Here is a 57,671-nt window from a genome sequence, read left to right as displayed (position 1 = left end):
TATGGCAAATGCATTTGATTATTACAACGATTGCTACATGGTATTTACAGGGGCTACACTACCGGAAGACATACAGACAATGAAAGAAGAAAGATTGTTAGAAATTCCGGAAGGTGGAATAGTTTCGTTCTTGACTAAAAACGCCATGGATACAGAATTAGAAAATGCTAAAAACAGAATTGTTGATGATGTTCATAAGTTTAGCAGAGTACCCAATATGAGTGATGAAAATTTTGCGAATAATGTTTCTGGTGTGGCTATGAGATATAAATTATTAGGACTTGAAAGTGTATGCGCTATTAAAGAACGAAAGTTTAAAAGAGGGCTGCAAAATAGATTATGGCTTATAAGTAATATCTTAAATTTGAAAGTTGGAACAGCATTACAAGATATAGGAATAATCTTCAAAAGAAACATACCTCAAAATGAAAAGGAAATTGCTGATATGGTAAACAGCTTAAGGGGATTGTTGAGCAGTGAAACATTAATTAGTCAATTACCATTTGTAAAAAATGCGAACGAAGAAGTACAGAAGTTAAAAGACGAGCAATCATTAAATAGCTATGCGGGTCTATTTGAACATTTGGAAGTGACTGAAGATGAGCAACAATAAAAACTATTGGCAAGTAAGAATCCAAGATAAGATTTATAACGAACACGTACAAGCCTTGAAACGTCGTTTGACGAAAGTTTATAGACAAGCTGAACAAGACATCAATTCACAATTAACAGACTTGTATTTAGATATATTGGCGTCAGGTGAAAAAGTGATACCTAATATGCTATACCAACAAAATCGCTATAAGAAATTACAAGATTTAATTAATAAGCAAATAATTAAATTAGGTAAGATTGAGGAAAAGGAAATTGCCAATAATTTATTATCAACATATAAGCAAGTACATAAAGAAACCATGGAGCATTTTGGAGCTGATGTTATTTGGTCTCTGTTAGATGAACACACAGCAAAACAAATTGTTTATGCAAATTTTAAAGGTGCTAACTTTTCAAATAGAATATGGGATAACAAAAGTAAGTTAAGAGCACAGTTAGAAAAAAGTGTTATTGACAGTGTAATCGTAGGAAATAGCAAAGATGAAGCAGTGAAAGATATAAGGAGATGTATGGGAGCAGGCTTTAATGATGCTGATAGAATAGTTAGAACTGAGGTTCAAAGAGCCTTAAATGATGGACAAAGACAAGCTTATAAAGACAGAGGATATACGCAAGTCAGATGGCTTACTGGGGATGATGACAGATTATGCGATGAATGCTCTGCAATGGATGGAAAGTTATTTGATATTAACGAGGCTCCAGGAGTAGCTCACCCGAGATGCAGGTGTACGTTTATCCCTGTACTTGATGAAAGTTTATTTAAATAAATATGTCTTTCAAGTGGGGTAGACAATAAAGAACCGTGCTATTAAATTTAAAAATAATTCGGGCGCTCATCAATGGGTGCGTGAAAGGAGATAAAAATGACAAAGGAAATTAATAAAAGATTTATGTTACCATTAAATTTACAACATTTTGCTGACGGTGGCGCAGAAGAAAATAAAAATAATGGCGGTGCTGATGGCGAGCAAGAAATAAAAAAAGAAACAAAAGAGCAAGAACAACAGCAAACGACATTTACCCAAGCTGACATGGATAGAATGATCAGTAAGATGTATGAACAGTTTGAAGCTAAGTTTACTAAGAAACAGGAAGAAGCGGTTAAACTTGCTAATATGAACGCAGAGGAAAAAGCAAAATATCAGTTGGAACAGCAACAGAAACAACTTGAAGATATGCAGAGAAACTTTACAATGCAGCAGAATAAGTCTGAATGTATGAAGATTTTAGCTGAAAGAAATATTGATGTTACACTTGCCGATTTTGTAGTAGCTGAAGATGCTGAAACAATGAAAGCAAATATTGACAAAATAGAAAAAGCATTTAAAAAATCGGTTGAAGAAGAAGTAAACCGTAGATTAAAAAGTACAACTCCTAAGAAAGATGTTACATTACCCAGCGGTGAAATCACAAAAGAAGTATTTAAAAAAATGACATTAAATCAACAACAGGAGTTATACAACACCAACAAAGAACTATATATGCAATTAATAAAATAATAGAAAAGGAAAGGTAAAAATAAATGGCACATACAATTTATGATAACGCAGTAATTGAAAATAAAGTAGCAAATTTTATGGATACAATGTTAGAACTATCACCGTTTTATACACATGACACAAGCTTAACACAAGAAGCAGGAATGACTAAAACAGTTCATAAATATACTGCAACGGGAGCAGTAAGAGATGTTGCACAAGGTGAAGGAAACCAATCTGCAGATGATGTAGGAGTAAGTTTTACACCAGTTGATTACACAGTTAAATATTGTCAAGGCAGATTCCCATACTTTGATGAGGAAGAAATGAAAGACCCCAACTTAGTAAACGTAGGACTTGAAAAAATGTCTGCAAATATGGTTAATGACCTAACATCAAAATTTTATGCGGAATTAGAAGAAACAACTCAGGAAATGGAATACCCTGCATTAGGAATTAGCTTTGATACAGTAGTTGATGCAACGGCAATGTTTGGAGAAAATGAAGAAGGGCTATTCCTTTTAATCAACCCGGCACAAAAGGCACAACTCAGGAAAAATTTGAAAGATGATTTAAAATATATTGAGGGCTTTGTAAGAACCGGATACATAGGAAGTATTAATAATGTTCCTGTTTACACTTCAAAAGCTGTTCCTGTGGATACTGCATTTATGGCAACCAAAGAAGCTGTTACAGTGTTTACTAAAAAGGAAATTGAGACAGAGCAGGAAAGAGATGCAAACCTTAGAAAAAATGTAATATTTAACAGAAGATGCAATGTTGTAGCTCTAACTGATGAAACGAAAGTTGTTAAATTAACTAAGGCAGCATAATTGGGGCAGAAATGCCCCTTAAACGTATTGAATGGGAGGTTTTGAAATGACGCCTTTAGAAAAAATAAAAGCTATATCAGAGTATAAGGATGATGCAAAGATAAGTGTTTATATTGATATGGTAAAAGATGAAATAAAAGATATATGTAAGCTTAATGAATATTCGGAAGAACTTGATAATGTTTTAGTTGAAATGGTAATTGTGAAGCTGAATAAAGCGGGTAACGAAGGACTATCAAGTGTAAATATGGGTGGCGCAAGTGAAAATTATTTAAATGAATATCCTCACAGTATAACAAGTCGATTAAATAAATACACCAAGAGGGTTGTGATGAGATAGTGAGCATTAACAGTAATATGAAACCTTATTTATTAAAAAGGCAATCTAAAATATATGATGATTTGGGAACGCCTATAGATGAATATATTCCTATAAAAACAATAGATATAAGTGTAAATTATGCCACATCCACAAAAATCGAAGATGGTATTTTTTATAAAATAACCGTCCCGGCTGGCATTACAATGTATAAAGAATTTGACATGACAGAACAATATCGTTTAGACGGTAACGGTCACGTATTCAGCATTGAAGGTATTAATCAGGGAGGCAGACGGACCATATTAAGCTTAAAAGAGGTGTATTTATAATGGCAGGTGAAGTATATCTAAACATAAAAGAAGTAGTTGATAAATTGTTACCTGAAGCATTACAACAAGGTCTTGAAGCGGTGGGACAACTAATAGAAAATGAAGCGAAAGCAAATTGCCCTCATGATGATGGTCAGCTTAGAGCAAGTATAACGCATCAAGTATCAGATGAACTAGACAAGGTTTCGATAGGCTCTAACCTGGAATATGCGCCATATATACATCAAGGAACAGGATTATATGCTGCTGAAGGTGATGGAAGAAAAGAAGTTCCATGGAGATATCAGGATGCAAAAGGGGAATGGCATACAACAAAGGGTCAAAAGCCACAACCATTTTTACGGGATGCAATTGATAAAAACATGGATAAGCTTACAAAACCGTTTGAAAATTTATTAAACCGTCAGAATAAGGGTGATTAATTTATGACGAATGCAAAATTTCGAGATATCATAAATCAATACAGAAATATTATTGCCGAAGATGGCGAAGTCGAAGAAAATGAGTTAAAGGAATGGTTAGAACTTGATGAAGACCTACCAGAAGAGCATAAAACTCCTGAAGGTATGAATAAACTTATAAAAGAAATTTTAGGACCTAAAAAAAAGCCTGAAAGAAAACCATATAAAAAATTGGGCAAAGAAGAGGCTGCCGAAAGAATGGCATTGTACAATCAAGGACTTACTGACCGAGAAATCGCAAAGATACAAGGAGTTAAATGTTCAATAATATGCTCATGGAGGAATAATAATAATCTTAAATTTAATGAAAAAATTAATTCCGAAATGATAGCTTTGTATAGCCAAAGGATGATTCTATATAATCAAGGATTTGCAGATAAAGAAATCGCAGAGGTTGAAGGATTAACAGCTGATGGTATTAGAGGATGGAGACGGAGAAACAATCTTAAGCCGAATAAAAAGCCAAGGAGAATAAAATAGCTATGTATGATGTATTGATTCAAATATTGAATAAACTTAACGCAAACACGGCTTTAAAGGCTCTGGTGCAAAAGATATCTGCATTTGGTGTATTTGATGTTAATAATATGTATTATAAAGCGACTAAACTGACAAGTGATGGCGTAAAAGCTCAAATCAGGTTAGAAATGACAGCAATATGTGATAGCTATCAAAACTCAATTAACGCAATTACTGAAACCGAAAAAACATTATTGACAATAGGCGATAATAAACTAACCGGTGATATTTTATCAGTAGTTAGAAATGGCGGCGTAAGTATGAAAAACAACGAAACGCAAACATATCACGAAACAGGAATTTTTATAATAACTTACAAAGAAAGGATTAGATAATATGGCAACTGATAAAGAAAAAATAGTATTAGGTAGTGGGAAATTATATATGTCAGAGTGGGATGGTGAAAATATCCCAGCAGATACAGATTTAGAGATAGAAACAAACTTGTTAGGGCTTATTAAAGGTGGTGCAAGTTTAGCATATACTCCAACGTTTTATGAAGCCAAAGACGATTTAGGATTAAGATCCAAGAAAATATTAACAAACGAAACATCTACTTTGACGAGCGGAATTATGACATGGAACGGAAAAACACTAAACAAGTTAATTGCAACAGGAAAGATAACAGAGGGTTCAGGTAAAAGAACTCTAAAAATCGGTGGTATGGCTAATTATAATGATAAGAAATATGTTATTAGGTTTTTGCATGAAGATGAACAAGACGGAAATATAAGGGTTACGATAATCGGAAGTAACAACACAGGATTTACTCTTGCATTCGCAAAAGAGGGCGAGACGGTAATAAACGCTGAATTTGCTGCAGTACCGCACGATACAACAGGAACTTTAATAATTTATGAAGAAGATATACCAAATATAGAAGATTAATTACTCGTCTAAGAAGGAGAATAAACAAATGATAGATTTAAGAACAATTAGCGCAATTACATTTGATTTAACTTTACCAGATGGAAGAATTTTAAATGTAAAGCAGCCTACAAAAGAACTATACGACAAATTATTAGAAACAGCAAAATTGGCAAAGGCTAACGGTGAAGAAGATACCGCATTTAATATAATATATAACTTTTTAGTAAGGGCATTTAACAGAAATATAAACGATATAACACTTACAAAAGAAGAGCTTGAGGGTATGATTAGTGTTAATGTTGCAATGCATTTGGTTATAGAATTCCAAAAGTGGACAACCAATTCATTAAATAGTTTAAAAAACTAAACTGCCCCTATTATCCTCAAGATAATAAAAAACAGGGGCATAAATACGATGTTTATACATTTGAATACAAACTCATAAGTGAATATACGGGGCTCAACTTTAATGAAATTGATAATTTAGAAGTTGCAGTATATAAACTGTATTTGCATGATGCCTATATTTACAAACTTAGTCAGACAGAAACAGGGCAAGAGTATCTAAATAATGCATGGATATTGGAGCAGACAGAACCAGATAGAGAGAAGCTGAGAGAACATTTTTTAAAAGGAAGTGACTAAATGATAGATTTAGGTACTTTAAAGATAACGATAGATACCGGTGCTAATGATGCCAAAAAGGAACTTACATCATTCGGAGATACTGTCCAGCAACAGGAAAGCAAAATTAATAAAACAATGTCAAATATAGCTAAGGGTGTAGTAGCTGCTTTTAGTGTCAACGCTATTGTTAATTTTGGCAAAAAGGCAGTAGAAGCAAGTGCAAATTTACAAGCAATGGAAGCACAGTTTGACCAAGTATTTAAAGGTGACGAAAATATTAATGCTGTAGAAAGGATTAATGCACAAGTAGAGGATTTAGGAATCAATGCTGACAGACTGACGGATAGCTGGAATAAATTTGGTGGACAAATCAAAGGTGCTGGTATGGAAGGTGAGCAGGCACTTGATGCAGTTGATAAAGCAACGAGATTGGCAGCAGATAGCGCCGCCTTTTATGATAGGTCTTTAGAGGATTCAACTGCATCATTAGCAAGCTTCATGAAAGGAAATTTTGCTGCCGGTGATGCAATAGGCGTATTTACTAACGCAAAACAAATGGATGTTAAAGCCAATGAAATGTATGGCAAGAGTTGGGCGGATTTAACCGAAAGTGAGCGGCAATGGTTATTACTTGATACAGTTGAAAAAACCTACGAAATGAATGGAGCAATGGGACAAGCTTCAAGGGAAGCGGGTGCATATGAAAATGTTATGGGTAACCTAAGAGCAACATTTGAAAGGTTTTATGCTACTATTGGGGAGCCGGTGCTTGAGATATTTTTAGGTGTAGTTCAAAATGTAACAAGTTGGATTGAAAGCAATATGCCTGTAATTGAAACTACCGTAACGGAAATATTTGAAGGAATTAAGTGGGTATGGGAAAATGTATTAAGCCCTGTTTTATCTATACTATTTGATATGCTTACGGGGGTTTTTGGTTTTGTACAAGAAAACTGGCCCACAATATCAATTATATTTAGTACAGTATTTGATGCAATCAAATTCATATGGGACAAGGTTTTATCACCTGTTTTAGATGCAATTCTATCGATATTAAGTAAAATAGTTAAATATATCGGCGATAACTTTCCGAGTGCTCAAGGAGTTGTTGAAAAAACATTTGGAGCAATAGGAACCGCAGTTAAAACATTGACGGATATATTCTGGGGTATTGTAAGTGCAATCCAAGCAGCCATTGAATGGCTAAAGAGTTGGAATAATACAGAAGCTAAAGACAAAAAAACAACGTGGAAGAGCGGCAGGGATTATGACGGCAGCCACGCGAACGGCTTAAGTTATGTACCATTTGACGGGTACATCGCACAGCTACACCAAGGCGAAAGAGTATTGACAGCAGATGAAAATAGAGCTTATCCCGGGGCTAACGAGAAGGGATTTATCTCAATTATTGAAGCGATACAGAGTTTAGAAAGAACATTAATAGATAAAAATATGACGGCTGTTATTGATAAAGATGATTTAACAGATACAGTAATTGATGGTGTAAGAGATAGAACTATAATATACGGAGAAAGTCCGATTTAGATATAGGAGATATTATAATATGAGGGAATTATCAAGTATATGGGAAATAAACGGTCAACCTATTTATGACCCTGATAGTGGTACACATGTCGAAATTGGGAGCATAAAAAATGAATTTAGGACAGACGATGGAATAACACACATTCAATGGATAAGAAAAGAAATTAGAACAGTGAACATAAGGTATGACATGATGACACAGGAAGAAATATCGTTTATGCTTAGCTTGGTACAGGGTAAGGAATATACTTTGACTTATGAAGATCCAATTTTAGGCGTCAACACTATAAATTGCAGAACTCCTGAAAGCATTCAAGATTTTTTCACAAGAGTTTTATATAATGGTGTTTGGAGAAATGTAACTTTTGAGTGTATGGAAAAATAAAAATAGGTGTATAGCGTTTTGTTATACACCTATTTTAGTTCTATATCTTTATAATTAATTTCCGGATTAACCAATTTGTATTCTTTGATTTCGCTAAAGTGATGTTGCTTTTAGTCTTATTTTGTTGTAATATAGTATAAATATTACATGCAGGAGCTGATAAATTGAAAGAGCTAAAAACTCCAGATGAATTAATTACTATAATGAAAAAGAATGGTATAAAATTCAATATAGTTGATGAAGAAAATGCTAAACATTTTTTAGCTGAGCATAATTACTATTTTAAATTATCAGCTTACAGAAAGAATTATGAAAAAAGGATTTATCCTGACGGAAACAATAAATATATTTCGTTAGAATTTGCGTATTTACAAGAACTTTCAACTATAGATATGTATCTAAGATATTTAGTTATAAAAATGTGCTTAGATATTGAACATTCATTAAAAGTAAATCTTGTGAGAAATATTGAAGATAATCCTGATGAAGATGGATACAATATAACTAAAATATTTTTAGATAAATATGATAATATATTACCAGATATAATAAAACATAAATCAAATTCATACTGTGGGGATTTAATAGATGCTTATTCGAAGAAAGATATTCCAATATGGGTGTTAATAGAACTTATCTCCTTTGGAAACTTAGTATTTTTATATAAATTATACGATGACACGTATGGCAGTTTTAGAATATGCCCTTTACTGTTTAGAGTTAAAAATTTAAGGAATGCTGCAGCTCATAGCAATTGTTTAATTAATCAATTATATAAGGATAAATCAGGGATTAAACCTTATGAGAAAATAAGAAAGTTTGCCAAAAATAACACCAAATTTGGAAATACTATGATAGATTCAAAATTGAGTAACAGAATTATAAATGACTTCATTACGACATTGTATGTTTTTGACAATGTTGTAAATAGTGAGAAGATAAAGCTTGCGAGATATACAGAGCTAAGAGAGCTATTTAATGTAAGGATGATGAGAAATAGCGAATATTTCAAAGATAATGAGGCAATAAAGACCGCTTATAATTTCTGCAAAGAAGTCATTGACAATTTATACTCTATCGCATATAATGATAATATCAATTAGAAAAAGTAAAACTTTTTTGTAGGGAATGGGTGTAACTCGTTCCCGATTTTTATTTTTTGAGATGTATTGTTGATTTGTCTCTTATTTCGATAAGTGCAATTTTGCACTTATCTATAGTTGCTTCTGCGCTTCCTGCTCCCTCCTTTCTCTTTCTTCTCTCGCTTCTACCACCCGACGTAAGTCCTTGAAAAAATTCACAAAATGTATAGGCATATCGACCGGGGCGGGCTTGTCCGAATACGTGATTATTATATTTCTTTCTTTTTGTTTGTATTTTTGCATGGTAATCCTCCAAAGTATATATTGTTTTTATTATATACGATTTGAGTTAGCAAGTTTGTTTTATATTGTCGGCTCATTAAATGGTTTTTAGAGAATATAATCCACTTTCTAATATAAAACTCTATGAGTATATTTAGTGAGATCTATTATCGTTTACACATGCGAGAGAAAGTATTTTATTCCTCAAAGTTGAGGGGTAACATTTAAAATGTTCCCCTTGTTAATGAGGCGATACATATGTATTTATTTTTGGCTCGGCAATTTTGCGGAGTCAAATTATTTAATTATATCATTAAAATTTTGTATGTTATGTTATTTTTTACAAATGATGCAAAAAAATATTGACAACTAATGAATGTATATGATAGTATATGAATACAAGAGAAAAACAAGGGAGGTGAATGAAATGGGCTTGGAAAACATGCCTGACATTTTAACAATTAAAGAACTGTGCGAATTTATAAAGGTTAGCGAATCGACAATAAGAAGAGCCATTAATGATGGGAGTCTTAAATCTTTTAAAGCAGGGAAAAATGTTAGGATCGAGAAAGAAAGCGTAATTGAATGGCTAAAGGAAAAATAAAAATGCAGCTCCACCGACCAAAGTAAAAGCTGCATACCTACCGAAAGAGATAGGTTATATTAAAAATACTATAACCTATCTAAAACAAATTATCAAGAAAAAAGATAGGAGAAAATATTATGATTCAGTTACCAAAGTATAAAAAAGAACTAAGACAGGCTATTATTGACGAAGTAAATAGCTGTAAGGATGTAGTTGCATTGCGGGTTATATATAATATAGCAAATTTATTTAGACGTATATATGGAACAAATGAAGAATTTGCAACAACGAGCGAATCGGAACGTGAGAGGTACTATATAATACATTCTATTTTGGGTACAAATGACATGAAATTATTAAAATGTATAAATGCTTTTGCTAACTCGTATTTATTTAAAAGTAAGATGAGGAAGGAGAAAAGTAAAAATGCAAGTTGAGAATAATACTACAGTAGAAACTGATTTAAAAAATGAGATTATACAGAGGATAGAAAAATTAAATTCAAGGCAATTAAAATTAGTATTGATTTACATACTGAATTTACAACCAAAGGAGGAAAACAAATGATTGCAGAAAAGGCAGGATATGATATAAAACGATATGAAGTCAAGGATTTTACAAATGAAGGTCTTAAAAAAATTAGAAAACAGATTATAAAAGTGAATTCTGAAATGGCGATTGATGCATATGAAGAAGTTTATACAGGACAAGAACAGGAATTTATGAGCAATCAAATAGTTAGGCTTAATATCATGGATAAGATTTCACAGATTGATGATATTGATTCTTTAGATAAAATTAGAGACCTTACAGAAAGCTTGGCTAATAAAGATAACGTAGAAGTTGTAAAAAATGCATTCATCTTGCTTGCGGAAACAGCTTTAGATGAATCAAATGGATTTGATGAAAGTAATGTAAGAGCCTTAAAAACAATCCTATCTGTTTTCTGGAATATAATTAAAAAATTAGATTCAGAGGTGCAAGCATGAAAGAAAGAGTTAAAAAAATATTTGACGTATTAATGAACTCAAAAGATATTGAACTCATTTGTTTGGTAGAAGCTTTTATTGCCGGATACAATCAAACTGAAGAATAAAAGATATTAAAAAGCATATATGAATTGTTGTCAAAATGTTGTCTTAAAACAACAATACCCCTTGTAACATAGTAATTGCAAGGGGTTTGTTTTTAATATAGGTATGGTAACATTATGTGGAATTACACCATTATTTAGTTTTGCAAATTTTTTTCGTATCTCTCTTTCATTCTCTTCTGTAAATGTAGTAATCAGAACAGAATTTGAACAAGTAAGAGCTTTTTTCACAAGCAAAGTCGTTTTTCCTGCACCAGCAGAAGCAATTAATAATTTATTATTCATCGTATTGCCTTCTTGATGTATTCCGGATATTTAATACTTTCCTTTGACGAAAAAATCTTCAACGCACACTCCGTTTTATGGTTTTTCATATACTTATGCAAATCATTTTCATCAGGATATTCCATACCAAATATTGAATTAAAAAACACTAAGCTGTTTTCTTTTAACAATAGAGGTTCTAAAGTATTATAGTTGAATGGCTTTTCATCTTTTCCTAGTTTCAGTATTCCTGTATGTTCTACGTTGTCATAACATATGTCTATATTTATTTTTTTATTTACACCTATATAGTTTTTATATTTTTTTTCTAATGATGATATACTTCCATCATTGTCAGTTACGACTCTTACAGGAATATTTAAATGTTCAGCAATTTCTAAAAATCGTAAGAAAGATGTTCCTACAGATATTACTTCAACATTGTCTTCAATGGGAAGTCTCCCGTTATGAGCATCCATGTATGCACGTTGAACTATCAATTCATCAGAATCGCCCTCAACTAATATTGCCTTTTTGCAAAGTATAAGCCGTAAGGTATCATATCCAGATATTTTCTCAAAAAATTCTTTGGATTTTAATTCATTGAAGTGAATTGTCTTTTGCTGACTGAGAAGTATCAAATTATCTAATCCTAATTTATTAGAAACAAAACTACTATGTGTAGATATAATTATTTGCTTATCATCATAATTTGATTTGATACTTTTTAGCAATTGATTTAGTCTAGAATGGCTTATATGACATTCCGGTTCTTCAATAAGAATAACTGAAGAAGATTCGGACTTTTTATTTGATAAGGCTAAATCAATTTTCACCACAGATTGTTCTCCCTTTCCAATAAAATCAAAAGGAATATTATCAAGTTGCGTTATAAGACTACCATCCCAAGTAGAGCGTGCCCCTAAATCTACAGTTAATTCAATTTCTTTACTGCTTAACTTTGATATCCCCGTTATCTTTGAGTTAATATTCGATATTGCAGTGTCATTAGAAAAAGTTTCTTTTATTTTTCTGTAGGCTTGTGCTACCTTTATTTTCTCTTCAGTTTCCAATATATTTTGAATGATCCTTGAAATGTATATATCCGAACCATTTTGAAACTTACTGAATCCAACATCAATAAATGATGATTTGAATGGAATACTTCTAGAAGTCAAATCTCTCCGAGAAAAGGCATACCACTCAACATCATAGTATTCTATCGGTAAACTTGCCAGTTCACCAGCTTTTATTAACGACTCGTATTCCTCACTATATTTTTCATCTAATGCGATTTTTAAAGCAATTCCGCTTGTTCTTGCAGTTCTGCTTTTATCAGTAAATTTGTCACCCTCCAACATTGGAATGCTACCATTCATATATAATTCAATAAGAATATATGGTGCTTCTGGTGCACTTCCTTTATTAACTTCATCTAAATACTTATTGACAACATTATAATTAAATAGATATTGTGTCAAATTTCCTTTTACTGTTCTCCCTCTAAAAATACCACTTAAAGCCATATGAATAGCTTCTAAAATAGTAGATTTTCCTGCTTCATTATTTCCAACAAGAATATTTATTCCCTGTTTTAAACTCAACTCAAAACTTCCCTCTATACATTTGAAATTCTCAATTTTTATCTTTTCTATCACCTGTATATCCCTCTCCTAAAAAATTATATCACATTATCCTATAAATTTAATGCCTTGAACGGTTAAAAATATACTGTTAGAATATATTGAGGTCTTACTCAAGAAGAAAGCAACTTGCCAAATACCTGCAATCTTGAAGTCATCCTTTAACATTTGGCATTTTGTAACCACAAAAAAACAATATCAATATTAACGATGTTATAACCATAATTGTATATCCTTTCCTAATATTTTTCAACATATACTTATGTTTTTAGATAATAATTTACAGGATATTCAAACATCTTACTATCTTATATTTTGTTCTATAAGAGATTAACGCTAAACATGCTTTCATCTTTGCAATGGATTTCTAAATTTTTACTAAACACGAAAATCCGATTAACTTTATTTCTGACGAACTCTTCAACATAAACGTCGTTCTCACAAATCTTTTCACCTAAGACATCTTGAATCCATTTTTCATCTATAGTGGGGGAATCAGAACAGCTTTCTTTACCCTTTTCTATTCTCGTTGCACATCTCCAAACAACTTTACCTCTTTCTGTTCTTCTTCTGTATGAAGCACCGCAGTCTCCACACACAAGAAGATTTCCCAAAAGATATTTACCATTATATTTGCTGGTGCTGGATTCCACTGTGCCATCTTCTTTACAAATCAGCCTTGCACGTTTTGCCATTTCTTCCTGAACCTTATCAAATGTTTCAGCCGTAATAATAGCCGGATGGCTATTAGTTATATAGTAACGCTCTCTTTGACCATCATTCTTACCTTTTTTACCTGTTATAAAATCTTCCGTATACGTCTTTTGCAGTAGAGAATCACCCTTATATTTCTCGTTCTTCAGTATCTTTTGAATAACTGCTGTTGCCCATGTTTCTTGCCCTGTGGCGGTTTTAATCTTATGTTCTTCTAGATACTCTTTTATTTGTTGCAGCGTGCTTCCTTCCAAATATAATTGATAGATTTTTCTTATAATTTCAGCTTCTTCTGAAATGATTATCCATTCATCATTAATATGCTTATACCCCATAGGCATTTTACCGACAAAATCATCGCCTCTTTCAAATTTACGTTTGTATCCCCATTGCACGTTTTCGCTTAAATTCCTGCTCTCCTCCTGTGCTAAAACCCCATTAAACGCAATATCTATTTCTTTTTCTGTTTCAAGTGAATTTAAATTTTCCTTTTCAAAATAGATATTTATACCTCTTGCTTTTAAACTTCGGATAATATTTAGTGTATCTAACACATTCCTGGACAATCTGCTGATAGACTTGGTAATGATATAATCAATTTCACCACGATATGCCTTCTTAAGCATAGAATCCAAGCCATTTCGTTTCTCTTTTCTAAGACCGCTTTCGTAATCATAAAATACACCTGCAAAATCCCATTCTGGATTCGTTTGAATTAACTCAGTATAATATTTAATTTGAGTATCAATGCTACTTTTCTGAGTTTCTCTCTCTGTACTAACCCTGCAATATGCAGCAACCTTTAATTTTCCTCCACTTCTCAAAAAGTTCTTGGCTGGAATAAATATAATTTTCTTCATAAAAATATCCTCCTTGTTATTTTTTAAAAGAAAAAGAACGCAAAAGCAAAATTGCTTTTACGCTCAAGGTTTACTAATTTTTAATTATTAGTAATTTTGATGTTGCAACAGGACTACAACTTCTGTATGCGGAGTCATAGGAAACATATCCACACACTGCACCTTCTCCACCCTATACCCATTATTCAAAAACACCGGCAAGTCCTTCTCCAAAGATGTCGGTTTGCAGGAAATGTAAATAAAAGTCTCCGGCTTATAATTAATTATTTTATCTATAGCCTTCGGGTGAATGCCCTCTCGCGGTGGATCTAAAACTATTATATCCGGTTTGTCGTTGAGTTCGTCTATCTTTTTCAGAACGTCTCCTGCTATGAAGGTGCAGTTTGTCAGGTTGTTCAGTTTGGCATTTTCGTTGGCTTTTTCAACTGCTTCTTCCACTAATTCTATGCCTATAATCTTTTTGGCTGTTGGGGCTAATATCTGTCCGATGGTTCCTGTTCCGGAGTATAGGTCAAATATGGTTTTATCCTTTGTTGTTCCGATGAAATCTCTGACTATGGAGTAGAGTTTTTCTGCTCCGAGGGAGTTTGTTTGGAAAAATGAGAAGGAAGATATATTGAATTTTAAGCCTAAGAGCTCTTCTTCTATTTTATCTTCTCCGTAGAGAATTTTCATTGTATCTGCTCTTGCTACGTCAGCGACACCGTCGAAGATGGAATGGGCGATACATTTGACTGTTCCTTTGAGTTCTATGTTTAGTATGAGGTCAACAAACTCCTTTTCATTTAAGGTGCTCTGGCTTGTAGTAATCAGGTTAATCAATATCTGTCCTGTTTTTTCTGCCTTTCTTACCAAAAGGTATCTTAAAAATCCAATGTTTGTTCTTTTGTGGTAGTAGGGTTGACTATTTCCTTGGAAATAGCCCAAAATCTTACATAATATTTGTCGAAAGTCTTCATCTACGATTGAACAACCACTAACATTGACGATGCTGTGAAAGCTGTTTCTTTTATGCATACCTAATGTAAGGGGTCCTTCTTTTACTTCATCGCCGAATGAGAACTCCATTTTATTTCTGTATTCTGTTTTTTTGGGGCTTGGTACAATCGGCAGAAATTCATAGGGTTCTGACAGGATGCCGTTTAATATACCCTTGACCTGGTTTTCTTTCATGGTAAGCTGCTTTTCGTAGGGGATGTTCTGATATGAGCAGCCGCCGCAAAATGAAAAATGGTCGCATCCCGGCTTTATTTCGTATGGTGCCGGTTCTATAACCTCAACAACCTTGGCTTCTGCGCTGTCCTTTCTGGATCTGCTTATCCTTGCCCTGACCTTTTGCCCTGTAATTGCATTTTTGATTTTTATTCTTTTTCCTTCATAGGTTGTTTTGCCTATGTTAGGAAAATTCATATCTTCAATTGTTACTTCTATAATGTCGTTCTTTTTCATTATTTCTCCTTAGTATTGGTTGATGCATAATATCAAAAGATGAGATCCCTCGTTGCACTCGGGATGACGAGACGACGTTCGCTATTGTTCACCTGTCGTTTTAATACTCTACTTCCTCTGGTGCTTGTGATAGATCATCCATCATTAATGTATCATCTGCACCGGTTTCCTTTGCTAATTTCTCCAAGCTCATTTTATAATATTTCGCGTGTCCGGTTGCTGCAATGCTTCCGTCCTCTAATATTATTTCACCTGTTCCTTCGAATAAAAGGCGGGTATTTCGGGTTGTCCTTGCAATGCATTTAATCGGTTTATCTATGGGAACCGGCTTTTTATACTTGATGTTAAGCTCGACTGTTACACCCCATGCATCCGGCTCTTCTATCATGATTGCTCTTCCTATAATCTCGTCTAAAACCGAGGAAATAACACCTCCGTGAACTCTGTCGGGATAGCTTTGATGGGTGGGTGTTGGTGTTGAAACAGACATCAGCTCACCGTTTTCCAATTCATAAAACTTAGTATGTAAAGATTCTTTGTTGTCCGTTCCGCAAACGAAGCAGTACTTGCTTATTTTTTGTTTGTTTTTTACTTTGTATTTCATATTTTACCCCCTTTGTTATTTATCAAAAAAAGACGACCATAGGTTGTAGTCGTCATGTTTTTACAGTTGTAATAATCGTTCGGTCATTTCTTTAATTGCTAAAACTACTTCCCTGCTGGGTCTTAAGTTTGAATAATCACCTACATAATGTATGAGTCCGTAGGCCGGAAAATTTTGTCCTATCAATAAGTCTGCCGGAGCAGGCACGGGAATCATTCCCATGTGCTGAGCAAAAATGTTTATTGCGTTTAAGCACATATCTCCTCCTCCTTCGGCATTGCCCGCCGTGGTATAGGCAAAAGTTTTTTTGCCCCAGAACTTTGCATCGGTCCAATAAGGTGAAAACGAATCCATAAAGCTTTTCATTGCTCCCGATACATTGCCGTAATACGTTGGAGAGCCGAATATAATAATGTCGCTGCCCAAAAGCTTTTCTGCTGACGCTTCTTCGATTTTTAATATTTTATCTTTATATTGACCTGCAATATTAAACTGCCTTGCAAGCTCACTGTAATTCGGGTCATTTACTCTTAATATTTGTACTTCTGCGTTATGTTTCGTAAATTCATCGAAGAATTCCTTTGCCATTATGTAGCTGTTTCCACATACGCTGTGAAAGACGATTGAAACTTTTTTGTTCATTAATTTTTACTCCTTACGTTGCACCTTTTCAAATAGTCATTGTCTTCTGCAAACAAACAGCTTAAATAATCCTCAACCTCTACTGCGGTTTCCATATTTAACGTCTTATTAGCTATTTGCTCCATTTCATTTTTATATAAATTCCTGATTATATATCTTGAACTTAATATCGACGGTGAGTTCATGCTGAATTCATCAAGACCCATACCTAAAAATATAGGGATAAGCTTTGGATCACCTGCTGCTTCTCCGCACATTCCAACCCATATACCTGCATTGTGTGCATTATCTATTATGCCCTTTATTAATCTTAAAAGTGCAGGATGATATTGGCTGTACAAATGAGACAGCTTTGAGTTCATTCTGTCCACTGCCAATGTATACTGAATTAAATCATTGGTTCCTATGCTGAAAAAATCAACTTCCTTAGCCAACAAGTCGGAAATAATTGCTGCCGAAGGTATTTCTATCATTATTCCTATTTCAATATCATCTTTGAAAGAAATTCCTTCATTCCTGAGATCTTCTTTAGATTTTTCAAAAATTTTCTTTGCGTCTCTCAGTTCCTTCATTGTAGAAATCATAGGAAACATAATCTTTACGTTTCCATAAACGCTTGCTCTTAAAATTGCTCTTAACTGTGTTCTGAACACTTCAACATTTCCAAGACACAATCTTATGGCTCTGTACCCTAAAAAGGGATTCATTTCCTTCGGGATATCAAAATAAGGAACATTTTTATCTCCGCCTATATCAAGTGTCCTTATAATAACGGGCTTATCTCCCATTTTCTGCAATACTTCTTTATATTCTTCAAATTGTTCGTCTTCTGTAGGCTGACAGCTTCTGTTCATAAAAATAAATTCACTTCTGAACAAGCCGATACCTTCGGCATCATTTTCTAAAACAGAGTCAACGTCATGAGGTGTACCTATATTAGCTGCCAGAGATACCTCAAAGTTATCTTTTGTAATTGAAGGCAGACCAATTTGTTTTTTCAGTTCGATGTTTAGTTTTTCTAATTTATCTTTTTTCTGTTGGTAATAGAATAATTGTTTTTCGTTAGGGTTGACTATTACCTTTCCTGTCTTACCGTCACAAATAACAATGTCATCGTCCTTAATTTTATCAATTATATTATCTATACCGATTACCGTGGGAATACCCATAATTCTTGCTATTATGGCTGCGTGTGAGGTTTTACCTCCGATTTCGGTTATCATTGCTTCAATTTTCCCTTTTTCAAATTGAGCCGTATCTGACGGTGTCAAATCCTTTGCCACAATTATAGCGTTGTTATGTATCTTTGAATAATCCGTATCCTTAATGCCAAGCAACGATTTCAGTACTCTTGACATTACGTCCTTTATATCTTCAGATCTTTCTCTTAAATAATCATCTTCTATGTTTTCAAATAATCGAATATAATAGTTTGATACTTCGTTAAAGGCATACTCGGCATTTACCGCTTCGCTCTTTATTTTATTTTCCACTTCCGATATAAAAGTATCATCTTCAAGCATCATTTCATGAGATTTGAAGATTTGAGCTTCTTTTTCGCCTATATCATTAAGAGTTTTTAAGTACAATTCATTCAATTGATTCTTACCGTCTTCCATTGCATTTCTCAGACGATTTATTTCATTTTGGATATCATCAACATAAACTTTATTTATATCCATCGGCTTTTTTTCAATTATAAAAGCTTTGCCGATCCCGATACCCTGTGAAACTCCTAATCCTTTCATACTCTCACTACCTTTCTGCTTAAAATCATCTTTTGCACCGCAATAAATGTAGGATGCAATTAATTGCACTACAATATTATAGTATTAATTACAGTCTATTGTCAACGAAAATATTGCAATTTCAACATTTATTTATGGTAATGTTTTCATTTAACATTTGTATTTCAATCGTTGAGGCTATGGTATATAATATAAATAATAAAAAAATAAGATTTCTCACTGCGTTCGAAATGACAAAAACCAAGGGGAAATTCTTCGATACTCTCAGAATGACAGAAATGGCATTGGGAATGACAAAATGGCGTTGAAAACTACAGGGGCAATGAGGATAAACAGTAAAGGAGTTCATATGAAAGCTGTTCGGGTCAGAGATTTAGTGTTAGGTACCGGTATACCTAAAATATGTGTACCCATCGTTAGCACAGAAAAAAACAAAATATTAAATGAAATTGAACAACTGAATAAAACTGAGCACGATTTAATTGAATTAAGAATTGATTTCTTTGAGTATTACTCTGATATAAATTCAATCATAGAGCTTCTGAAGGAAATACGTAAAATATATTTTAAGCCGATTATCTTTACCTTCAGGACAAAAGACGAAGGCGGTATGAATTTCATAGATGAGGATGAGTATTTTAAAATAAACAATTATGTGGCAGAATCTGAATTAGTGGATTTAATTGACATTGAACTTCTTAAATCAGAAAATAAAATAACGGAATTTATAAAAGCAGCTCGCAAAAATAACACAAAGGTTATACTGTCTAACCATGATTTTTATAAAACTCCGGGTAAAGAGGAAATATTAAATCGGATGCTAAAGATGCAGCTTCTTGGGGCGGATATTTCAAAGATAGCAGTAATGCCTAAGTCGGAAAATGATGTTTTGACTTTATTGTCTGTCAGCTTGGAAATGAAAATTCTGAAAGCAGACAGACCGTTTATTGCCTTGTCCATGGGTTCTTTAGGCACCATAACAAGGGTGTCTTCCGAATTTCTTGGTTCTTGTATTACCTATGCGTCATTGAATAATAATTCCGCACCGGGGCAGCTGAGTGTTGATGATACAAGGGAGATTATGAGGATATTACATAATAATTAACCATAACCTTCGACAGCCAAGAGTTTATTACTGATTTATAAAGGATGCAACTATGATGATGCATCCTTTAATTTTTATTTAAACTATTGTATCATTCAATCATTTGATCTTATATACTGTTCTAATATCCCAACATATGATAACATTGTATCTTTCAATACATATTCATTTTCCTTATGGTAATTTACACCTTGAGGTCCATAAAGTATCGTTGGTATTGATAATTCATTGAAAAGTAAATTTCCGTCACTTACACTCCGGTTTATTTTAAATTCCGGCACAATATTATTGGTTTTGTGTATAATATTTAATAGATTGTTCAAATAGACCGTATCTGTATTTATTTTATATGATGGGTAAAAAGGAATCTCTTTAGTAATTGTCAATTCTCCTTTTCCAACGTATTTTTCATATAAATAATGTATATTTTTAATAAACTCATCTATATTTTCATCAGAATTTAACTGTTTATTTAAATATGACGTACATTCTTCAGGAATGCTGAGGCTGTATCCTTCATACTTGCTAAAAACTCTCAGAATACACAACGAACCTATTTTGTTGTTTTTATAAAGAGGCATGTATTCATTGTTCAGAGCATTTATAAGCGAAGCCATACAGTCTATTGCATTTATTCCGGATTCGGGTGTAGCTGCATGTCCCGTTACGCCCTTTATTTCCAGTTTAAGTAATGCCTTACCTGTGGAACCGATAACTATATTATCATAATGCGGTTCTGCCAAAATTGCAAAATCCGCTGAATCTTCAGCCTTCTTTCCGTTAACATAAGCATGCGCTCCAATTGAATGTCTTTCTTCATCTGCCAAACCTATAAATTCAATTTCTCCTGAAAAATCCAAATTACTGTCAAATAGTTTTTTCAATACGGTAATCTGAGCAGCTATTCCGCCTTTCATATCACAGGCACCTAATCCATATAAAAAGTTACCCTCTTCTTTCAAACAATACGGGTCTGATTTCCAGCGATCATTAGGCGTAACAGTATCTATATGACCTCCTAACAGCAATTTTTTACCTTTCCTTTTTCCTCTTGCTGTTGCAATGACATTATAGCTTTTCCCTGATATATGCTGTAATTTCACTTGCATCCCCATATCTTCCAGCCACGAACATAAAAAATCAGCTATATTCTCTTCATTCTGCGATTCACTTGGAATGGAAACCAGTCTTCTCAACAAATTTATGCAATATTCATTATAATACATTTGTATCTCCAATTTACCACCATTTTCTGCCGCTGGTATTTAATATTTCACATCCGTTTTCCGTAACAAGAACTTCGTCCTCTATACGACAGCCGCCAACACCGGTATTATACAATCCCGGCTCAACAGTAATAACCATTCCCGGTCTTAAAATTGTCTTATCACCCTCTGCCAGCACCGGAGGCTCATCAACTCCCAATCCTATGGCATGTCCTAATAGTGTAGCCGGACCATTATAATAGTTTGTATGATTTTTATTGAAGCCGTTGTCCAATGCTATTTTACCGGTTATCCGCTCAAGGCTTTGCGCCGTAACTCCCGGCTTCATTGCCGCAACGGCTTGGTCAAACATATGAAGTACTAAATCCAGAATTCTTATCTGCTCAGGGGAACTTTTACCTACTACGGTTGAACGGCAGATATCTATCATATATCCGTCCAATTTTCCGTTTATCTCCATATGTACCATATCTCCCGAATCAATTATCTTATCTGAAGCAAAAACTAATTCATATGCCGTTTCCGACCTTATACCTGACTGACATGTAGCAAAAGCCCCTGTAACTCCTCGTTTTGTCAACTCGGAAGTAATAAACTGATATACGTTGTATTCACTGAGTCCCGGACGGAGATAGTCACGAAGCAACAGTGCCACTTCATCAGCAATTTGTGCACCTGCACGAAGTATACCCAGCTCATACGGACTTTTGGTTGCTCTTAAATTCATTACAATATCATCACATGGGATAAATCGTGCCTGATACAGCTCCTTCTGAAGATCGTTGTAAAGTGTAACAGCCAATATATCCATGCCGACTATTCCAATATCAGCCTTCCCCAGTCCTCTCTTATTCATCTCCCGGGCAATATCCTCAAAGAGATTGTCACCATACTGCACATCACTGATGTAAAGGTCTTTTTCGTAAAAAGGTGTTGTTGTAAGAACGCATGGATTTCCTTCTACGGGAAGTATAATAGCTGAATATCCTCTTCCCTTGAAGCCATATCGTCGGGGATGCCCGGGCAGCATAGGCTGATGGCCCGTAAGATACATCAGATCTCCTACTCTTCTGGGAGCGAGTCCGAATATCAGCAAGCAGTCAACACCTCTGTTTGATGCTTCAATCCTGACCTTTTCAATTCTTTGTTCATATTCATTTCTAAGATTTATATTCATTTATTCTGCTCCATATATTTATTCATAAGTAGTGACTGAAGTACAACAATCGTCACCCTTTAAAATATTTTTACCCGGCGTATATATTACATGTTCGCTGTACCCTTCTCTTATAGCGGTATCAACCATGCAGTATATGTGTCCGACTTCCGCCCAATCTTTTTTCATCCATACATCCGCAAACGTGCAGCTTTCGGTAGTATTATATTTGCAGTCTTTCTCATATATGCGGTTTGGACTCCAACCGGCAGCAATAGGTATATCATAATATTTGTCCAGATTTTCAATAGTTAGTTCTTCGCCTGCAGCTTTTACCTTCTCTGCTATATTGCGGCCGCGCTCACGACCAAATTTTATTATTGCCTTTTCAATAGTTTTTTTTGCATCATCCCCAAAGTCATCTATCATCTCCTTAGTAAGGTAATAATATAATAATGCCATGTGGTTTGATATTTGCTTTACAGCACTTTGAGTTATATTATCTGACATGTTTTTCTTCCTTCCATAAATTAATTTATTTTGTAATTAAATCCTTTATTACTTCCTTGTTACCTATAGTCTCAATAACATAGAGCTTATCAGCAGCAAGTCTGACGGCACATCCTAACTGAGACTTCCCGTTCACCTGCATAATACATGCTCCGCATTTTCCCATTCTGCACAGGCACACCGGATAGGCTATAGTCCTGTCAAGATTTTCATATATATATTGCAGGGCTGACAGAATATTCATTCCTTCTTCAAAGGGTACTTCAAATTCATCATATGTCTGTCCATGTCTTCTCAATTTTATATTGACATTTTTATTATTGCTTTTCATATCTGCTGCACCCCCTGTACCTTCTGAGTTGAGACAGAGCAATTACTCATTTTAAGCTGTCCGTTTGACTTCTCCACTGTTATGTTACAAAACATACTATCATTTGGTTTGTTATAATCCTTGCGGTAATGACTTGAACGACTCTCTTTACGGTGAGCCGCAGCAGCCGCAGTAATCCTGATTATGTCACACATATTAGCAAGGCTCATCGCATCAATCCATTCTTTGTTATACACTCTGTCCCCATGGCAGCATAAATGCGGTATCTTGTTTTCCACCTCGTCACAAATACGTATAGCACGTTCAAGCTCTTTTTGTTCACGAACAGGTCCTATTGTTTCCCAGGCAGTTTTTTGCAGTTGCTTTTTGAGTACTACAGGATCCTCACTGCCATTTCCACAAAACATATCTTCTAGTTTTTTATAATAAGCATACTCTTCTTCTTTAGACGGAGTCGTCACTTGGGCAGAAGCTGCCGTGCGAGCAGCACTGTGACCTGCTATGTTTCCTGTTACCAATATTTCACTCATGGCATTTCCGGATAATCTGTTTGCCCCATGGATACCACCGGCACATTCACCTGCAGCAAAAAGACCTTCTATGCCTGTAGAACAATCTGTGTCAATTTTTATCCCGCCATTCCAAAAATGGGCCGATGGCATGGATTCTATACCGTCCTGCATCAGATCAGGTAAAAAATCCTTTTCATCAAAGCCTGTTTTTTTGCCTTCATACCACTCAGTGTAGTATTCAAATAAATTTTTTGGTATGTGGCGTACGGATACCCATACCCCGCCATTTCGACCTCCGCGACCTTCCAATATCTCAAGCGTCGATGCTACGGCAATTTTATCCCGTGTGCTTTTTTCGCGCCGTTCAGGATCCCACTTTTCCATAAATCTTTCTCCCTCACGATTATATAAATGAGCTCCTGCTCTGCACATAAGTACAAAGGGGTAATTGTTTCCTATGAGTGAAGACGGTGAACAGCATCCCATCAGAAACGTCTGAAATTCCATATCGACCATCTTTGCTCCGGCTCTGTATGCCATAGCCATCCCATCTCCCATCAAATCATTGGGAGCCGTTGTTACGGGAAAGACATTCATTGCCCCTCCGGTAGCTATAATTATTGATTTTGCTGATATTGTGGTGAATTCTCCATTCATTATATTTACAGCGTATACACCTGTCGCACATCTGTCTTTGACTATTATATCAAGTGCTATTACACCTTCCAGTACTTGTATAGTAGGTCTGAGTCTTATCTGACGCGCAAGAGTATGAGCAAAATTGTTTCCTTTGATAATAATTGCCCGACGATAGGTATGTCCCGGAGATATTGCAAAGTTTTCAACCTTTGCTCCCCAATCTATCAATTCTTTAACACGCCGGGGTGCCTGATCAGCAAAAACATCTACAAGCTCTTTATGATTAAGACCCCAGCCGCTTTTAATCGTATCCGCTGCAAATTGCTCTTTTGAATCTTCAATATCACCATTAAAGCCAAGAAGTTTTGTAATACTGTTACTATCTACACTTACGTCAGCACATGCTGTAACAGTTGAGCCGGATACGCCAAGACGCCCCTTACTTAGTATCATAACATTCGCCCCATCATCGTGAGCCGAGATTGCGGCGCGCATACCTGCACCTCCGCTGCCAATAACCAGTACATCCGTAATCAAATGATTGTAATTCTTCATGTAGCATTCCTCCTCTGTATATAAGTATAATCATATTGTCTATACTTTTCATCAATTAATATAGACAATATGATATTCTACTTTCATATCATTCTAAAGATATCTTGTTATAAAATTAGAAATATTGTTCCATGTAACAAGAAGTATAAGAATATATGATATAATCAAAGTAGCATTAAAAATTGGCTTCGGCTTAAACTCTCCCATTTCTTTTTTGTTTAACAGCATAATTATGAATATACCCAAAAGCGGCATACTTACAATTGTACAGGCAGCAGCAATCATCAGCATCTGTACCGGTGCCTTTCCTATAGAAACACCTAGCACACATCCAAATATTAATATGACTAAAGAACAGACACGAACTAATTTATCTTCCATACCATATGGCTTGCCTAATCCCGAAAGAATAAGCACAGACCCCATCTGAGCATTTACTATCATAGATGATACTGCAGCACTTAACAAGCTTAATCCCATAAGATATCTGGCCGCTCCGCCTATTATCGGAGTTAATTGTTCTGCCATATCCTGAACCGAAGTTACGGTTACCCCTCTCGGATGCAGCACGGCAGCACTTGTAAGCATTACCAAAACTACTATAAGTCCGATTGAGCCTACTCCAACAGCTGTGTCCCATGTAATATTATTGTTTCTGATATCTTCAAGTCCCCATTTTTTCTCTTTTCCAAGATATGTACCATAAACGATACCCGGCAGTGAGCAGGTAGACCCGATAAATGCTAAAGTAGTAAACATAGATTTTTGATCAGGAAATTTAGGTATCATTCCTGAAGCCATCCCGCCTATAGATGGTCCGCCTGTCGCTATCAAAGAAATCCCAAAACAAGCTATCATTGCGAAAACACAGACTTTCATAACCTTTTCAATTTTGACAAAAACATTTTTGCTTAAAATAAAGTATACGCTTGCCAAGGTCATAACAACACCGCCGATTTTCCAGTCCAGACCCGGAAAGAGCAAGCTTACACCCATTCCTGTTCCGCTGAAATTACCAACCTGATACGCAACACTTCCAAGCAGACATGCAATACCCGTGATGACACCTAATGCCGGACCATAATATTTACGAATGGCTTCAAGAGTAGGATGTCCCAATACCAGTGAACTAACGTATGCCCCTCTGACGAACATTGCTCTTACAACTATTGTCAATATAACCATCCATAGCAGTGCATAGCCATAGGATGACCCGAGAACCGATGCCGTTGTTACTGATGCAGGCCCTATACTCGCAGCTGCCATTATAAGACCCGGTCCGCTGATTTCAAGAATACGTTTGATTTTAGATTTTTTTGTTGAATTTCCTTCCATTTGATTACCTCCCTTTTTTATATAACTTATTTAATAATTAAATCCTCAATATTTTGTCATACAAGTACGCAAAATCTTTTACCTGTTTCATTGCATCAGATATGCGGTTCTTATTTTTTACAAGCTGCGTCACTACCATACCATATTCAAAGGAATCTTTATCCAAGCTGTTAAGAGTGTCTAGATCGGCTAACAACGGCACCATAGCCGAGAGCTTTGTATATCCGTAGCTATCTTGCTGATACTTCTCAGAATAGGTCTGAAATACGTTTGTAGTCAATCTGCTTACAATCATTACAAAGCGATTATAATCTTCTATTCTTGCTGCATCTGTAATTTTAAATGCCCGTTTTTGAATCAATTCAACTGCTTTTCCAGCTTCTGATACTTCGTTGCATAATGATGCAAGCTCAAAATCACTGCCATATTTCTGTGCAAGCGCCATTACCCTGTCTTCCATGCTTTCAAATTTCTTTTTGAAGTTATAAGGTAATATATGGCTTTGTGCCAATTTCCATATCAGTGATAATGTTACTCTCGTATCTTTATATAATGTTTCTATATCGTATTTATCAAGACCATCTTCACAAGTATGATTCCACCATCCCAATGTAGCTCCGTGATTACGATCCATTACTTCCTGTGTGTAAGACATTCTCTGCGCAACTGCGGGGACACCTATACCCATAAAACTTTGATCTCCTATTTTCTTAAGTGCCATAGCCCTGATGGCATCGATTTCAACACTGTCGTTTGCATTTCTCTCGGCAAATTCTATGAGTTCATCCGATGCCTTTATTTCAAATATTTCAGTTTCGCGTACTCCTGTAGAATCTATATTTATATATCCGATACATTTATCATTGATCAAATTCCAATTGTTATCTACAAACCATGTAGATCCGGAAGCTTCTGCAATTTCATGACCGTTCCAGAAAACAAAGTATATATCTCTATCTAATTCATCTTTATGCTTTGCCAATATTCGGCAGATTTCAAGGTTAGTAGCATTTCCGGTAGCATTACAGGTTACTCCGGGCATCCATGCATCAATATGTGATGCCACTAAAATAAACTGTTCACTTTTGCCATTTCCATGTAATATACCTAAGGGCTGATGAACTTTACTCCATTCTCTGCTGGCTTCAGCTTTAACCTTAATTTTTACCGTCTGCCCCGAAACACACAGCTCCTTCATCTTTAAACCGTCTTTTCTTGTTATGCTGATTCCTGTTATATCGGGAATGTCTTCTAAAGTATTTTGGGTTGGATTCCCCCAGACAGCCTTCAATCCTCTATTGCAGATTACCTCTTCATCATTTCCCCAGTTCATACAGATTATACCGGCAGCCTTCATGCTGCTTGCAATCCGGGCCTTTTCAGGTACAGGAGGCGAATATGATACTTCAACAAGAACCATCTTGCCCGAAACGTCTATTCCCTTATAATCATCGTAAGAACCGCTTTTCAAATATACTACTTCGAAAACTTCTCCTTCTTCTGAGGTAGATTTAATGTGGGCACATGGCAGGCTGTCCATCTTTATTGCTATGGGTGATATAATTTCTAACTCGGAGCTGACAGGGTTGCTGTTATACGTGTAAAATTCCTGATTAAAAACTTCCAGCCCGTATTGCTTCATTCTATCGGTTATATATTCGGCTGCAAATTTTTCATCATAGCTTCCTGCAAGTCTATAAGGCGTATTGTGTGTCAGCCACTCTACAGTTTCCCTGACTTTCTCTTTGTTTACTTCATTAATTATTCTTTCAATGTTATCCATGATGCACTCCTTTTTAATCATTAATCAACCAAGTTACTTGGTCACCCTCTTGTTGTAAAAATATAATGCTTCCTTGATTCTTATACAGGCGAAGCATTTTAAACGTTTGCACATTCTATTCTATATTGTAAAATATATTCTGTCAACTGATTTTTTTTTAATTATTATCGTATGAATAGCATAAACTATTACTTCTAAAATGTATTGAAAGATTTAGAATTTGATAATAAAAAAACAGATATTATTATTTACAGCAAAATATCAATAGTGCGTTGGATATGGTTTTTCATTGCATTTCCGGCACGTTCAGCATCACGACACTTCATACCTTCAATAATCTCTCCGTGAGCCTTCATACTTTCTTCCACTGTGTGTACTATGAGAACGTCATGGAATGTACTGTTCATTATCTCAAATGTAGTTTTAAACGCTATATTAATGATTTGTTCCAAAAAATTATTCTTGCATTTTTTCGCATACATACGGTGCATATCAAATTCACCGTTCGTAGAATCACTTTCCTTTAAAGCTTTATAAAGCTTGTCATAATACTCACATATTTCGCGAATATCATCATCAGAAGCATATTTCACCACTAATTCTACTGCCTTTGTTTCTAAAACCTGACGCGTTTCATAAATTTCCAAAAGCGAATATCTTTCAAGCTTTTTAGATAAACTTTCATTGTTGATATCGTATTCCTTATCCGGAAGAGTACGCAAGAATCTGCCTTTACCTTGCCTTGACATAATTATTCCTCTATTTTCAAGAATATGAAAGGCTTCTCTCAAAACATTCCGGCTTATATCCCATTTCTTAACTAATTCACGTTCCGATGGAAATTGATCGCCCGGTTTAATCTTATGTTCATCTATAAGCTTATATAATGCTTCTACCACTTCTTCATAAAGAAGGGTACGATTCATTCCAATTTTCATCTTGATTATCTCACTTTATTATATTATTCTTCCCAAGTTCTATATATTAATATATATATTAACATCTCCGATGCCTGTAAGTCAATATTAATTACTTCAAGCAAGGGCTGCATTCAGAAAACGGTATAGGAATTTTTCCTATACCGTTTATTGATTTTCTCTTAAATTCTTTCTAACTTCATTCCTGTGTCGATTCCATTCAGGTTCTGAACTTCCATTGCAGCATCATCAGCCTTTTCAATTGTATCTGCCAATGTTTCTTTTTTGATGAATTCAGCAAACTCATTAACAGCTTTGTCTATTTCTTCTGTACCTTTATAGAATATTTTTATTCTGTCCATCATTTCATATCCGTTATTCTTTCTCATCTGCTGAACCTTGGATGTAAACTCACGGGCAAAGCCTTCATTAATCAAATCTTCGGTTAACTCCGTGTCTATGATTGTAAATAAATTGTTGCCTGTTGATACATCGTATCCCTCTTTTGCAGCTATACGGATATCCAAAAGCTCATCATTAAGCTCTACTGTCTGACCATTTACAGTTAACTCACATTTTTCTCCTGACTGAACCTTGCTGATTATTTCCAAAGAATCAGCTTTCGCTAATTCAGCGGCAAAAAGCTTAACATTGCTTCCAAGCAAAGGTCCTGCAACCTTAAAGTTCGGTTTTAGTGAGAAATCCATGAATTCCTTCAAATCATGTTCGAACACAACTTCCTTAACGTTCAATTCTTCTTTTATCAACGGAACTAAATCTTCTATCAATGCCTGATATTTTCCGTCTATATGAATTTTTCTTATTGGCTGTCTTACTTTTATTTTCGCATTTTCTCTTGAGCTTCTTCCAAGCTTAACGAGATCCTTTACAAGGTCCATTCTCTTTTCAACATTTTCGTCTATTAATTCTTCGCAAGCTTCAGGATAATAGCTTAAATGAACTGATGCTTCGCCTGTTAAGTTTCTGTATATTTCTTCAGACAAATAAGGTGCAAAGGGAGCTGTTAATTGCGCAACGCCAACCAGTATTTCATAAGTAGTGTTGTAAACTGCCTTTTTGTCTTCAGTAAGCTCTGTAGCCCAGAATCTTCTTCTTGAACGTCTGATATACCAGTTTGACAAATCTTCATTTACAAATTCCTGAATTGCCCTCACCGACTTGTTATGGTCATAAACACCCATGCTTTCTCTTACATATTTAACCAAATTGTTGAATTTAGATATAATCCATCTGTCCAGTTCAGGTCTTTCCTTGTATTCAATGAAGAATTCCTTAGGATTTATAGAATCTGTATTGGCATAAAGCGAGAAGAATGTATAAACATTTTTTATAGTTCCGAAATATTTGCTTAATACTTCTTTTAATCCGTCCTCATCAAATTTTGTAGGTGACCATGCAGGTGAAACGTATAATAAATACCATCTCAATGCATCTGCGCCGTATCTGTCAAACAAATCGAAGGGATCAACCGTATTTCCTCTTGATTTAGACATTTTCTTGCCGTATTTATCAAGTATAAGGTCGTTAACCAGCACTCTCTTATATGGAGATTTACCCATAACAAATGTGGAAATTGCTATCAATGAATAGAACCATCCCCTCGTCTGGTCGATACCCTCACATATGAAATCTGCCGGGAACAAATCGTCAAATCTTTCTTTATTTTCAAACGGATAGTGCCATTGTGCATAAGGCATGGCACCTGAGTCAAACCAGCAGTCGATTACATCCTTGACTCTTGTCATATGCTTACCGCATTCGGGGCAAACTATATGAACGTCATCAACATAAGGTCTGTGAAGCTCTATTGTGTTTTCATCTATTTTTTCTACTGCTTTTTCAGCCAAGTCTTTTCTTGAGCCGATGCTTTCCACATGACCGCATTCACATCTCCACAGCGGCAGCGGAGTACCCCAGTAACGGCTTCTTGAAATAGCCCAGTCATTTAAGTTTTCAAGCCAGTTGCCAAAACGCTTTTCACCGACAAATTCAGGATACCATTCAACAGAATTGTTATTTTCAATCAATATATCCTTTAATTTCGTCATCTGAATGTACCAGCTCGGTCTCGCATAATACAATAAAGGTGTATGACATCTCCAGCAGTGCGGATAGTTGTGGAGAACCGGTTCCTTTTTATAAAGCTTGTTATTTTCCTTTAACCATTTTAATATCGGCTGATCTGCATCCATTACAAACATATCAGACCACGGTGTTCCTCTGAATCTGCCTGAGTCGTCGACAGGATTTAAAACAGGAAGTCCGTATTTAACTCCCGTGTTGTAGTCATCCTCACCAAATGCAGGAGCAGTATGAACTATACCCGTACCATCTTCAGTTGTTACATAATCGGCACACGTTACATAGAATGCTTTTTTATTTGCAGGTACTTCAACGAAAGGCATGAGCTGTTCATATTCGATGAACTCTAACGCTTTACCCTTCATTTCCTCCAACACTTCATATTCTTCATTTACAACCTTATCTGCCAATGCCTTTGCAAGGATGTATACCTCGCCTTTTACATCTTCTTTATCTTTTGTTTTTACCTTTACATAATCAACCTCCGGATGTACCGCTAAGGTAACATTGGACAATAAAGTCCACGGAGTTGTTGTCCATGCTATAAAATATTCATCTGCATCTTTTCTCTTGAATTTTGCATATGCAGTTACTGTTTTTATTTCTTCATATCCTTGTGCAACCTCGTGAGATGCAAGACCTGTTCCGCATCTCGGGCAGTATGGAAGTATTTTATGACCTTCATACATGAGTCCCTGCTTGAACATGTTGTCAAGTATCCACCATTCTGACTCAATATAGTCATTTTCCAATGTGATGTACGGGTCATCCAAATCTATTAAATAAGCCATACGTTCAGTCATTTCGCGCCATTGTGCTTCATAGGTAAATACCGAATGACGGCACTTTTCATTGAATTTATCGATACCGTATTGTTCAATATCGTTTTTGTCCTTTAATCCTAATTGCTTTTCAACCTCGATTTCTACGGGCAGTCCGTGAGTGTCCCAGCCTGCTTTTCTGTTTACCTGAAATCCTTCCATCGTTTTGTATCTGCAAACAGAATCCTTCAATGTTCTTGCTATAACGTGGTGAATGCCCGGTCTGCCGTTGGCTGTCGGCGGTCCTTCGTAAAAAATAAAGGGTTCTTTATCTTTTCTTGTTTCAACACTTTGTTTTAATAAATCAATCTCATTCCAATATTTTGATATTTCTTGTTCATACTGTTTATAATCTGCTTTTGAGATATCTTTAAATTGCTTCATTCTTCTCCTCCTGTAATAAAATAGCCCCATGTCAAAGACATGGGACGAAAATCGCGGTACCACCCAAATTACATATAAATACTTTAAATATATGTCACTCGAAAATTTAACGCATTTATACGTAATTTCTTACTGTTATTTCAGAAATTATACTCATGGATGATTTTCAACGCATTTGGAATTATAACCTCACACCAAACGATTATATCTCTTTGAGACCGACCCGCGCCTACTGTTCCAATCACTGTATTTGGATTTTAATATACGTATCATCTTACATTAAATCGAAAATATTGTCAAGAATAAATTTCTTTAACCATACTAACTTCTCGACAATCAAGTGGTTATGATATTTTTAATAACTAATAACAAAATTCTTATTTTTGTTTATTAAATTGAAATCCACCAACACACTCCAAATTTATCAATAACAGTGGCACAACATTTGCTCCACGGAACTTCATGAATGGGATTAATAATAACACCGCCATTACTCAAAATATTAAAGGCATTATAAACCGATTCTTCGCTTCCCATCTCAAAAACGTTAAAAGTCATTGTTTCCCATTTCATTTTGTGAACTAAGTTTATGTCACAAGGGTTTGCTGCTTCGCCTAATGCTAAAAAACCTTCACCATTTACGGATAATTCACAGTGTACATAAGCAGTTTCGGTATCATTTTTCACTTCAAATGTAATTTCTGCGCCAAAAGCTTTGCAATACATTTCTGCCGCTTCAAAACTATTTTTCACATAAACTTGGGTATAATTTTTCATATTTACCTCTGCACAAAATATAAATACCATTACACAAGCTTTTTTTGCTTGACTTGCGTACTATATTTTAACTAATCTTGATTTATTTGTAACTTAACTATAAATATCATATATCTATACATATTTCTCCTGTTTATCTTACAGTCTTAAAACAAAACAACAATTAATTAAATTTTACCACAATATAAGACATACTTCCAGCGTAACTTTACATGATTGCACATCAAATTAATATCAGAATAAATTGATTTATTTATGAAACAATATTTAAAACCATATTAAATAAGAAAGAGGTAGTGTATGGAATACCCAAGACGTTCATATTGGCATGAATCGGCTGATAATAAAATTGAAGCTACACAAAATAGTGATAAAGTAAACGGCAGCAGCTATGATGTTTTAATAATTGGCGCAGGATTAACCGGACTTAACACTGCTTATTTGTTAAAGGACAGCGGACTTAAAATAGGAATAATAGAAGCCACAACGGTCGGCTATGGAGTAACCGGCTATACAACTGCTAAAATTACGGTTCAACACGAATTAATTTATGATTATTTAATAAACAGCTTTTCTCTTGAGGAAGCTAAAAAATATCTTAAAGCCAATGAAGAAGGAATAAGGCTATATAAAAAAATAATCGAAGAAAATAATATTCAATGTGATTATAAAGAGCAAACAGCATATGTCTATGCCGTAACCGACCGGGAGCATGATGAAATAAAAAAAGAGCTTGATGCCTACGAGAAGCTTGGAGTTGACGGTTTTTACACCGAAAGCATTCCTCTACCCATAGAAGCAAAGGGTGCCATAGGCATTAAAAATCAAGGCCAGTTTAATCCTCTTAAATATTTATATACACTGTATAACATTATAAACCGGACAGAAAATTGTGAAGTTTATGAAAATGTAAGGGCTCTTAATATTGAACCTTCAGACGGTAAACATCTTGTGACAACAGATGCAGGAGAAATAAAAGCCGATAAGGTAATAGTAGCGACACATTATCCCTTTGACAACAGCTTTGGGCTATACTTTTTAAGGTTGTATCAGGAAAAGTCATACATTCTTGCTGCTAAAACAAAAGAAGAACCGTTTGAAGGAATGTACATAAATCACACTGAACCTGTATACTCCATGAGATATCAATTTTCTGATAAGGAAAATATTTTATTGTTAGGAGGGGGAAAGCACCGTACGGGAGAAAAGGAAAATGAAGAGGATTCCTACAGGGAATTAGAGGATTTCTTAAACGAAAACTTCCCGGGTGCCGAAATAGTTTCAAAATGGTCGACGCAGGACTGCAAGAGCTACGATAAAGTACCTTTTATAGGCTTGTACTCCAGCAGCGTAGATAACTTGTATGTTGCAACAGGCTTTAAAAAGTGGGGTATGTCCCATTCTGCCGCCGCAGCCATAATTTTAAGAAATAAAATATTGAATATAGAGGATGATTTTTCTGATGTGTTCAATCCGTCGAGATATACAGTAGCACAATCTTCAAAGGAATTTTTTAATTCAGTGGGCGTCATATTAAAATCCTTTGCAAAAAGAATTGCTCCGCCCCCTGACGATGTAGATGATATTGAGGTTGGAGAAGGTAAAATTATAAATTACCACAGCATGAAGATTGGTGTATATAAGGATGAAAAGGGAGATTATTTTGTAATCAATCCCGTATGCTCTCACCTGAAATGCTCTCTTTCATTTAACGAAGCTGAAAAAACATGGGATTGTCCCTGTCACGGTTCAAGGTTCGATATAAAAGGAAATGTACTTGAAGGTCCGGCAGTTAAGCCCTTAGATCGGATTCATAATGTAAAAATATCACAATAAAAAACGAAGTTCTTTTTCCAGTCAAATATATGCAAAACTAAAATATGATTTTAGTTTTGCATATATTATTTCTTAGAAGAATTTTTATTGAATGTGTGTCGCTTTACACTGATATATGTCGTATACGTCCTTTGTGTACTTACCATCTTCGCCGTAAATATAAAGCGGTGGGTCAAATTTCAATTCGGGATTTCCGTTTTTGGAAGCTCTGATTAAAATCATGTTTGGCTTCTCGGCAGCTCTTGGGTGAACAAAACGTATCTGTTTCGGCTCCAGACGGTATTTTCTTAAAAGGCACATTATATCTGCCAGCCTGTCGGGGCGGTGAACCATGTAAAAACGTCCGTATTGCTTTAAGAGGGACGATGCCTTGCTTATGACGTCCTCTAAGGAGCACATTATTTCATGCCTTGAAATTGCCTTTTTATCGGAAGGATTTATAATGCCGCTGTTGTTCAGTTTGTAGGGCGGGTTGGAAATTACCGCGTCAAAGGAATTTGGCTGAAGATAATTCAAAACATCCTTAAGGTCAATATTCAGCACCTCAATTTTATCCTGCAGATTATTAAGCATGACGCTTCGCCTTGCCATCTCTGCAACTTCCTCCTGTATTTCGATTGCGTATGCTTTGGAATAATTTCTTTTTCCGCTTAAAAGTATAGGTATTATTCCTGTGCCGGTACCTAAATCGACTACGATGGAATTGTTTTTTATGTCGCAGTAATTTGTCAGCAGGACTGCGTCCATGCCAAAGCAAAACCATTTTTTATTTTGAATGATTTTTAATCCGTTGCACTGCAGGTCTTCAATTTTTTCATTTTCTTTTAGTTCTATGTTCACCTACTGTTCTCCTATCTTTAAAAGAATCCGCTCTCCAACAGTTTCTTTGTATAGCTTTCTTTTGGGTTTAAAAATATTTCCTTTGCATCTCCCATTTCAACTATATTACCCTTGCTCATTACGATTATGGTATCGGACATATAGTTTACAACACCTATATCGTGAGAAATAAACAGGTAGGAAATATTATATTCCTTTTGCAGCCTTTTTAATAAATTCAGTATTTGTGCCTGAATCGAAACGTCCAATGCCGAAACCGGCTCATCGCAGACTATCACCTTTGGGTTTACAGCCAGGGCTCTTGCTATAGCTGCCCTCTGACACTGACCACCGCTGATTTCAGAAGGATATTTGTTTTTTATATCCTTATCCAATCCAACCTTCTCCAGCATTTCTTCAACCTTAAGCATTGCATCTTTTTTGTTCTTTTCTATATCAAAAGTTATTAACGGAAAAGCAATATTGTCCCCTACGGTATAATTGGGGTCCATGGAGCCCTTGGGGTCCTGAAATATGAATTGGACATTTTTCCTGTAATCGTGGCATTCTTCATTCGTCATTTCAGCGATATTTTTCCCATAATAAAATACATTGCCAAAGGATGGGTTTTGCAATCCTCCTGCAATTTCGCCTGTTGTTGATTTCCCGCTTCCGGACTCTCCTACAATCCCTACAGTTTTTCCTTCTTCAACCTTAAAGGATGAATTTTTAACTGCCGTCACTTTTTCCTGTGTCCTACCTGTGAGGAAATGCTTTTTTGTTATATATTCTTTTCTTATGTTTCTTACTTCAATAACTGTTTTCATTTTTCCTCTTAATATAGATTGCATCTGTAATAATGTCCGCTGTCATTATGTTCCTTTACACTTATGCCGCAAACATCCATAGCAAAGGGACATCTCTCTTTAAACAAGCATCCTTGGCTGTCTCTTCCTTTTTCGGGAACGAACCCCTTTATTTCAGGAATCGGTTCGTTTTTCTTAATATTCATAGTAGGCATCATTTTTATTAATAATTGCGTATAGGGATGCTTTGGATTTTCAAATATATCTTTTGAATACCCGGATTCCACTATCTGACCGGCATACATCACACCGATTTTGAGGCAGTAATGCTTTATCAGGCTCAGGTCGTGGGATATCAATAATATCGAGATACCCGTATCCCCATTAATTTTCTTAAACAATTCCATGACCTGCTTTTGCACTGTACTGTCCAATGCGGTTGTAGGCTCATCTGCTATTATAAAGGCAGGATTATTCATCAATGCCATTGCGATATTTACTCTTTGGCGCATGCCTCCGCTTAATTGCCACGGATAAAAATTAAGAATGCTTTCCGGATTTTCAAAACCCACCATATCCAAAAGCTGTAAGCTGATTTTCAAGCCCTCCGCTTTACTTCTTTTCATATGGTGCACGTATCCATCGGCTATCTGATTTTTGATTTTTATCATGGGATGCAGGAAAAATACGGTATTTTGCGGTATATATCCGGCGTTTTTACCTATATACATAGTCACCTCATTTTGTGATGCTTTTAATATATTTTTACCCGCAACATTTATTTCGTCTGCCGTAAATTTTAGTCCCTCAGGCAGCAAATTGATGATTGCTTTTGCGGTCAGGGTTTTTCCCGAACCCGATTCTCCCACCAATCCGTATATATCTCCCTTTTCAATGGTAAGGGATGTATTGCTCACAAGAGTATTTTTTCCGTCTTTTATGTGAAGGTTTTTTAATACAACTGTCTCATTCATCGTCGGACCTCCTATGAATCAGCATATCGTTCAATCCGTCCCCAATCAGTATAAATCCAAGAACTGTCATAATTATCGCTATTCCCGGAGCCACAGCTAAATAAGGATAATTGAGAAAAAACTGTCTAGATTCGCTCAGCATCAACCCCCAGCTGGCAAATGGCGGCTGTATACCGAGACCTAAAAATGACAGTGATGTTTCAATCATAACTGCAGAACCGATGGCTGAACTGAATTGAGTTACCAGCCTCGGAAGCATCGCAGGTATATAATGCCTCATAAAAATTGTTAAATTTGAACTGCCGTAGCTCCTTGCAGCCTTTATATACAAAAGATTTTCGGTATCCAATATCATCGAATAAACTAAGCGGGAAAAAACAGGCACCATAAAAATGCTTATGGCAATTACCGAGCCCTTGATACCCCTTCCTACAACCGTAACAAGCATCAGGGCGAGCAATATTCCCGGAAAGGCCATTAACCCATCCATTATTCTCATGATGACAGCGCTTAAAAGCTTATTGTTAATTGCGGCAATTGCCCCCAATATAATCCCGATAAATGTACCCAGGCTGACTGAACCGATTCCTACAAGGAGAACGTTCCTTGATCCGTACATAATCCTTGAAAGTATATCTCGTCCAAAATTATCGGTTCCCAAAATATACTCACTGTTCACCCCGGGCTTTAAGAATTTTTGTGAAATATTCATTTCATTCGGTTCATGGGGCATGTATATGAATGACAATAAGCAAACTGTCAAAATTATAATTACAAGGAAAATTCCAAGAGCTATGCTTAAATTCTTTTTCATTATTCTCCTCTTTCGACGGATTTAATCCTTGGATTTATAGTCATTATAAGCAAGTCAACCATCAGGGTAATAAATATAACCGTCGTGGTAATAAACATTACCAGTCCTTGCAAGAGAACTATGTCTCTTCTTTCAACTGCGGTTAAAACCAATCTTCCTATACCGGGTAGAGCAAAAATAGTTTCTACAACCACCGTTCCTCCCGCAAGCTTAGCAAACTGCATGCCTATAATTGTAACCGGTGCAATCAATGCACCTCTCAATGCGTATTTCATATATATTTTCCATTTGTTGAGCCCCTTGATCCTTGCGGCATCCATGTAATCCTGCTTTAATGAATCAAGCATGGAGCTTCTGACTATCCTGAGAAGAGTCCCCGTTTCACCTATGGCAAGAACTATTGCAGGAAGGGCGATACTTTTTAAGAACCCTGCAAAGCTGCTGCTTATGGGGACGAATCCGGATATAGGGAACCATTTTAATCTGAGACCAAAATAAACAATAAAAACCATTCCTATCCAAAAGGAAGGAATGGCTGTTCCAAGCTGCATAATGCTCCTGGAAAAATAATCTATTATTGAATCCTTTTTCACAGCAGACAGAATACCGAAAAAAAGAGCTGTAATCGTTGCTATGAGCATGGCGAAAACTGCTATTGAAAATGTAACAGGTATCGCTCTGATTATTAATGAAGTAACTGCTTCGCCATAAATATAGGATGTTCCCAGGTCAAATTTAAGCAAATCAAGTAACCACCCTAAATATTGCTGATAGTATGGTCGGTCTAAGCCCATGGCAATGCGAAGGTCTTCTATTGCCTCAGCAGTTGCGTCTGTTCCCAGGATGAGCTGTGCAGGATTTCCCGGTATAATCATGAGAACAAAAAATGTAATCATTGATACAACCAGCAGTATAACTAAAGAGCTTTTAACTCTGTTTAATACATATTTTAACATCTTTCACCTTAATTTGTTATTCTGTAAAATACACTTCCTTGAAATCATAATAATCCAACGGGAATATTTGCATTCCGTCTACATTTTTCTGCAAAGCAAGCATGGTTCTCGGTGTCTGCAGATATATTGCGGGAAGCTTTTCAGCAAGAATAACCTGAATATCTTTGTATATTTCTTTTCGCTTATCCCCATCAAGCTCTTGCAGAGCTCTTTCCAACAGTTCATCAACCTCGCCTGTAGTTAAGCTGATATAGTCATTGCTAGTTGATTTATATCTTGATAAAAATGCGTAAGCATCCAGTCGGCCGGTGTGTCCCACAACAGTCATGTCAAAATTCTTTGCTCCGTAAACATCGCTTAGCCATGTTCCCCATTCAATTATTTCTATTTTGGCATTAATTCCGATTTTACTTAATTGGTCCGCAATAACCTGACCTGCATCAACATGAAGCTGATAATTTTTAGGAAGTGACAATCTGACGTCAAATCCGTTTTCGTATCCTGCTTCCTTTAGCAGTTCCTTTGCTTTTTCGGGATTATATTCTATAACATCGTTCGTATCGAAGTAATCCGGTGAAGTAGGAGGCAGATGCGAGCCGATTTTATCACCGTAGCCAAACATCGAAGCATCAATTACTTCATCCTTGTTTATGGCCATGGCCATCGCCTGTCTGACCTTTTCATTCGCCAATATCGGATTTTTTGTATTTAAAGACATAATCTGAACAGCATTCATCGGTTCAGATATAACCTTGTATTCGGATTTATTTTCAACCATAGTAACCTGATCACCTGTTAACGGAACTATATCCAGATCCCCTAACTGAAAGCTTGCCATCATAGAAGTTGCATCAGGTATCAGTACCAATTTAACTGTTTCAAGCTTTGCTTTGTCACTATAGTAATTTTCATTTCTCTGCAATGTAAGGTGTTGCTGAGGAACCCATTCCTTCAATGTAAACGCACCGGTTCCCACGGGTTTTGTTTTTAAATCCGCCTGTGCTTCCTCGGGAACAACTGCTGCCCAAGGGTAGGCAAAATTCTTTAATAATTCAACATCCAATGTTTCTGTTATAAATTTTATGGTATTGTCATTTAAAACTTCTATCTTAATTATATTTGCGTAGTCCCTCGCTCTCGGGCTTTCTGCATCCTTCAGTCTGTTAAATGAATACTCTACATCCTTTGCAGTCATTTTTCTTCCGTTATGAAAGCTTACATCATCTCTTAAATCAAATGTAATTTCCATTCCATCTTCAGAAAGAGTCCAGTCTTTAGCCAATCTTGGAATCAGCTCCCAGTCAGGTGCTACTCCGACAAGAGTATCATAAATATTGTTTGTTACCGTAAATGTGGAAGCTGCTGCAGTTCTGTGAGGATCAAGACCTTCGGGCTCTGTGGTATAACCCATCACGAGATTTGTCTTGATATCTGCAGTTTCGTTTGGTGTGTTCTCCTGATTTGCGCACGCTGTTACACTTAAAATCATAAGCACAACAGCTAAAACCAAAATAGTTTTAAATTTTTTCATTTTCTTGTTCCTTTCAGTTAATAAAATTTTTTGTAAAATATCTTTTACTGAACTATTTTATTTATAATAATATTCTGCCTATTTTCAAGCTTTATAATCAAATCATTAATATGTATCTGTTATAAATCACGAAAATATATATTATAATAAATCATTTTTAGGTTTAACACAATTTCAGTAAAAAGTCAATAGTTTGACCAAAAATCTCTACCAAGCACCAAAATATTCTATTGTTTCACTGCTGCTCAGAGCACCTTTTTTCATGCAATCCTCAACAGATTTTCCCTCAAGAATACCCATAAGAAATCCGGCTATGTAGCTGTCTCCCGCTCCCATACTGTCTACTACATCACACTCTATTATTCCGAAGCTGCTGAATTCATTGCCGTCATAAGCAATGCTCCCTTTTTCACCTCTCGTAACAACTACTATGCCAGGACCTTTGGACTTAATGAATTTCATAAACTCATGCAATTCATCATCACTTTTGCTGTCACAGGAAAAAAATGCGTAGTCCACGAAGGGTACAGCCTTTTGTGTTATTTCATAATCAAGTTTATCTGCAAAATCAAAAGCAACAGGCACTCCTCTGCCCTTAATTTTATAAAGCTCAGATTCAATCATTCCCCATATGCCGGTTACAACCAAATCATGGCTGCACAAAAAATCTATGTCTTCTTCCGTCAGTTTGAAATCTGCCATGACGCCTTCTTCATATTCACCCAGGATTCTGTCGCCATTTTTAATTTCAACGTGTGTAATCGCAGTCTTGCCGTTTAAAATTCTAATGTGAGATGTGTCAACACCCTTTGCGGTTATGGCTTCAATCATAAACCTTCCGTAATCGTCATTACCGACAACACCCGTATATGATGAATTTCCGTTCATCCTTTTTACATATACCGCAACATTGACCGGATTTCCGCCGGCATAATATTCACCTGTATTATCATAAAAATCTATGCAATTGTCGCCAACTGCGGCTATACTTATTTTTTTATCCATAATATCCTCAACGCTCTGTTATTTTTTTTAATCTGTCTATTGCCTTTTTTGCATACAGTGAAGGCTCGTTAATGTATGCCGTAACTAACTCTATAGTTGCACCTTCATTATACCCATAACCGCGAATTTCCTCCATAAGCTCCTTAAGCGGAATGCTTCCGTCTCCGGGCATAAGGTGAGTGTCACTGCTTCCGTCGCTGTCAATTATGTGAAGATGCTTAAGATTTTTTCCAAGCTTCTTGAAATAACTCATTATGCTTTCCTGCTGCACAAAAGCGGGAACAATATCACACATTGCACCAAAATAAGTTGAATCAATGTATTCTATTATGTCACAAAGATCATTAGCTGTCGTACATACATTGGATTCATACGGAGTAAGCGCTTCAATAAGAAGCATGTGCCCTTTTTCCTGCGCATAATCAACCAGCTCTCTGATGCTTTTGCACAGTCTTTCCCATATTTCTTTCCTTGTGGCTTCATAGCCGGCATGACCGGCAGATATTACCGTGTATTCCGCTCCGAGAGCTTTGCCCATTTCTATTGCGGTTTTAAGATACTCGATTGATTCTTTTCTTTGATATTCATCACCTATCATGTAATTGTACGGATATGCATTGTGCTCCGGCGTATACACCTTTATGGGAATTTCATATTTATCTCTGAGGCTCAGCAATTTATCTGTCTGTCCTCTCTTAAGGTCATATGCATATGCGTGAGGACGGCCTCCCCACAGTTCAATATAGTCGTATCCAAATCTTTTGGCGTCCCTGAAAATATCCTCCACATCACTGCGCTGATATCCCGACGTAAATATTCCAACCTGCATAAAATCTCCCTTCATAAGTAAAAAATAGGCTGCTTCATAATTAAGAAGCAGCCTGTAAGATTGATGACAAGCTCTTAATAATCAAGCTGTCTGTAATATCGTCTTATCTCCATAGGGTGACAGTTTAATTTTTCTAAGTGAACATCTATTCTTGAAGTTATTACTCTCATAAGCAGATGAGAAAGATGTCCTCTGAATTTTTCACTTATCCCCTTGAGTTCATAATCCTTTGTATCAATTATATTGTAGTTTGCACATATTCTCGGTAAAAAATTTGCAACTCTTTCGCTGAGTTCTCTCTGAGAGTCTTCTCCCACAAATACCGTAACCGCAGTATCCCTGTCAATAATTTCAAACATACCATGGAAAAATTCCGCGCTGTGAATAGATTTTGTTCTTATCCAGTGCTGCTCTTCCCAATAGCACATTGCATAGGAGTACGTTGCTCCATACTGATTACCTGCCCCAACAAAATAATGTATACTGTCATTCATATGCTTTCTTGCCAGCCTCTCTCCCAGTTCATCGGCTGATTTTTCAACCTCTGCAAGTCCCTGTGCAAGATGTGCGTCAAGTTCGGCATAAAGCTCATTATATTCATCGAATTCTCCGGCATTATACATAAATCTGTCGGCAGTCATAAAAAATTTAAGCTGCTCGTTTTTTGGATACGATACGAGATAATCAGCCATTTTAGCCAGTTCAGTATCCGGATAATCAACAAATCCTATAACCTCGGCACCTGCTTCCTTAGCCTTTTTGACTCCGTCAATCATTTCTTTTGTGCTTCCCGTAACAGAGGAAATAACCACTACGGTACCTTTGCCCACCCTTTTGTTTCCGGTGGTAATGTATTCTGCAGCATTTTCAACAAAGAAATTTATTGCCGATCTTTCCTTCATGTGCACTTCCGCCTGCAGTGAAGATGCATATGTTCCTCCTATACCAAGCCAGCAGATGTTTTTATATCCTTTATTACAAATTCCGTCTACAATGGACTCTATTTCTTTTCTGAGAGCCAATGCTCCGTTAACGCTGTCCAATTGCTTCTGTTCGTCAAATTTTAGCATTATTATGTTCTCCTGTTTAACCTGATTATTCCCCAACCTTTAATTTCTGATAATAATCATTGTATATTGTAATTACGTTTCCTACATCCTTTTGGAAAAACACATTTTCCTTGTAAGCAAAATCTCTTGCAGGGTCATTTTTGTAATCGTCTGAAGCCGCTTCAACCGCCGCATCATTCGGGCATGAATATGGATATTCTACAAGGTTTGCAGCCATAACCTCAGGGTCAGTGATGTAGTTAAGGAATTTTTCCGCAAGATCCACATGCCTAGCTCCCTTCGGCACTACATAGAGGTCAAAACCAAGCTGTACCGGATCTTTTTCAAAATCAGCTATTACAAGATTGTTTTTATCTCCAAGCTCTGACATAGCCCATGAAGCATTACCGTCATATGTGAATGCAACTGATGCAGTTCCGTTTGTAAGATTTTGCTCTGCATTTCCGTATGCTACAACATTGTCGTTATATTTCACAAGCCACTCATAAGCTTCGGCTATTTCATTTTCGTTTATTGAGTTAGGATCATATCCGAGAGCAACAAGTGCTATAGGAAACAGGTTTCTTGCACCGTCTATTGAAGCTATCTGCCCCTTTAATGCAGGATTTATAAGATCATTGTAGCTCTTTATTTCAACAGGGCTAGTATCCTTGTTATAAACTATGTAAATATAGTTCATAAGATACGGTACGCAGTATTCTTTAGCAGTCCAGTATGATTCATTTATATTTTTTGCATTTGGAATATTTTCAAAGTTTATTTTTTCAACATATCCGCCTTCTACAAGTGATTCCATATAAGCATCACATGTCATTATAAGATCATACTCTTGTCCGCCGCCTGCCGTAAGCTTAGTGATAGCATCTGCGTTATCACTCATATATGACAGATTTACTTTAGCGTTGTTATCTTTTTCAAATTCAACAATCAAATCGTCAGATATATATTGCTGCCACATATAGATGTTGAGCTCCGTGCTCGGTTCTGCATTTCCGCCTTTAGCAGAATCGGTACTGGAGCCACAGCCTGTAAAAAGCCCCATGATTAAAACTGAGATTAATAGCATGGAAATAAGTTTTTTCATATGTTTTCCTCCATTTTTGCGCGTTTCTTTAACGCATTTCTGATAAAATTATTCAAAATCATTGCTATAACAATGAATAGAATCATGATTGTTGTGAGTGCATTTACATCCGGCGTAACTCCTGTCTTGTTCATTGAAAGAATCAAAACCGGCAATGTTGAATTTTTTGCTCCTGCAAGCATATTACTCATTACAACATCATCTATTGAAAGAGTAAATGACAGAAATGCCGCACTCATTACTCCCGGCATAATACTCGGAAGAGTTACGTTTAAAAATGTCTTGATTCTGTTGGCACCGAGATCCATTGATGCCTCCTCAAGGCTGTAGCCGTCACCGCTTATACGACCCTTGATTGTAACTACCGCATAAGGTATGCAGAAAGTACAGTGACCTATTAATATAGTTCCCATCCCCAGAGACAAGCCTATCTTGATGAATATAATAAGCAGTGCCACCGCCATGACAATTTCGGGAACTATTATGGGTATATACAGCATATTGTTAATGAATTTCTTTCCTCTGAATTCATATTTCTTTAATCCGAGTGCACCGATTGTACCTATCGTAACAGAAATCACAGTTGCTAATACTGCAATTACCACCGAATACCATAAGCTTCCGATAACGGCTGAATTATTAAATAATTTTGCATACCACTGAGTCGTAAAACCATTCCAGTAATAGTTATATCTTTGATTGTTGAATGAAAACATCATCATTACAAATACCGGAATATACAGTATGGTGTATATGGCAACTGAGTAAATAGTTCCCAGCAGCTCCTGCCGTCTTTTACCTTTTTGTTTTCTTGAAATACTCATTTTACAACACCTCCATATCTTCAATCTTTGCAAATCTGGTGTATATATAAATAAGCAATCCCGTTATAACAATCAACAGTACGGAAAGTGCAGCCCCGAGAGGCCAGTTTCGTATTGACCCGAATTGATTTTTAATAATATTTCCTATATACAGGACTTTTCCGCCGCCGAGCATGTCCGTTACGGTATATATACCAAGAGAAGGTATAAATACCAATATTATAGAAGAAAATATTCCCGGAAATGTAAGGGGCAGTGTTATATTGAAAAATGTAGTGCGTCCGGAGGCACCGAGATCTGCCGATGCTTCCAAAAGAGACCTGCTTAATTTTTCAATTGAGCTGTACATTGGGAGCACCGCAAACGGAAGCATATTTGTTATCATACCAACCATTACAAGACCATCTGTATATACAAAGCTCATAGGTGTGTCTATAAAACCCGTACTCAGAAGAAAATTATTTACGGGTCCGCTTGTCTGAAACAAAAGAAGCCAGCTGTTAAGTCTCATCAAAGAGTTTGTCCAGAAAGGAATCATAATGAGCATTATAAGCTTTGACGCTACTTCCTTTGGTTTTTTCGCAATATAATACGCAAACGGATATCCTATAAGAATACACAGCACAGTTGTTACGAATGCTGCCTTTATAGATTTTAATATAACTTTAAAATATGTGCTGTCCAGTAATGTTTCATAGCTTTCCAATGAAAATTTATATACAACATCGCCAAACACTCCTCTGGACATAAAGCTTATATAAATAATATACAGCATGGGCAGTGTTACAAATAAAATCATCCATAAGGAAACCGGTCCGGCCATAGCTAAGGACGGCAGTGTTTTTCGTTTAAAAGTATTTTTTTGCATATGGTCCTCCACGCTACTTTTTAGCCTTTATGGCAACAGCTCTTTCAGGATTCCAGTATATGTTTACAGAATCTCCTTCTTTGAAATCTTCATCCTTTTCAAATCGGGAATACTTTATTTCAATATTATCTTTTAAATCAACAGATGTTTTTACAACAGTTCCCATGTATATATAATCCTTGACATTTCCCTTGAGATCAAATCCTTCCACAGGATCGGAATTCACCTTTACATACTCCGGTCTTATTGACACGTGGATGCTTTCACCCACATCAAATCCGCTTCCCTTTACCTTCATTGTACCTGATGATGTTTCCACGTCTAAAATTCCATCGTGTAAAGCTTTAACCTTACCGTCAAAAATATTAGATTCTCCGATAAAGCCTGCCACAAATTTAGTAAACGGTCTGTCATAAATCTCTCTGGGCGTTGCAAGCTGTTCTATCACGCCTTCGTTCATTACCGCTATTCTGTCACTCATTGTAAGAGCCTCTTCCTGGTCATGAGTTACATAAACAAAGGTAATTCCAAGCTTCTTTTGCAGTCTTTTCAGCTCTACCTGCATCTGCTTTCTAAGCTTGAGATCAAGTGCACCAAGAGGCTCGTCCAACAGCAGAACTTTAGGATTGTTTATGAGAGCTCTGGCAATTGCGACTCTTTGCTTTTGTCCTCCGGATAGAGCATCTGGCTTTCTGTTTTCATATCCCTTAAGCTGAACAAGATCCAGCATTTCATTAACTCGTTTTGTTATTTCATCCTTGGGTCTTTTTCTTATTTTCAAGCCATAAGCTATGTTATCAAATACACTCATGTGCGGAAAAAGAGCGTAGTTCTGAAAAACCGTATTTACATCTCTTTCAAAAGGCTCCTTATCTTCAACACTTTCTCCCTGAACCTTGATTGCTCCGGAAGTGGCTTCTTCAAACCCTGCGATCATTCTCAGGGTTGTAGTTTTCCCGCATCCCGAAGGTCCGAGCAAAGTCAGAAATTCCCCTTCCTTTATTTCAACATTCATTTTCTTAACAACTTTATTTTTTCCGAAACTTTTTTCAACATCTATTAAAGAAACAATCGAATCAGACATCTTCCACCTCATTTTTTATTTATTTAAATATTACTTGGCCACAGCTCGGTATAAAAAGCTGTTTTATCACCAATATTTAATGATAATGTAGACTCTACGACTTTTTCATCCATGTCGTATGATATAGATTCCAACAAAAATGCCGGCGTATTTTCTTTCACATTTAATAATTTAGATTCTTCTTTATTTAAGGTAATTATTTTTATCCATTGCTTGGAATATTTTAGCTTGTAGTTGTAATTTTCTTCTATAACCTTGTACAGTGAATCGTTTTCAAAATCATATTGCAGCAAATTGTCAAACAAGTTGACAGGTAAATAAGAATATTCCAGTGCCAGCGCGATATCATTTCCATATCTTATACGGACAATCTCATAAACCTTCGTTCCCATTGTTGTTTCCAACAGTGAGGCTATTTTTTTATCAGCCACAACAATTCCCGACTTTACAATTTTGTTGCTTGGCTTGATTCCTTTAGACTTTAACATTTGAGAAAAGCCGCTGAGCCTGACAAAATCTCTCTCGATTTTCGGAAATCTTACAAATGTACCTTTTCCTTTAAGTCTGTAGGCATAGCCGGAGTCCACAAGCTGTGTAAGCGCATTCCTTGCAGTCATCCTGCTAATCTTATATGTTTCGCTTAGTTCTCTCTCTGACGGTAACTGATTGTCACTTTTTAATTCCCCTGTATTTATTTTCTCTACAAGGATATCCCTGATTTGAATATAAGCCGGAGGAATGTATGATTTGTTTTTGATAGTATCACACTCTTTCATAATTGGTATGCTGGTATATACCACGCGGTAAAATTATAACACATAAATTTTACATCCGCAATATAATTTTAAAGATTGCTTAAAGGTTAAATCGAAAATTTCCGATATAGCACTTAGTGCAGATTGATGGTTGCTTTAGGAAAGAAATTTTCAAACATTCCGATTATAATAATAAGAGGTTTCATTGAAGGTACTGTTTTATTAGTATCAAAATCAAAACCCCAGTATCTTAAAATATATTCTGCCTACCGGGGTTTTTTTCATATTTACCTGTTTTCAATATAATTAGTTTTTCGTATTTTCTATGATTACAGCAAAGGATGTCTTTCACTATTTTAACATTAATTAACAATCGATTCGTTCTACTTTGAAAACAACCGGTCTTAAACCATCCGTACAGGTTGCGATGATAGTCCCTCCATCTTTAAAGTTTGGAAAATCGGCATTGAACATCACTGAAATAAACTCTCGGTGGATATCCGACCACGCCCAAGAACAAAATTCTGCCGGTTTGTCAAAGCTGTCAATAATGAATTCCTGCCCCACGTGGTGGCGATAACAAGGACCATATGTTGCCTGCTGATCTGGTAATAAATATTCCTTAACAAGATCCTCATGATATAACGTTTTTAATACTGTAATTTTTACTTTTGCTTTTTTCTTTCTTTCCATATATTTTACTCCTTTTATTTTTATAGAATATTTTATAATTAAGAAAGTTCAATTAAAAGCTAATTCCACCTTACAAACAAATGGAAGAAGTATTTTTCAAATAAAAATAATTCAATCTGTTTATAAGTATCTTATCCTAATCATTCAGAAAGATATGCTTTGCGAACCTCATCATTTGCACTCATATCATGACCCGTACCCGAAATAACAATTTCACCGGTTTGTATGACATATGCATAATCTGCTATATTCAATGCCATATGAGCATTTTGTTCTACCAATAGAATAGTGATGCCTTGATTCTTTAAATCAACAATAATATCAAAAACCTCACCAACCAACTTAGGTGAAAGACCCATTGAAGGTTCATCCATTAACAACAGCTTTGGATCAGATACCAACGCTCGTGCAATTGCAAGCATTTGCTGTTCTCCTCCGGATAGTGTTCCTGCATGCTGTTTTGCACGTTCTCTGAGCCTAGGAAAGAATTCAAGCATATTATCAATTCTATCATTCACGCATTTCTTGTCTTTTATTGCATATCCCCCTAAAAGCAGATTGTCTAATACAGAAAGTTCGGGAAAAACCTGACGTCCTTCCGGCACCTGTGACATGCGATGTTTAACCATATTATAAGGTTTTTCCCTGCTGATATCTACATTATTAATAGTTATAGACCCAGACGTAATTGGGAGAATACCCGAAATTGCTTTTAACGTAGTAGTTTTTCCTGCACCGTTAGCACCTATTAAAGCAACTATTTGACCCTCTTCGACTTTTAAGCTTATACCCTTTAAAACTTCAATGTTTCCATAACTGCAACGAATGTTTTTTACACTTAGCAAGACGATCACTCCGATCTTTTAAAATGAGTAAACTCACCATATAATTCAATACAACGATTGTATTCTGTTTTATTGTAAAAAAGATCTGTTTCTTTAGTAAAGGATTTTGCTACCTCAACACAAAACACAGCTGCATCACGTATATCGGTTTCTTGACATGAGCCGGTTGCACATCCCGGTACCGTTGATTGTGCAGTAATAGCTACACCTACAACAGGAACATTAGCTGCCACAGATGGCTGAACAATACTGTTTATGTGACTAAGACCATTACCATAAGGAGTAATGTCATACTGACATATAGGAAGAACAACAGGCAGCATGCCGGTACAGTAGCTTTCCAATTCAAGCAATTCCTGGCTTACAGGTAAAATATAACCGTTTAAGACTGTTTGCGTTATTGCAATACCCCGGTTATTCAAAATAATATTTCCTTTAGTCGCATCAACGGACAAAATTGCATCCATTTCTTGTGACACTTCATATTTATTCAACATTTCCATATCAACAGGAGAATTCATTAACGGAACAGGCTTATGGGGTAATATTGGTGCGTTCGGACAAATATGAGTACAAATAATAACATCTCCCCGAAGTTTATCTCCTCTTTCTTGCATTTCTACTAATTTCAGGGCAACTGCCAGTGCTGCAATCGCACCATCCGCATCAGATACTATGCCTATGCGATTAGGTCGTGCTCCAATACCTCCTAATCTTCCAATAATTCCTAATGTTGGTTCATCTCCTCCCACAGATTTTCCCATCGTACCGTTAATTTGTATTTTTAGAAAGTCTGTATGTCCTTGTTCTCCGTCAATAGGAGTTATAATAACTGATTTTGCACCGCGTTCACGAAGATAATCTGCAACATCATTACCTGTTACCATCCCATCCAAAATATCTTTAATCTCTAAAATCTGTTTAAGCATAGTCGTAAAATATCCTTTCTACCGTTGGGGCGGTCTTTTATATTTTATATCCCCATTTTAATCAGTTGATCCTTTTCTTAATCAACTTTATTATATTCTATTGTATCCTTTTCACCTACTATCCCCAAGTAAGCTTCTACTACCTTGCTATCCTTAGTTACTATTTTGGGGTTACCGCAAGCTATTACCGAGCCATGGTCAAGACATGTAATAGTATCAGCAAGCTGCATAACTAACTTCATATCGTGCTCAATGATTAATACTGTCATATTATATTTATTGCGAATATTTTTTACTCTCTCAATAAGTTCCGACGTTTCTTGCGGATTCATACCCGCTGCCGGTTCATCAAGTAAAATGATCTTCGGGTTAATACCCATTGCTCGTGCAACTTCCAAAAGACGCTGCTTCCCATAAGGCAGATTGCATGCAATATCATTTCTTTGATCATACAATCCTACAAAGGCAAGAAGTTCATATGCTTTCTCATGCAATTCTTTTTCATATAATTGGCGTTTAGGTGTCATAATCATATTGTTGATTAATTTGTATTCCGATTCACTCTGCAAACCTATGAGAACATTCTCTAATACTGTCATTTGTTTAAATAGAAATATAGTCTGAAAAGTACGTCCCATACCTAATCGTGCCATTTTATACGGCACAGTTCCGGTTACATCCTTTCCGCAGAAAATTACAGAACCCTCATCCGGAACATACAATCCTGTTATGACATTAAAAAAAGTAGTTTTTCCTGATCCATTGGGACCGATAATTGCGTGTATTGATCCTTGCTCAACTTCTAAATCTAATTTCGAAAGAGCTGTCAGCCCTCCGAATTTTTTCGTAATTCCTTTAATTTCAAGTACATTATCTGGCATCTTCATTCCTCCTTCGCATAAGCTTAAGGAAAATTTCTTTAAAGGAACCATAAATACCTTTAGGCATAAACATTATAATTAAAACAAGCATCAAGCCATATATAATAAGCTGGTACTCATTGAAAAAACGAAACCATTCCTTAGCAAATGTTAATAGAAAAACTCCTATTATCGGACCCCATTTATAACCAAGTCCTCCTGCCAAAATCATCATAAGAAATGATACTGATTGAGTAAAGCTAAAACTAAACGGCGAAAGGTAACCATCCATGTGAGCCAAAAGACTGCCTGCAATGCCTGCTAAAAATGATGAAATAATAAAAGACATTAACTTCATTTTTGCAACATTAATTCCCATGAACTCAGCAGCAATTTCTTCATCGCGAATAGCTCTGAATGCTCTGCCCGCTTCTGAATCAATAAGTGAATTTATTAAAAAATATATAATAATAACTATAGGAACCAATAAATAATAGTATTTCAGGTCATTATCTATGGCAATTCCAAAAAATACCGGTGAAGGGATCCCCTTAAAGCCCTCTGCGCCATGAGTAACTTTTGTCCAGTTTATAAGCACAAGTCTGGTAATTTCTCCAATTCCAATTGATGCAATTGAAAGATATGCACCTTTCAATTTTAATATAGGCTTGCCAATTAAATAGCCTATAAAAGCAGTTATAATACCGGAAATAGGAAATGCAATCCAAAACGATAATCCCATTGTTACAGATAAATATGCAGATACATATGCGCCGATTCCGTAAAAACCAGCATGTCCTATGGATATCTGACCTGTAAAACCGGTCAGCAAATTTAATCCTAAAGTCAAAATAATAAGGATCAATACATAATTCATCAGATGCAGATAATATACACTTTTAACAACAAACGGAATTGTAACAAGAATAATTATCCATATTATAGAAGGTTTTTTTAATGTTAGTAAATCTGCTATTTTCTTCATTACTATACCCTCATTATCTTCTTGCCAAGAATACCATTTGGCTTAAACACAAGTACACCAATGAGAATTAAGAATGCAACAGCGTCACGATAGGCCGAAGAAATAAAACTTGCAGAAAAATTTTCAGCGAGTCCCAGTATAACCCCTCCAACTATAGCACCAGGTACACTTCCGAAACCTCCAAGCACGGCAGCTGCAAAACCCTTGAGACCTGCAATGGCACCCATCTCAGTTTCAACGAAGAAAATAGGACCTACCAGTACTCCGCCTATGCCGCCGAGACCCGCACTTATGGATGCAGCTAAAGAATCCGATTTAAAAATATTGATTCCCATAATTGATGCTGCATCCCGATGTTGTGCTGTTGCCAGCATAGCCTTACCGGTCAGCGTCTTTTTAAAGAAGAACGTTAGCAATAAAATTGATACAAATGCTATACCAATTATCCAAAGATAAGAAGGCATAATAACAATGGGGCCGATTTTCACAGGGCTGCTGCCAAATACAGGAGGGAATGACATAGCCTGTGAACCCCAAATTATCTGTGCTAAAGCACGAATAACAATAGAAACTCCGATAGTTGCTATTATCAGGTTAAGAGGAGGACTATTCCTGAGTGTTCGAAATATGATTCGTTCAATAATCATTCCTACTAACGCTGCACCTAAACCTGCAAATATCAGAGATATAAAATAATAACCTCCAAAATTTAAATAAATTGTTAATCCAAAAACTGCACCCAGCATAAACATATCACCTTGCGCAAAATTGATTACGCGAAGAGAATTATAGGTTATAGTGTAGCCTAATGCAACAAGTGAATAAACGCACCCCATTGCAAGACCGCCAACAATAATTTGTAATATATCAGAAAAACCAATTTGCAAATTTATCACCTCAAATTTAATTTTTATGTAGTTAACGGTTCTATAATTTACCGATTAACCACCAGCCATAGCAGGAAGAACAACCACGCGGTCAGAATCCTTCAGAACTGTCTCAAGTCCGGGAGAAATCATTACATTGTATCCGTTTAATAAAACAAGAAATTCTGTAAATCCTTCTCCTTTTCCAAACTTCTGTGGCATTCTATTCTCTTTTTGAAGCATGTTTAAAAGGTCTTTAACACTAATTTGTTCAGGAATTTTTACTTTTTCGTTTATAATAGGAGCAAACTTACCTCCATATACGCTTAATGAAATATAAATTGCCATGTCAAATACCTCTTACATATTCTTTAACGCCTCATTTCCAAGTTGAAGCATAAGAGCAGTCCTTGCTACTTTTTCTCCTATAATTTGTGCCGATTTCATACCTACTTTAACATCCTTTTCCACCGAATCCTTGTTAGATTCCTCCATAAGCCAGCCGGGTGCACCGATATAACCTACATGAGTGCCGCCTACTACTACAAAGTTATTTGTTAAAAACCAATGGTCAAGTGATGAAATAGCATGCTCCTGTCCACCGTTTCTATCAAATCCTACCGCCATACCGGCAGCTGCAGTCTTGGTCCAATCAGGAGGAAACTGTTTTGCCTCCGAAAAGAAATTTCCTTTTAATAATGAAGTTGTACGTTCTAAAAAAGCTCTTGTCTGGGAATTAAGGTTAAAAAAATAAACCGGTGCTCCAATTATTACTCCATTAGGAACAGGATCCCTTAATGGCTTAAAGCATTCCTCCCAATCATCTTTTATAATGCAATAGCCTGTCTTAATACAAGCTCTGCAGTTTGTACAACCTTTTATATTTTTCCCTGCCAATGATACAAATTCAGTAATCACCTCAGCATTTATTCCTTTTGCTGCTTCAAGAGCTGCTTTAACCATAATCTCTGAGTTTGCATGTCTTGGACTTGTTGAAATCCCAACTATTTTAATTGCCATTATCATAATCTCCTTCTCTTATAATTGTATCCAGTCCATATTTTTTTATGGTTCCTAAAAGGGGAAGTCCAGTTTCATCCCATTCTCTGATTATATAATATTGATCGAGCATATTGTTTAGCTCCTCAGTAGAATTCATTGACCTATCACCCTTGGGATTTTTTATTGACTCATTCATAAGTCTCCATGGCAATGTATCACTTGCTCGCCTTACACCTTCACGCATATTAAATGAGCGCTCTAAATTGATTACCCTGCGAGCTGATTCGAATATATCATCCTCAGACATTTTTATACCCGTACCGGATTCAAATAACATAGCCATATCCTCAGGGAGTATTGCATAAGTTGACAATGTTGCACGGGAACAAAACCCAAGAGCATCAGTCATTACATATGATTCTTCATGCCATACTACTATCTCCGGCTTCATCTCCGTGGAGCCTGGTACCGCATACTTTTCATCCCCTGTTATATGTTTAATAATTGCTCTCATCTCCGGTGAAAATCCGCCTTCAGCCATTGGCTGCCCATAAAGATGGTCAGGTCCTCTCGGATTTGTTGCAAAAGCGAGAGCATAAGCCTTGGAATTGCGAGTTTCAACTCTTGATTGTTCGAGTCCCTTTGATTCAACCGCCCACTTCCAGGATTCACCGCCCACACGTTCCGAAGCTATTTTTACACCTTCCGCAAGCAAATCTCCTATGCCTCTGCGAAATGCTATCATATCTATTAAAATCAACATTGCTTCTGCATTACCAAATTCGAGATTGTATTCTATACCGGTAGCAGGATCCGTAAACTTGTTTGGCAATAGCCCGTTTTCTGCTGTTTCCATTGCCCATTGAATTACTGCCCCGGTTGAAATACAATCTAAGCCATACACGTTGGTTAGATAATTAGCCCTTAAGCACGCATCCATATCAACTACCTCACAGCCTGCTCCAAAAACGCTGATTGTTTCATATTCAGGACCACCGGATTCAGTTCCGATATACTTTGTCGTTGTTTTACAATAGCGCTTACAGGAAATTGTACATCCAAAGCATGATTCCCACCGCAAAAAATTACCTTGCTCCATAATTGCTTGTCCGCTTATGTCATAAACATTATCCATATTTCCTGCCTGAAAATTCCTAACAGGCAATGTTCCGCTCTCATTTAATCCAATCATTCCGCCGGCAGTTCCATATTCCTTGTAATATGTGCATCTTCCAATATTTTTGATTTTTTGCTGAACATACTCCACAACTTCAAGATATTTCTTTGTATCATGAAGCCGGATACCGGTACGGCCATAGCATGATATAGCCTTTATCTTTTTAGCACCCATTACAGTACCCAGTCCGCCTCTTGCAGCAGTATTGTACATAGAGTTAAATATACCTGCATATTTTACTAAATTTTCTCCTGATTGTCCGATGCAGCACACAGAAATACCGGGCATATCTTTATATTTTTCCTCAATTTGTTCTGTAGTTTCCTGTACACCCAATCCAAGGTAACAATCTGCGGATTCGAACAGTATTTCGTTGTCTGTTATAACCAAATTAACCCACTCTTTTGAGTTGCCATGGATAACCAAAGCGTCATAACCGGTATATTTTAGTTCAGCACCCCAATGTCCGCCCATATTTGCTTTCATAAAGAGTCCTGTTGCAGGACTTTTCCCTATTACTGTAGTACGCCCGGCCGTTGGAGCATTAGTACCTACAAGTGTACCCGGCGCAAAAACGAGTATATTATCCTGCCCATACGGGTCTGTATTTTTAGGAACATCGCGATATAAAATCAAGGAAGCAATACCACGACCGCCTAGATATTTTTTCATGTCTTCTTCGTTAAACACTTCTGTAAAATGGCTTTTATCCTCCAAATTGACATGTAAAACCACACATTCATTCACTTTTCGCATAACTAAACCTCCTCTGCAATCAGAACATTTGCAGGACAAGCCTTCACACATTTAACTTCCCCATTACACAAATCACATTTATAGGCCTTTTGTTTTATGTTGTCCATACCCATTGCACGAAACGGACACGCTTTGATACATATACCGCAACCATCGCATAATTCTAAATTCACCGCAAGTATACCATTCTTATCCGGATTAATTGCATTATTAGGGCAAGAGCTCTGACATTTTGCATTTTTGCATTGTTGACAAATATAAGGTTTGGATAATTTGATTATTTCATTACGTTGAATAACAACCCTGGATAGCCATGGTGAAAATTCTCCCTCATGAAAAATGCTGCATGCAAGCTCACATTGACGACATCCAACACATTGAGCTTTTTTATTTACCTTTAATTTAGTAATCAATATATCCTCCTTGTCCGATATTTTATAGTTATTATTTAAGTTTTAATAAAGTATGATTTTACCTTTTTCAATCCTGAATACCAAAGAATTTGTACCGCCTTCACCGTTCTCTCTGAATGATACGGGACCGCTTATTGCCTCAAAACCCTGAATTTTACTTAGCGCATCACGTACAGCAGCTCCGTCTGTTGTTCCTGCATCATTTATAGCCTTAGCTAAAACATTTATGGCATCATAAGCCAGTACAACATTTATATCAGGAATATAACCCATTTTATCATTGTATTCTTTTACAAAATTCTGAGCAACATCATCCGGTCTTTCAGGACTAAAACCAGAAGATATTCCGTAAAGATTATCTGCAGCTTCACCGGCAAGTTCAAAGAAATTACCAATAGTAACACCTGTTGATAAAAGTACTTCACCCGGAATGGACAGCTCTTTTATCTGTCTAACAAGCTGTGCACCTTCTGTATAATTGCCCCAAATAATTATAGCATCAGCACCTGCCGATTTTACTTTCAGAAGCGATGGAGAAAAATCTTTAGTTCCTGTAGTATAACCCTCAACAACAACAGGCTCCAATCCCGCTGCCTTAATATTATCAGTTACCATTACCTTTCCGCCTTGACCATAGTCATTTGTATCATGAATTATGGCTATTTTCTTTGCATTTAGTTCATTTACTGCAAAGTCAACAAGACCTTTTGAATACACAACATCTGTAGCCGTGATACGAAATACATATTCATTACCTGATTGTGTAATTGCTCCCGCCACACCTG

63 protein-coding genes and 1 other annotated feature (2 of these 64 cut by a window edge) are annotated in these 57,671 nt (G+C 36.1%); of the genes, 20 read left to right on the top strand and 43 right to left on the bottom strand.

Going from position 1 to position 57,671, the window contains the following annotated elements:
• The 14 genes from HZF24_RS04535 to HZF24_RS04470 all read left to right on the top strand — a co-directional run.
• Positions 1 to 613 carry the final stretch of a phage portal protein gene (locus HZF24_RS04535; RefSeq protein ID WP_179237082.1) on the top strand. It extends 704 nt beyond the left edge of the window, so 613 of the gene's 1,317 nt are visible here — the last part of the coding sequence; its start codon lies beyond the left edge, outside the window; it ends in the stop codon at positions 611 to 613.
• Positions 600 to 1,382 carry a minor capsid protein gene (locus HZF24_RS04530; RefSeq protein ID WP_179237081.1) on the top strand — a complete coding sequence of 261 codons (783 nt, stop codon included), beginning with the start codon at positions 600 to 602 and terminating at the stop codon, positions 1,380 to 1,382. Before HZF24_RS04535 ends, HZF24_RS04530 begins: the two co-directional genes overlap by 14 nt.
• Positions 1,383 to 1,478: 96 nt before the next feature.
• A complete protein-coding gene (locus HZF24_RS04525; RefSeq protein ID WP_179237080.1) occupies positions 1,479 to 2,114 on the top strand; it encodes a DUF4355 domain-containing protein in 636 nt (211 codons plus the stop codon).
• A gap of 23 nt (positions 2,115 to 2,137) precedes the next feature.
• Positions 2,138 to 2,926, top strand: a complete 789-nt coding sequence (locus HZF24_RS04520; protein WP_179237079.1) for a hypothetical protein — start codon at positions 2,138 to 2,140, stop codon at positions 2,924 to 2,926.
• 46 nt (positions 2,927 to 2,972) lie between these two features.
• Positions 2,973 to 3,266 (top strand): phage head-tail connector protein, encoded by a 294-nt coding sequence (locus HZF24_RS04515; protein ID WP_179237078.1) that lies wholly within the window; start codon positions 2,973 to 2,975, stop codon positions 3,264 to 3,266.
• Positions 3,267 to 3,283: 17 nt separating this feature from the next.
• On the top strand, positions 3,284 to 3,577 hold the full coding sequence (locus HZF24_RS04510; RefSeq protein ID WP_179237077.1) for a hypothetical protein: 294 nt from the start codon (positions 3,284 to 3,286) through the stop codon (positions 3,575 to 3,577).
• The gene (locus HZF24_RS04505) at positions 3,577 to 3,999 is read left to right on the top strand and encodes an HK97-gp10 family putative phage morphogenesis protein (RefSeq protein WP_179237076.1); all 423 of its coding nucleotides are present in this window, start codon (positions 3,577 to 3,579) and stop codon (positions 3,997 to 3,999) included. The genes HZF24_RS04510 and HZF24_RS04505 overlap by 1 nt, the downstream gene beginning before the upstream one ends.
• Before the next feature lie 3 nt (positions 4,000 to 4,002).
• Positions 4,003 to 4,518: a hypothetical protein gene (locus tag HZF24_RS04500; protein ID WP_179237075.1), complete on the top strand. Its 516-nt coding sequence runs from the start codon at positions 4,003 to 4,005 to the stop codon at positions 4,516 to 4,518.
• Positions 4,519 to 4,520: 2 nt separating this feature from the next.
• Positions 4,521 to 4,892, top strand: a complete 372-nt coding sequence (locus tag HZF24_RS04495; RefSeq protein WP_179237074.1) for a hypothetical protein — start codon at positions 4,521 to 4,523, stop codon at positions 4,890 to 4,892.
• Position 4,893: 1 nt separating this feature from the next.
• On the top strand, positions 4,894 to 5,445 hold the full coding sequence (locus HZF24_RS04490) for a hypothetical protein (protein WP_179237073.1): 552 nt from the start codon (positions 4,894 to 4,896) through the stop codon (positions 5,443 to 5,445).
• A gap of 28 nt (positions 5,446 to 5,473) precedes the next feature.
• A complete protein-coding gene (locus HZF24_RS04485; RefSeq protein WP_179237072.1) occupies positions 5,474 to 5,794 on the top strand; it encodes a hypothetical protein in 321 nt (106 codons plus the stop codon).
• Positions 5,795 to 6,072: 278 nt separating this feature from the next.
• Positions 6,073 to 7,599: a hypothetical protein gene (locus HZF24_RS04480; protein WP_179237071.1), complete on the top strand. Its 1,527-nt coding sequence runs from the start codon at positions 6,073 to 6,075 to the stop codon at positions 7,597 to 7,599.
• 19 nt (positions 7,600 to 7,618) lie between these two features.
• The gene (locus tag HZF24_RS04475) at positions 7,619 to 7,984 is read left to right on the top strand and encodes a hypothetical protein (protein ID WP_179237070.1); all 366 of its coding nucleotides are present in this window, start codon (positions 7,619 to 7,621) and stop codon (positions 7,982 to 7,984) included.
• Positions 7,985 to 8,148: 164 nt separating this feature from the next.
• Entirely contained in the window at positions 8,149 to 9,087 is a 939-nt protein-coding gene (locus tag HZF24_RS04470; RefSeq protein ID WP_179237069.1) for an Abi family protein, read from the top strand.
• 49 nt (positions 9,088 to 9,136) lie between these two features.
• Here HZF24_RS04470 and HZF24_RS04465 read toward each other — a convergent pair whose 3' ends face one another.
• Positions 9,137 to 9,382 carry a hypothetical protein gene (locus HZF24_RS04465; RefSeq protein WP_179237068.1) on the bottom strand — a complete coding sequence of 82 codons (246 nt, stop codon included), beginning with the start codon at positions 9,380 to 9,382 and terminating at the stop codon, positions 9,137 to 9,139.
• A gap of 348 nt (positions 9,383 to 9,730) precedes the next feature.
• Between HZF24_RS04465 and HZF24_RS04460 the strand changes: the two genes are divergently transcribed.
• The 4 genes from HZF24_RS04460 (at position 9,731) to HZF24_RS04445 (ending at position 10,923) form a co-directional block, all read left to right on the top strand.
• Positions 9,731 to 9,952 (top strand): helix-turn-helix domain-containing protein, encoded by a 222-nt coding sequence (locus tag HZF24_RS04460; RefSeq protein ID WP_179237067.1) that lies wholly within the window; start codon positions 9,731 to 9,733, stop codon positions 9,950 to 9,952.
• A 119-nt stretch (positions 9,953 to 10,071) separates the two neighbouring features.
• Complete coding sequence (locus HZF24_RS04455) at positions 10,072 to 10,371, top strand: hypothetical protein (protein ID WP_179237066.1); 300 nt, start codon at positions 10,072 to 10,074, stop codon at positions 10,369 to 10,371.
• A complete protein-coding gene (locus HZF24_RS04450; RefSeq protein ID WP_179237065.1) occupies positions 10,361 to 10,501 on the top strand; it encodes a hypothetical protein in 141 nt (46 codons plus the stop codon). Before HZF24_RS04455 ends, HZF24_RS04450 begins: the two co-directional genes overlap by 11 nt.
• Positions 10,498 to 10,923 (top strand): hypothetical protein, encoded by a 426-nt coding sequence (locus HZF24_RS04445; RefSeq protein ID WP_179237064.1) that lies wholly within the window; start codon positions 10,498 to 10,500, stop codon positions 10,921 to 10,923. Before HZF24_RS04450 ends, HZF24_RS04445 begins: the two co-directional genes overlap by 4 nt.
• Before the next feature lie 137 nt (positions 10,924 to 11,060).
• On the opposite strand, the gene HZF24_RS04440 is transcribed toward HZF24_RS04445, so the two are convergent.
• From HZF24_RS04440 to ptsP, 7 genes are all read right to left on the bottom strand, one after another.
• Entirely contained in the window at positions 11,061 to 11,312 is a 252-nt protein-coding gene (locus tag HZF24_RS04440) for a UvrD-helicase domain-containing protein (protein WP_179237063.1), read from the bottom strand.
• Positions 11,309 to 12,949, bottom strand: a complete 1,641-nt coding sequence (locus tag HZF24_RS04435) for an ATP-dependent nuclease (protein WP_179237062.1) — start codon at positions 12,947 to 12,949, stop codon at positions 11,309 to 11,311. The genes HZF24_RS04440 and HZF24_RS04435 overlap by 4 nt, the downstream gene beginning before the upstream one ends.
• A 305-nt stretch (positions 12,950 to 13,254) precedes the next feature.
• Entirely contained in the window at positions 13,255 to 14,508 is a 1,254-nt protein-coding gene (locus HZF24_RS04430) for a recombinase family protein (RefSeq protein ID WP_179237061.1), read from the bottom strand.
• Between the two features lie 87 nt (positions 14,509 to 14,595).
• Positions 14,596 to 15,957 carry a 23S rRNA (uracil(1939)-C(5))-methyltransferase RlmD gene (gene rlmD, locus HZF24_RS04425; protein WP_179237060.1) on the bottom strand — a complete coding sequence of 454 codons (1,362 nt, stop codon included), beginning with the start codon at positions 15,955 to 15,957 and terminating at the stop codon, positions 14,596 to 14,598.
• Positions 15,958 to 16,057: 100 nt separating this feature from the next.
• Entirely contained in the window at positions 16,058 to 16,561 is a 504-nt protein-coding gene (locus tag HZF24_RS04420; protein WP_179237059.1) for a PaaI family thioesterase, read from the bottom strand.
• 60 nt (positions 16,562 to 16,621) lie between these two features.
• A complete protein-coding gene (locus HZF24_RS04415; RefSeq protein ID WP_179237058.1) occupies positions 16,622 to 17,203 on the bottom strand; it encodes a flavodoxin family protein in 582 nt (193 codons plus the stop codon).
• Positions 17,203 to 18,951, bottom strand: a complete 1,749-nt coding sequence (gene ptsP / locus HZF24_RS04410; RefSeq protein WP_179237057.1) for a phosphoenolpyruvate--protein phosphotransferase — start codon at positions 18,949 to 18,951, stop codon at positions 17,203 to 17,205. Before ptsP ends, HZF24_RS04415 begins: the two co-directional genes overlap by 1 nt.
• 349 nt (positions 18,952 to 19,300) lie before the next feature.
• On the opposite strand from ptsP, the gene aroD reads away from it, so the two are divergent.
• A complete protein-coding gene (gene aroD, locus HZF24_RS04405; RefSeq protein ID WP_179237056.1) occupies positions 19,301 to 20,056 on the top strand; it encodes a type I 3-dehydroquinate dehydratase in 756 nt (251 codons plus the stop codon).
• A 95-nt stretch (positions 20,057 to 20,151) separates the two neighbouring features.
• Here the strand turns inward: aroD and HZF24_RS04400 are convergent, their stop codons facing one another.
• From HZF24_RS04400 to HZF24_RS04355, 10 genes are all read right to left on the bottom strand, one after another.
• Complete coding sequence (locus HZF24_RS04400; RefSeq protein ID WP_179237055.1) at positions 20,152 to 21,282, bottom strand: M20 family metallopeptidase; 1,131 nt, start codon at positions 21,280 to 21,282, stop codon at positions 20,152 to 20,154.
• Between the two features lie 13 nt (positions 21,283 to 21,295).
• Positions 21,296 to 22,459, bottom strand: coding sequence for a M24 family metallopeptidase (locus HZF24_RS04395; protein WP_179237054.1), 1,164 nt, complete (start codon positions 22,457 to 22,459; stop codon positions 21,296 to 21,298).
• Between the two features lie 18 nt (positions 22,460 to 22,477).
• Positions 22,478 to 22,948 (bottom strand): L-2-amino-thiazoline-4-carboxylic acid hydrolase, encoded by a 471-nt coding sequence (locus HZF24_RS04390; RefSeq protein WP_179237053.1) that lies wholly within the window; start codon positions 22,946 to 22,948, stop codon positions 22,478 to 22,480.
• Positions 22,949 to 22,973: 25 nt separating this feature from the next.
• Positions 22,974 to 23,279, bottom strand: coding sequence for a 2Fe-2S iron-sulfur cluster-binding protein (locus HZF24_RS04385; protein ID WP_179237052.1), 306 nt, complete (start codon positions 23,277 to 23,279; stop codon positions 22,974 to 22,976).
• Positions 23,276 to 24,985, bottom strand: a complete 1,710-nt coding sequence (locus HZF24_RS04380; RefSeq protein ID WP_179237051.1) for an FAD-binding protein — start codon at positions 24,983 to 24,985, stop codon at positions 23,276 to 23,278. Before HZF24_RS04380 ends, HZF24_RS04385 begins: the two co-directional genes overlap by 4 nt.
• 93 nt (positions 24,986 to 25,078) lie before the next feature.
• Positions 25,079 to 26,320, bottom strand: coding sequence for an Nramp family divalent metal transporter (locus HZF24_RS04375; RefSeq protein ID WP_179237050.1), 1,242 nt, complete (start codon positions 26,318 to 26,320; stop codon positions 25,079 to 25,081).
• A 37-nt stretch (positions 26,321 to 26,357) separates the two neighbouring features.
• Positions 26,358 to 28,103 (bottom strand): M28 family peptidase, encoded by a 1,746-nt coding sequence (locus tag HZF24_RS04370; RefSeq protein ID WP_179237049.1) that lies wholly within the window; start codon positions 28,101 to 28,103, stop codon positions 26,358 to 26,360.
• 248 nt (positions 28,104 to 28,351) lie between these two features.
• The gene (locus tag HZF24_RS04365; RefSeq protein WP_179237048.1) at positions 28,352 to 29,041 is read right to left on the bottom strand and encodes a FadR/GntR family transcriptional regulator; all 690 of its coding nucleotides are present in this window, start codon (positions 29,039 to 29,041) and stop codon (positions 28,352 to 28,354) included.
• A 161-nt stretch (positions 29,042 to 29,202) separates the two neighbouring features.
• The gene (gene ileS, locus HZF24_RS04360) at positions 29,203 to 32,328 is read right to left on the bottom strand and encodes an isoleucine--tRNA ligase (RefSeq protein ID WP_179237047.1); all 3,126 of its coding nucleotides are present in this window, start codon (positions 32,326 to 32,328) and stop codon (positions 29,203 to 29,205) included.
• Positions 32,329 to 32,365: 37 nt separating this feature from the next.
• Positions 32,366 to 32,582, bottom strand: a binding site (T-box leader).
• Positions 32,583 to 32,718: 136 nt separating this feature from the next.
• A complete protein-coding gene (locus tag HZF24_RS04355) occupies positions 32,719 to 33,105 on the bottom strand; it encodes a VOC family protein (protein WP_179237046.1) in 387 nt (128 codons plus the stop codon).
• Positions 33,106 to 33,405: 300 nt separating this feature from the next.
• Between HZF24_RS04355 and HZF24_RS04350 the strand changes: the two genes are divergently transcribed.
• Positions 33,406 to 34,941, top strand: coding sequence for an FAD-dependent oxidoreductase (locus HZF24_RS04350; RefSeq protein WP_179237045.1), 1,536 nt, complete (start codon positions 33,406 to 33,408; stop codon positions 34,939 to 34,941).
• 84 nt (positions 34,942 to 35,025) lie between these two features.
• On the opposite strand, the gene HZF24_RS04345 is transcribed toward HZF24_RS04350, so the two are convergent.
• From HZF24_RS04345 to HZF24_RS04225, 25 genes are all read right to left on the bottom strand, one after another.
• A complete protein-coding gene (locus tag HZF24_RS04345; RefSeq protein ID WP_179237044.1) occupies positions 35,026 to 35,781 on the bottom strand; it encodes a tRNA1(Val) (adenine(37)-N6)-methyltransferase in 756 nt (251 codons plus the stop codon).
• A 17-nt stretch (positions 35,782 to 35,798) separates the two neighbouring features.
• Positions 35,799 to 36,587 (bottom strand): ABC transporter ATP-binding protein, encoded by a 789-nt coding sequence (locus HZF24_RS04340; RefSeq protein ID WP_179237043.1) that lies wholly within the window; start codon positions 36,585 to 36,587, stop codon positions 35,799 to 35,801.
• Between the two features lie 8 nt (positions 36,588 to 36,595).
• Positions 36,596 to 37,540 (bottom strand): ABC transporter ATP-binding protein, encoded by a 945-nt coding sequence (locus HZF24_RS04335; protein WP_179237042.1) that lies wholly within the window; start codon positions 37,538 to 37,540, stop codon positions 36,596 to 36,598.
• On the bottom strand, positions 37,533 to 38,354 hold the full coding sequence (locus tag HZF24_RS04330; protein ID WP_179237041.1) for an ABC transporter permease: 822 nt from the start codon (positions 38,352 to 38,354) through the stop codon (positions 37,533 to 37,535). Before HZF24_RS04330 ends, HZF24_RS04335 begins: the two co-directional genes overlap by 8 nt.
• Positions 38,354 to 39,310, bottom strand: coding sequence for an ABC transporter permease (locus tag HZF24_RS04325; RefSeq protein WP_179237040.1), 957 nt, complete (start codon positions 39,308 to 39,310; stop codon positions 38,354 to 38,356). Before HZF24_RS04325 ends, HZF24_RS04330 begins: the two co-directional genes overlap by 1 nt.
• 16 nt (positions 39,311 to 39,326) lie before the next feature.
• Positions 39,327 to 40,841, bottom strand: a complete 1,515-nt coding sequence (locus HZF24_RS04320) for an ABC transporter substrate-binding protein (protein WP_179237039.1) — start codon at positions 40,839 to 40,841, stop codon at positions 39,327 to 39,329.
• A gap of 207 nt (positions 40,842 to 41,048) precedes the next feature.
• Positions 41,049 to 41,846, bottom strand: a complete 798-nt coding sequence (frlD, locus tag HZF24_RS04315) for a fructoselysine 6-kinase (RefSeq protein WP_179237038.1) — start codon at positions 41,844 to 41,846, stop codon at positions 41,049 to 41,051.
• Positions 41,847 to 41,853: 7 nt separating this feature from the next.
• Positions 41,854 to 42,675: a fructoselysine 3-epimerase gene (gene frlC, locus HZF24_RS04310; protein ID WP_179237037.1), complete on the bottom strand. Its 822-nt coding sequence runs from the start codon at positions 42,673 to 42,675 to the stop codon at positions 41,854 to 41,856.
• Positions 42,676 to 42,749: 74 nt separating this feature from the next.
• Positions 42,750 to 43,745, bottom strand: a complete 996-nt coding sequence (locus HZF24_RS04305) for an SIS domain-containing protein (RefSeq protein WP_179237036.1) — start codon at positions 43,743 to 43,745, stop codon at positions 42,750 to 42,752.
• 25 nt (positions 43,746 to 43,770) lie between these two features.
• The gene (locus tag HZF24_RS04300; RefSeq protein ID WP_179237035.1) at positions 43,771 to 44,829 is read right to left on the bottom strand and encodes a polyamine ABC transporter substrate-binding protein; all 1,059 of its coding nucleotides are present in this window, start codon (positions 44,827 to 44,829) and stop codon (positions 43,771 to 43,773) included.
• Positions 44,826 to 45,653 carry an ABC transporter permease gene (locus HZF24_RS04295; RefSeq protein WP_179237034.1) on the bottom strand — a complete coding sequence of 276 codons (828 nt, stop codon included), beginning with the start codon at positions 45,651 to 45,653 and terminating at the stop codon, positions 44,826 to 44,828. Before HZF24_RS04295 ends, HZF24_RS04300 begins: the two co-directional genes overlap by 4 nt.
• A gap of 1 nt (position 45,654) precedes the next feature.
• Entirely contained in the window at positions 45,655 to 46,521 is an 867-nt protein-coding gene (locus HZF24_RS04290) for an ABC transporter permease (RefSeq protein WP_179237033.1), read from the bottom strand.
• Between the two features lie 13 nt (positions 46,522 to 46,534).
• The gene (locus tag HZF24_RS04285; RefSeq protein WP_179237032.1) at positions 46,535 to 47,605 is read right to left on the bottom strand and encodes an ABC transporter ATP-binding protein; all 1,071 of its coding nucleotides are present in this window, start codon (positions 47,603 to 47,605) and stop codon (positions 46,535 to 46,537) included.
• Between the two features lie 23 nt (positions 47,606 to 47,628).
• The gene (locus HZF24_RS04280; RefSeq protein ID WP_179237031.1) at positions 47,629 to 48,381 is read right to left on the bottom strand and encodes a GntR family transcriptional regulator; all 753 of its coding nucleotides are present in this window, start codon (positions 48,379 to 48,381) and stop codon (positions 47,629 to 47,631) included.
• 345 nt (positions 48,382 to 48,726) lie between these two features.
• On the bottom strand, positions 48,727 to 49,053 hold the full coding sequence (locus tag HZF24_RS04275) for a TIGR04076 family protein (RefSeq protein WP_179237030.1): 327 nt from the start codon (positions 49,051 to 49,053) through the stop codon (positions 48,727 to 48,729).
• Between the two features lie 140 nt (positions 49,054 to 49,193).
• Entirely contained in the window at positions 49,194 to 49,898 is a 705-nt protein-coding gene (locus HZF24_RS04270; protein WP_179237029.1) for an ABC transporter ATP-binding protein, read from the bottom strand.
• Between the two features lie 5 nt (positions 49,899 to 49,903).
• Positions 49,904 to 50,827 carry a DUF1177 domain-containing protein gene (locus HZF24_RS04265; protein WP_179237028.1) on the bottom strand — a complete coding sequence of 308 codons (924 nt, stop codon included), beginning with the start codon at positions 50,825 to 50,827 and terminating at the stop codon, positions 49,904 to 49,906.
• 77 nt (positions 50,828 to 50,904) lie between these two features.
• On the bottom strand, positions 50,905 to 51,708 hold the full coding sequence (locus tag HZF24_RS04260) for an ABC transporter ATP-binding protein (protein ID WP_179237027.1): 804 nt from the start codon (positions 51,706 to 51,708) through the stop codon (positions 50,905 to 50,907).
• Complete coding sequence (locus HZF24_RS04255) at positions 51,698 to 52,672, bottom strand: branched-chain amino acid ABC transporter permease (protein WP_179237026.1); 975 nt, start codon at positions 52,670 to 52,672, stop codon at positions 51,698 to 51,700. The genes HZF24_RS04260 and HZF24_RS04255 overlap by 11 nt, the downstream gene beginning before the upstream one ends.
• A gap of 2 nt (positions 52,673 to 52,674) precedes the next feature.
• Positions 52,675 to 53,559 carry a branched-chain amino acid ABC transporter permease gene (locus tag HZF24_RS04250; RefSeq protein ID WP_179237025.1) on the bottom strand — a complete coding sequence of 295 codons (885 nt, stop codon included), beginning with the start codon at positions 53,557 to 53,559 and terminating at the stop codon, positions 52,675 to 52,677.
• Between the two features lie 54 nt (positions 53,560 to 53,613).
• Positions 53,614 to 53,886 carry a MoaD/ThiS family protein gene (locus HZF24_RS04245; RefSeq protein WP_179237024.1) on the bottom strand — a complete coding sequence of 91 codons (273 nt, stop codon included), beginning with the start codon at positions 53,884 to 53,886 and terminating at the stop codon, positions 53,614 to 53,616.
• A gap of 12 nt (positions 53,887 to 53,898) precedes the next feature.
• Positions 53,899 to 54,558, bottom strand: coding sequence for a flavodoxin family protein (locus HZF24_RS04240; protein WP_179237023.1), 660 nt, complete (start codon positions 54,556 to 54,558; stop codon positions 53,899 to 53,901).
• Positions 54,548 to 56,473, bottom strand: coding sequence for an aldehyde ferredoxin oxidoreductase family protein (locus HZF24_RS04235; RefSeq protein WP_179237022.1), 1,926 nt, complete (start codon positions 56,471 to 56,473; stop codon positions 54,548 to 54,550). The genes HZF24_RS04240 and HZF24_RS04235 overlap by 11 nt, the downstream gene beginning before the upstream one ends.
• 2 nt (positions 56,474 to 56,475) lie before the next feature.
• Positions 56,476 to 56,886 carry a 4Fe-4S dicluster domain-containing protein gene (locus tag HZF24_RS04230; RefSeq protein WP_179237021.1) on the bottom strand — a complete coding sequence of 137 codons (411 nt, stop codon included), beginning with the start codon at positions 56,884 to 56,886 and terminating at the stop codon, positions 56,476 to 56,478.
• Positions 56,887 to 56,928: 42 nt separating this feature from the next.
• A protein-coding gene (locus HZF24_RS04225; protein WP_179237020.1) for an ABC transporter substrate-binding protein crosses the window boundary here: on the bottom strand, positions 56,929 to 57,671 show its 3' portion. It continues 406 nt past the right edge of the window; 743 of the gene's 1,149 nt are visible here — the last part of the coding sequence; its start codon lies beyond the right edge, outside the window — the gene reads right to left on this strand; it ends in the stop codon at positions 56,929 to 56,931.

Origin of the sequence: Sedimentibacter hydroxybenzoicus DSM 7310, from assembly GCF_013403245.1 — a bacterium.
GTDB lineage: Bacteria > Bacillota > Clostridia > Tissierellales > Sedimentibacteraceae > Sedimentibacter > Sedimentibacter hydroxybenzoicus.
Note: the sequence above shows the minus strand (reverse complement) of the source record. Positions and strands in the feature narration are given on the sequence as shown.

Excerpts from the sequence above, each read along its gene's own strand:
- HZF24_RS04485 (WP_179237072.1), top strand. The coding sequence starts at position 5,474 with ATGATAGATTTAAGAACAATTAGCGCAATTACATTTGATTTAACTTTA.
- aroD (WP_179237056.1), top strand. The coding sequence starts at position 19,301 with ATGAAAGCTGTTCGGGTCAGAGATTTAGTGTTAGGTACCGGTATACCT.
- HZF24_RS04235 (WP_179237022.1), bottom strand. The coding sequence starts at position 56,473 with ATGCGAAAAGTGAATGAATGTGTGGTTTTACATGTCAATTTGGAGGAT.
- rlmD (WP_179237060.1), bottom strand. The coding sequence starts at position 15,957 with ATGAAAAAGAACGACATTATAGAAGTAACAATTGAAGATATGAATTTT.
- HZF24_RS04255 (WP_179237026.1), bottom strand. The coding sequence starts at position 52,672 with ATGAAGAAAATAGCAGATTTACTAACATTAAAAAAACCTTCTATAATA.
- HZF24_RS04265 (WP_179237028.1), bottom strand. The coding sequence starts at position 50,827 with ATGCTTAAACAGATTTTAGAGATTAAAGATATTTTGGATGGGATGGTA.
- HZF24_RS04495 (WP_179237074.1), top strand. The coding sequence starts at position 4,521 with ATGTATGATGTATTGATTCAAATATTGAATAAACTTAACGCAAACACG.
- HZF24_RS04510 (WP_179237077.1), top strand. The coding sequence starts at position 3,284 with ATGAAACCTTATTTATTAAAAAGGCAATCTAAAATATATGATGATTTG.
- HZF24_RS04415 (WP_179237058.1), bottom strand. The coding sequence starts at position 17,203 with ATGAACAAAAAAGTTTCAATCGTCTTTCACAGCGTATGTGGAAACAGC.
- HZF24_RS04240 (WP_179237023.1), bottom strand. The coding sequence starts at position 54,558 with ATGGCAATTAAAATAGTTGGGATTTCAACAAGTCCAAGACATGCAAAC.
- HZF24_RS04390 (WP_179237053.1), bottom strand. The coding sequence starts at position 22,948 with ATGTCAGATAATATAACTCAAAGTGCTGTAAAGCAAATATCAAACCAC.
- HZF24_RS04525 (WP_179237080.1), top strand. The coding sequence starts at position 1,479 with ATGACAAAGGAAATTAATAAAAGATTTATGTTACCATTAAATTTACAA.
- ptsP (WP_179237057.1), bottom strand. The coding sequence starts at position 18,951 with ATGAAAGGATTAGGAGTTTCACAGGGTATCGGGATCGGCAAAGCTTTT.
- HZF24_RS04430 (WP_179237061.1), bottom strand. The coding sequence starts at position 14,508 with ATGAAGAAAATTATATTTATTCCAGCCAAGAACTTTTTGAGAAGTGGA.
- HZF24_RS04350 (WP_179237045.1), top strand. The coding sequence starts at position 33,406 with ATGGAATACCCAAGACGTTCATATTGGCATGAATCGGCTGATAATAAA.
- HZF24_RS04340 (WP_179237043.1), bottom strand. The coding sequence starts at position 36,587 with ATGAAAACAGTTATTGAAGTAAGAAACATAAGAAAAGAATATATAACA.
- HZF24_RS04440 (WP_179237063.1), bottom strand. The coding sequence starts at position 11,312 with ATGAATAATAAATTATTAATTGCTTCTGCTGGTGCAGGAAAAACGACT.
- HZF24_RS04480 (WP_179237071.1), top strand. The coding sequence starts at position 6,073 with ATGATAGATTTAGGTACTTTAAAGATAACGATAGATACCGGTGCTAAT.
- HZF24_RS04290 (WP_179237033.1), bottom strand. The coding sequence starts at position 46,521 with ATGCAAAAAAATACTTTTAAACGAAAAACACTGCCGTCCTTAGCTATG.
- HZF24_RS04275 (WP_179237030.1), bottom strand. The coding sequence starts at position 49,053 with ATGGAAAGAAAGAAAAAAGCAAAAGTAAAAATTACAGTATTAAAAACG.
- HZF24_RS04515 (WP_179237078.1), top strand. The coding sequence starts at position 2,973 with ATGACGCCTTTAGAAAAAATAAAAGCTATATCAGAGTATAAGGATGAT.
- HZF24_RS04475 (WP_179237070.1), top strand. The coding sequence starts at position 7,619 with ATGAGGGAATTATCAAGTATATGGGAAATAAACGGTCAACCTATTTAT.
- HZF24_RS04505 (WP_179237076.1), top strand. The coding sequence starts at position 3,577 with ATGGCAGGTGAAGTATATCTAAACATAAAAGAAGTAGTTGATAAATTG.
- HZF24_RS04300 (WP_179237035.1), bottom strand. The coding sequence starts at position 44,829 with ATGAAAAAACTTATTTCCATGCTATTAATCTCAGTTTTAATCATGGGG.
- HZF24_RS04295 (WP_179237034.1), bottom strand. The coding sequence starts at position 45,653 with ATGAGTATTTCAAGAAAACAAAAAGGTAAAAGACGGCAGGAGCTGCTG.
- HZF24_RS04330 (WP_179237041.1), bottom strand. The coding sequence starts at position 38,354 with ATGAAAAAGAATTTAAGCATAGCTCTTGGAATTTTCCTTGTAATTATA.
- HZF24_RS04320 (WP_179237039.1), bottom strand. The coding sequence starts at position 40,841 with ATGAAAAAATTTAAAACTATTTTGGTTTTAGCTGTTGTGCTTATGATT.
- HZF24_RS04490 (WP_179237073.1), top strand. The coding sequence starts at position 4,894 with ATGGCAACTGATAAAGAAAAAATAGTATTAGGTAGTGGGAAATTATAT.
- frlD (WP_179237038.1), bottom strand. The coding sequence starts at position 41,846 with ATGGATAAAAAAATAAGTATAGCCGCAGTTGGCGACAATTGCATAGAT.
- HZF24_RS04355 (WP_179237046.1), bottom strand. The coding sequence starts at position 33,105 with ATGAAAAATTATACCCAAGTTTATGTGAAAAATAGTTTTGAAGCGGCA.
- HZF24_RS04365 (WP_179237048.1), bottom strand. The coding sequence starts at position 29,041 with ATGAAAATTGGAATGAATCGTACCCTTCTTTATGAAGAAGTGGTAGAA.
- HZF24_RS04375 (WP_179237050.1), bottom strand. The coding sequence starts at position 26,320 with ATGGAAGGAAATTCAACAAAAAAATCTAAAATCAAACGTATTCTTGAA.
- ileS (WP_179237047.1), bottom strand. The coding sequence starts at position 32,328 with ATGAAGCAATTTAAAGATATCTCAAAAGCAGATTATAAACAGTATGAA.
- HZF24_RS04370 (WP_179237049.1), bottom strand. The coding sequence starts at position 28,103 with ATGGATAACATTGAAAGAATAATTAATGAAGTAAACAAAGAGAAAGTC.
- HZF24_RS04460 (WP_179237067.1), top strand. The coding sequence starts at position 9,731 with ATGATAGTATATGAATACAAGAGAAAAACAAGGGAGGTGAATGAAATG.
- HZF24_RS04260 (WP_179237027.1), bottom strand. The coding sequence starts at position 51,708 with ATGCCAGATAATGTACTTGAAATTAAAGGAATTACGAAAAAATTCGGA.
- HZF24_RS04385 (WP_179237052.1), bottom strand. The coding sequence starts at position 23,279 with ATGAAAAGCAATAATAAAAATGTCAATATAAAATTGAGAAGACATGGA.
- HZF24_RS04400 (WP_179237055.1), bottom strand. The coding sequence starts at position 21,282 with ATGTATTATAATGAATATTGCATAAATTTGTTGAGAAGACTGGTTTCC.
- HZF24_RS04380 (WP_179237051.1), bottom strand. The coding sequence starts at position 24,985 with ATGAAGAATTACAATCATTTGATTACGGATGTACTGGTTATTGGCAGC.
- HZF24_RS04450 (WP_179237065.1), top strand. The coding sequence starts at position 10,361 with ATGCAAGTTGAGAATAATACTACAGTAGAAACTGATTTAAAAAATGAG.
- HZF24_RS04305 (WP_179237036.1), bottom strand. The coding sequence starts at position 43,745 with ATGCTAAAATTTGACGAACAGAAGCAATTGGACAGCGTTAACGGAGCA.
- HZF24_RS04500 (WP_179237075.1), top strand. The coding sequence starts at position 4,003 with ATGACGAATGCAAAATTTCGAGATATCATAAATCAATACAGAAATATT.
- HZF24_RS04325 (WP_179237040.1), bottom strand. The coding sequence starts at position 39,310 with ATGTTAAAATATGTATTAAACAGAGTTAAAAGCTCTTTAGTTATACTG.
- HZF24_RS04280 (WP_179237031.1), bottom strand. The coding sequence starts at position 48,381 with ATGAAAGAGTGTGATACTATCAAAAACAAATCATACATTCCTCCGGCT.
- HZF24_RS04420 (WP_179237059.1), bottom strand. The coding sequence starts at position 16,561 with ATGAAATACAAAGTAAAAAACAAACAAAAAATAAGCAAGTACTGCTTC.
- HZF24_RS04530 (WP_179237081.1), top strand. The coding sequence starts at position 600 with ATGAGCAACAATAAAAACTATTGGCAAGTAAGAATCCAAGATAAGATT.
- HZF24_RS04395 (WP_179237054.1), bottom strand. The coding sequence starts at position 22,459 with ATGAATATAAATCTTAGAAATGAATATGAACAAAGAATTGAAAAGGTC.
- HZF24_RS04445 (WP_179237064.1), top strand. The coding sequence starts at position 10,498 with ATGATTGCAGAAAAGGCAGGATATGATATAAAACGATATGAAGTCAAG.
- HZF24_RS04245 (WP_179237024.1), bottom strand. The coding sequence starts at position 53,886 with ATGGCAATTTATATTTCATTAAGCGTATATGGAGGTAAGTTTGCTCCT.
- HZF24_RS04335 (WP_179237042.1), bottom strand. The coding sequence starts at position 37,540 with ATGAATGAGACAGTTGTATTAAAAAACCTTCACATAAAAGACGGAAAA.
- frlC (WP_179237037.1), bottom strand. The coding sequence starts at position 42,675 with ATGCAGGTTGGAATATTTACGTCGGGATATCAGCGCAGTGATGTGGAG.
- HZF24_RS04285 (WP_179237032.1), bottom strand. The coding sequence starts at position 47,605 with ATGTCTGATTCGATTGTTTCTTTAATAGATGTTGAAAAAAGTTTCGGA.
- HZF24_RS04520 (WP_179237079.1), top strand. The coding sequence starts at position 2,138 with ATGGCACATACAATTTATGATAACGCAGTAATTGAAAATAAAGTAGCA.
- HZF24_RS04455 (WP_179237066.1), top strand. The coding sequence starts at position 10,072 with ATGATTCAGTTACCAAAGTATAAAAAAGAACTAAGACAGGCTATTATT.